The organism is Shewanella sp. ECSMB14101, from assembly GCF_000773485.1.
Taxonomy (GTDB): Bacteria; Pseudomonadota; Gammaproteobacteria; order Enterobacterales; family Shewanellaceae; genus Shewanella; species Shewanella marisflavi.
Genome location: NZ_JSFF01000006.1, coordinates 1 through 57671, shown reverse-complemented (window position 1 = coordinate 57671; position 57671 = coordinate 1). Strand labels below are relative to the sequence as shown.

General features: G+C 52.4%; 51 protein-coding genes and 2 pseudogenes (1 of these 53 running past the window's edge). 8 read left to right on the top strand and 45 right to left on the bottom strand.

The window, feature by feature from the left end; genetic code table 11:
- The 4 genes from putA to NY07_RS07325 all read right to left on the bottom strand — a co-directional run.
- Positions 1-169: the start of a bifunctional proline dehydrogenase/L-glutamate gamma-semialdehyde dehydrogenase PutA gene (gene putA, locus NY07_RS07340; protein ID WP_033538701.1), read on the bottom strand. It extends 3011 nt beyond the left edge of the window; the window shows 169 of its 3180 coding nt (coding positions 1-169); the start codon lies at positions 167-169; its stop codon lies off the left edge, out of view.
- A 318-nt stretch (positions 170-487) separates the two neighbouring features.
- Positions 488-1036, bottom strand: a complete 549-nt coding sequence (locus NY07_RS07335) for a TIGR04211 family SH3 domain-containing protein (protein ID WP_081953789.1) — start codon at positions 1034-1036, stop codon at positions 488-490.
- 233 nt (positions 1037-1269) lie between these two features.
- Positions 1270-2538 carry an inorganic phosphate transporter gene (locus NY07_RS07330; protein WP_033538700.1) on the bottom strand — a complete coding sequence of 423 codons (1269 nt, stop codon included), beginning with the start codon at positions 2536-2538 and terminating at the stop codon, positions 1270-1272.
- Positions 2539-2561: 23 nt separating this feature from the next.
- Positions 2562-3242 (bottom strand): TIGR00153 family protein, encoded by a 681-nt coding sequence (locus tag NY07_RS07325; protein WP_033538699.1) that lies wholly within the window; start codon positions 3240-3242, stop codon positions 2562-2564.
- Positions 3243-3496: 254 nt separating this feature from the next.
- Between NY07_RS07325 and NY07_RS07320 the strand changes: the two genes are divergently transcribed.
- The gene (locus tag NY07_RS07320; protein ID WP_033538698.1) at positions 3497-4984 is read left to right on the top strand and encodes a CYTH domain-containing protein; all 1488 of its coding nucleotides are present in this window, start codon (positions 3497-3499) and stop codon (positions 4982-4984) included.
- 47 nt (positions 4985-5031) lie between these two features.
- Here the strand turns inward: NY07_RS07320 and NY07_RS07315 are convergent, their stop codons facing one another.
- From NY07_RS07315 to NY07_RS07280, 8 genes are all read right to left on the bottom strand, one after another.
- On the bottom strand, positions 5032-5829 hold the full coding sequence (locus tag NY07_RS07315) for a potassium channel family protein (protein ID WP_033538697.1): 798 nt from the start codon (positions 5827-5829) through the stop codon (positions 5032-5034).
- 79 nt (positions 5830-5908) lie between these two features.
- A complete protein-coding gene (locus NY07_RS07310; RefSeq protein ID WP_033538696.1) occupies positions 5909-6241 on the bottom strand; it encodes a hypothetical protein in 333 nt (110 codons plus the stop codon).
- A 63-nt stretch (positions 6242-6304) separates the two neighbouring features.
- The gene (locus tag NY07_RS07305) at positions 6305-6949 is read right to left on the bottom strand and encodes a DUF4178 domain-containing protein (RefSeq protein WP_033538695.1); all 645 of its coding nucleotides are present in this window, start codon (positions 6947-6949) and stop codon (positions 6305-6307) included.
- 232 nt (positions 6950-7181) lie between these two features.
- A complete protein-coding gene (locus NY07_RS07300) occupies positions 7182-7868 on the bottom strand; it encodes a PspA/IM30 family protein (protein ID WP_033538694.1) in 687 nt (228 codons plus the stop codon).
- Between the two features lie 70 nt (positions 7869-7938).
- The gene (locus NY07_RS07295) at positions 7939-8352 is read right to left on the bottom strand and encodes a YjfI family protein (protein WP_033538693.1); all 414 of its coding nucleotides are present in this window, start codon (positions 8350-8352) and stop codon (positions 7939-7941) included.
- 89 nt (positions 8353-8441) lie between these two features.
- On the bottom strand, positions 8442-10169 hold the full coding sequence (locus tag NY07_RS07290; RefSeq protein ID WP_033538692.1) for a polyamine aminopropyltransferase: 1728 nt from the start codon (positions 10167-10169) through the stop codon (positions 8442-8444).
- Positions 10170-10183: 14 nt separating this feature from the next.
- Entirely contained in the window at positions 10184-11083 is a 900-nt protein-coding gene (locus tag NY07_RS07285; protein ID WP_033538691.1) for a DUF350 domain-containing protein, read from the bottom strand.
- An 11-nt stretch (positions 11084-11094) separates the two neighbouring features.
- The gene (locus NY07_RS07280) at positions 11095-12051 is read right to left on the bottom strand and encodes a hypothetical protein (protein ID WP_033538690.1); all 957 of its coding nucleotides are present in this window, start codon (positions 12049-12051) and stop codon (positions 11095-11097) included.
- A gap of 253 nt (positions 12052-12304) precedes the next feature.
- On the opposite strand from NY07_RS07280, the gene glnE reads away from it, so the two are divergent.
- Entirely contained in the window at positions 12305-15193 is a 2889-nt protein-coding gene (gene glnE / locus NY07_RS07275; protein WP_373681766.1) for a bifunctional [glutamate--ammonia ligase]-adenylyl-L-tyrosine phosphorylase/[glutamate--ammonia-ligase] adenylyltransferase, read from the top strand.
- A 264-nt stretch (positions 15194-15457) separates the two neighbouring features.
- Here the strand turns inward: glnE and NY07_RS07270 are convergent, their stop codons facing one another.
- The 11 genes from NY07_RS07270 to NY07_RS07220 form a co-directional block, all read right to left on the bottom strand.
- The gene (locus NY07_RS07270; RefSeq protein ID WP_033538770.1) at positions 15458-16249 is read right to left on the bottom strand and encodes an ABC transporter permease; all 792 of its coding nucleotides are present in this window, start codon (positions 16247-16249) and stop codon (positions 15458-15460) included.
- A 9-nt stretch (positions 16250-16258) separates the two neighbouring features.
- Positions 16259-17389 (bottom strand): cell division protein ZapE, encoded by a 1131-nt coding sequence (gene zapE, locus NY07_RS07265; protein WP_052125541.1) that lies wholly within the window; start codon positions 17387-17389, stop codon positions 16259-16261.
- A gap of 88 nt (positions 17390-17477) precedes the next feature.
- Complete coding sequence (locus NY07_RS07260) at positions 17478-18923, bottom strand: OmpA family protein (protein WP_033538687.1); 1446 nt, start codon at positions 18921-18923, stop codon at positions 17478-17480.
- A gap of 70 nt (positions 18924-18993) precedes the next feature.
- Positions 18994-20382: a hypothetical protein gene (locus NY07_RS07255; protein ID WP_033538686.1), complete on the bottom strand. Its 1389-nt coding sequence runs from the start codon at positions 20380-20382 to the stop codon at positions 18994-18996.
- A 95-nt stretch (positions 20383-20477) separates the two neighbouring features.
- Positions 20478-20879 carry a hypothetical protein gene (locus NY07_RS07250; RefSeq protein WP_033538685.1) on the bottom strand — a complete coding sequence of 134 codons (402 nt, stop codon included), beginning with the start codon at positions 20877-20879 and terminating at the stop codon, positions 20478-20480.
- Positions 20880-21032: 153 nt separating this feature from the next.
- Positions 21033-21170 carry a hypothetical protein gene (locus NY07_RS07245; RefSeq protein WP_161783157.1) on the bottom strand — a complete coding sequence of 46 codons (138 nt, stop codon included), beginning with the start codon at positions 21168-21170 and terminating at the stop codon, positions 21033-21035.
- A gap of 88 nt (positions 21171-21258) precedes the next feature.
- Positions 21259-21936, bottom strand: a complete 678-nt coding sequence (locus NY07_RS07240; RefSeq protein ID WP_033538683.1) for a hypothetical protein — start codon at positions 21934-21936, stop codon at positions 21259-21261.
- A gap of 42 nt (positions 21937-21978) precedes the next feature.
- Entirely contained in the window at positions 21979-22437 is a 459-nt protein-coding gene (locus NY07_RS07235; protein ID WP_033538682.1) for a hypothetical protein, read from the bottom strand.
- Positions 22438-22482: 45 nt separating this feature from the next.
- Positions 22483-26706 carry an IPT/TIG domain-containing protein gene (locus tag NY07_RS07230; RefSeq protein ID WP_033538681.1) on the bottom strand — a complete coding sequence of 1408 codons (4224 nt, stop codon included), beginning with the start codon at positions 26704-26706 and terminating at the stop codon, positions 22483-22485.
- A gap of 56 nt (positions 26707-26762) precedes the next feature.
- A complete protein-coding gene (locus NY07_RS07225; RefSeq protein WP_235363905.1) occupies positions 26763-27446 on the bottom strand; it encodes a TadE family protein in 684 nt (227 codons plus the stop codon).
- Positions 27443-27925 (bottom strand): tetratricopeptide repeat protein, encoded by a 483-nt coding sequence (locus NY07_RS07220; RefSeq protein WP_033538680.1) that lies wholly within the window; start codon positions 27923-27925, stop codon positions 27443-27445. Before NY07_RS07220 ends, NY07_RS07225 begins: the two co-directional genes overlap by 4 nt.
- A gap of 29 nt (positions 27926-27954) precedes the next feature.
- On the opposite strand from NY07_RS07220, the pseudogene NY07_RS19875 reads away from it, so the two are divergent.
- A pseudogene (locus NY07_RS19875) lies at positions 27955-28005 on the top strand (hypothetical protein); the annotation flags it as partial.
- On the opposite strand, the pseudogene NY07_RS07215 reads toward NY07_RS19875, so the two are convergent.
- The 18 genes and pseudogenes from NY07_RS07215 to NY07_RS07130 form a co-directional block, all read right to left on the bottom strand.
- Positions 27982-28257, bottom strand: a pseudogene (locus NY07_RS07215) (DUF192 domain-containing protein); the annotation flags it as partial. The pseudogenes NY07_RS19875 and NY07_RS07215 sit on opposite strands and share 24 nt — an antisense overlap.
- A 1-nt stretch (position 28258) precedes the next feature.
- The gene (locus NY07_RS07210) at positions 28259-29122 is read right to left on the bottom strand and encodes a type II secretion system F family protein (protein ID WP_033538678.1); all 864 of its coding nucleotides are present in this window, start codon (positions 29120-29122) and stop codon (positions 28259-28261) included.
- Positions 29123-29130: 8 nt separating this feature from the next.
- A complete protein-coding gene (locus tag NY07_RS07205; RefSeq protein ID WP_033538677.1) occupies positions 29131-29982 on the bottom strand; it encodes a type II secretion system F family protein in 852 nt (283 codons plus the stop codon).
- Positions 29975-31684: an ATPase, T2SS/T4P/T4SS family gene (locus tag NY07_RS07200; protein WP_033538676.1), complete on the bottom strand. Its 1710-nt coding sequence runs from the start codon at positions 31682-31684 to the stop codon at positions 29975-29977. The genes NY07_RS07205 and NY07_RS07200 overlap by 8 nt, the downstream gene beginning before the upstream one ends.
- A 9-nt stretch (positions 31685-31693) precedes the next feature.
- Positions 31694-33004 carry a type II and III secretion system protein family protein gene (locus tag NY07_RS07195; protein WP_033538675.1) on the bottom strand — a complete coding sequence of 437 codons (1311 nt, stop codon included), beginning with the start codon at positions 33002-33004 and terminating at the stop codon, positions 31694-31696.
- Positions 33001-33897, bottom strand: coding sequence for a Flp pilus assembly protein CpaB (gene cpaB, locus NY07_RS07190; RefSeq protein ID WP_033538674.1), 897 nt, complete (start codon positions 33895-33897; stop codon positions 33001-33003). The genes NY07_RS07195 and cpaB overlap by 4 nt, the downstream gene beginning before the upstream one ends.
- Before the next feature lie 14 nt (positions 33898-33911).
- Positions 33912-34103 (bottom strand): hypothetical protein, encoded by a 192-nt coding sequence (locus NY07_RS07185; RefSeq protein WP_011864453.1) that lies wholly within the window; start codon positions 34101-34103, stop codon positions 33912-33914.
- A gap of 7 nt (positions 34104-34110) precedes the next feature.
- A complete protein-coding gene (locus tag NY07_RS07180; protein ID WP_033538673.1) occupies positions 34111-34782 on the bottom strand; it encodes a hypothetical protein in 672 nt (223 codons plus the stop codon).
- A gap of 4 nt (positions 34783-34786) precedes the next feature.
- Positions 34787-35647, bottom strand: a complete 861-nt coding sequence (locus NY07_RS07175; protein WP_033538672.1) for a hypothetical protein — start codon at positions 35645-35647, stop codon at positions 34787-34789.
- Positions 35647-37047 carry a hypothetical protein gene (locus NY07_RS07170; RefSeq protein ID WP_235363904.1) on the bottom strand — a complete coding sequence of 467 codons (1401 nt, stop codon included), beginning with the start codon at positions 37045-37047 and terminating at the stop codon, positions 35647-35649. Before NY07_RS07170 ends, NY07_RS07175 begins: the two co-directional genes overlap by 1 nt.
- 31 nt (positions 37048-37078) lie before the next feature.
- Positions 37079-37387 carry a Flp family type IVb pilin gene (locus tag NY07_RS07165; protein WP_033538671.1) on the bottom strand — a complete coding sequence of 103 codons (309 nt, stop codon included), beginning with the start codon at positions 37385-37387 and terminating at the stop codon, positions 37079-37081.
- An 85-nt stretch (positions 37388-37472) separates the two neighbouring features.
- On the bottom strand, positions 37473-37748 hold the full coding sequence (locus NY07_RS07160) for a Flp family type IVb pilin (RefSeq protein ID WP_033538670.1): 276 nt from the start codon (positions 37746-37748) through the stop codon (positions 37473-37475).
- A 163-nt stretch (positions 37749-37911) separates the two neighbouring features.
- Positions 37912-38493 carry a helix-turn-helix transcriptional regulator gene (locus NY07_RS07155; RefSeq protein WP_033538669.1) on the bottom strand — a complete coding sequence of 194 codons (582 nt, stop codon included), beginning with the start codon at positions 38491-38493 and terminating at the stop codon, positions 37912-37914.
- A 274-nt stretch (positions 38494-38767) separates the two neighbouring features.
- Positions 38768-40201, bottom strand: coding sequence for a M16 family metallopeptidase (locus NY07_RS07150; RefSeq protein ID WP_033538668.1), 1434 nt, complete (start codon positions 40199-40201; stop codon positions 38768-38770).
- The gene (locus NY07_RS07145; RefSeq protein WP_033538667.1) at positions 40198-41625 is read right to left on the bottom strand and encodes a M16 family metallopeptidase; all 1428 of its coding nucleotides are present in this window, start codon (positions 41623-41625) and stop codon (positions 40198-40200) included. The genes NY07_RS07150 and NY07_RS07145 overlap by 4 nt, the downstream gene beginning before the upstream one ends.
- A 25-nt stretch (positions 41626-41650) precedes the next feature.
- Positions 41651-43186: a nitric oxide reductase transcriptional regulator NorR gene (gene norR, locus NY07_RS07140; protein WP_033538666.1), complete on the bottom strand. Its 1536-nt coding sequence runs from the start codon at positions 43184-43186 to the stop codon at positions 41651-41653.
- A gap of 174 nt (positions 43187-43360) precedes the next feature.
- Positions 43361-45652, bottom strand: coding sequence for a nitric-oxide reductase large subunit (locus tag NY07_RS07135; protein WP_033538665.1), 2292 nt, complete (start codon positions 45650-45652; stop codon positions 43361-43363).
- A gap of 274 nt (positions 45653-45926) precedes the next feature.
- A complete protein-coding gene (locus NY07_RS07130; protein ID WP_033538664.1) occupies positions 45927-46853 on the bottom strand; it encodes an LpxL/LpxP family Kdo(2)-lipid IV(A) lauroyl/palmitoleoyl acyltransferase in 927 nt (308 codons plus the stop codon).
- Positions 46854-46958: 105 nt separating this feature from the next.
- On the opposite strand from NY07_RS07130, the gene hldE reads away from it, so the two are divergent.
- Both hldE and NY07_RS07120 read left to right on the top strand, forming a co-directional pair.
- Positions 46959-48389 carry a bifunctional D-glycero-beta-D-manno-heptose-7-phosphate kinase/D-glycero-beta-D-manno-heptose 1-phosphate adenylyltransferase HldE gene (gene hldE, locus NY07_RS07125; RefSeq protein WP_033538663.1) on the top strand — a complete coding sequence of 477 codons (1431 nt, stop codon included), beginning with the start codon at positions 46959-46961 and terminating at the stop codon, positions 48387-48389.
- Entirely contained in the window at positions 48386-49222 is an 837-nt protein-coding gene (locus NY07_RS07120; RefSeq protein WP_033538662.1) for a hypothetical protein, read from the top strand. Before hldE ends, NY07_RS07120 begins: the two co-directional genes overlap by 4 nt.
- A 115-nt stretch (positions 49223-49337) precedes the next feature.
- On the opposite strand, the gene NY07_RS07115 is transcribed toward NY07_RS07120, so the two are convergent.
- The 4 genes from NY07_RS07115 to NY07_RS07100 form a co-directional block, all read right to left on the bottom strand.
- Entirely contained in the window at positions 49338-49622 is a 285-nt protein-coding gene (locus tag NY07_RS07115; RefSeq protein ID WP_052125547.1) for a hypothetical protein, read from the bottom strand.
- Between the two features lie 265 nt (positions 49623-49887).
- Complete coding sequence (locus NY07_RS07110) at positions 49888-51270, bottom strand: NAD(P)(+) transhydrogenase (Re/Si-specific) subunit beta (RefSeq protein WP_033538661.1); 1383 nt, start codon at positions 51268-51270, stop codon at positions 49888-49890.
- A 6-nt stretch (positions 51271-51276) separates the two neighbouring features.
- Entirely contained in the window at positions 51277-51552 is a 276-nt protein-coding gene (locus NY07_RS07105; RefSeq protein WP_033538660.1) for an NAD(P) transhydrogenase subunit alpha, read from the bottom strand.
- Positions 51552-52721: a Re/Si-specific NAD(P)(+) transhydrogenase subunit alpha gene (locus NY07_RS07100; RefSeq protein ID WP_033538659.1), complete on the bottom strand. Its 1170-nt coding sequence runs from the start codon at positions 52719-52721 to the stop codon at positions 51552-51554. The genes NY07_RS07105 and NY07_RS07100 overlap by 1 nt, the downstream gene beginning before the upstream one ends.
- A 333-nt stretch (positions 52722-53054) precedes the next feature.
- Here NY07_RS07100 and NY07_RS07095 point away from each other — a divergent pair, with 333 nt between their 5' ends.
- The 3 genes from NY07_RS07095 to NY07_RS07085 all read left to right on the top strand — a co-directional run bounded on the left by NY07_RS07095 (position 53055) and on the right by NY07_RS07085 (position 57358).
- Positions 53055-54836, top strand: a complete 1782-nt coding sequence (locus NY07_RS07095; RefSeq protein ID WP_033538658.1) for an assimilatory sulfite reductase (NADPH) flavoprotein subunit — start codon at positions 53055-53057, stop codon at positions 54834-54836.
- A gap of 79 nt (positions 54837-54915) precedes the next feature.
- Entirely contained in the window at positions 54916-56613 is a 1698-nt protein-coding gene (gene cysI, locus NY07_RS07090; protein ID WP_033538657.1) for an assimilatory sulfite reductase (NADPH) hemoprotein subunit, read from the top strand.
- Positions 56606-57358 (top strand): phosphoadenylyl-sulfate reductase, encoded by a 753-nt coding sequence (locus NY07_RS07085; protein WP_232479494.1) that lies wholly within the window; start codon positions 56606-56608, stop codon positions 57356-57358. Before cysI ends, NY07_RS07085 begins: the two co-directional genes overlap by 8 nt.
- Positions 57359-57671: the final 313 nt, after the last annotated feature.

Genomic DNA, 57671 nt, shown 5'->3' with positions numbered 1-57671 from the left:
CACGCTTGGTAATGCGCTGAATCTCGTCGTCGCTCGAGGGAACAAGCTTAATCAGTTCAGAGAGGTATTGCTCTTCGTCGACAATATAGTTGTTGGTGATCGCTTGAAATAGCTCATCTAGGGTAGCTGAGTCGTAACGACCAGTCAGAACTTCACTTGCTTTGAACATAGTAATCACTTCCACCTGGACCTAAATAGGGACAGTTTTGGCTTGAACAAAAGGTAAGTTTTCAGGCGTTTAGTATTATTTTTGTATACAATCTGGCGCCTTTCGCGCGCCGATTATACATCCAAAATGTGACGAGGGACACTCTTGTGTGGGCGAATGTGACCTTTGTTTGATCTCATCCGGCCAGAAGGCGCGTGAGGCCACTGTTTATGGGGCCTGTGGCGAATAAAAGCGCAGCTAATTGGCACCCAGAATTGAACTGGATTTGATAGTAAAAAGCCAGGAACTGGGTCCTGGCTTGTTTGTTTCTGGTAAGAATTACCAGCGGTTTTTCTGGCGACGACGGGGACGCGGCAGATAGACCAGGATGACGCCGATTAACACACCTATACCGGCGATCATGCCGCCTTGCTTCATCAGCTCGAAGCGCTCATCGTTTTTTAACTTGGTTAGCTCACGAGTCGCGCTGTCACGCTCGCTCGAGGCTTTGGCTAGGGCTTCTTCGGCGCTGGCCAGTTGTGTACGTAGCTGGCGTATCAGCTGCGCGCTGCTGTCGCTCTCGTTAGTGACGCTCTCAAGCTCGGCCTTGACCTTGTCCAGTTCGGCCTGTACTTCAGGCAGCTGCACACGGAAGCTCTTGCTTGATTCGAGCATCTTGCTATCGACCCAGCCTTCGCGGCCCTTGTGGTCAACCACTTTGGCGTAGTCATTTTGCATCTCACCCAGGTAGGTGACGGGCTGACCGGCTTCAACACTGCCTAAAATGCGGTATTGGGTGCCTGGACCACCGTGGAGGAAGGTGTAGACGTTATCTGAGATATAACGGGTTTGCTCTGCCGCCATTAGCGACGATGACAGCAACATCATTGCAAGGATAGATAGGAGTCTTAACACTTTGAGTTCTCTTCAGCGAAATATTGGCACATGCTAGGGATTTAGCTAGCTATTTGCAAGTCCAACATGGGAAGTGTTACCAGGAATTAATCTTAGTATCAGTGCCATCTGGATAGATACCTTGCCCAAAACAGATCCGTTGCAATGTGATACAAAAAAGGAAGCCCTGAGGCTTCCTTTTTCTTTTCTCAATGATAGGGCTTAGCTTAGCTAAAGATACCTTTAATCATGAAGAAGAAGATGATCGACAGACCCGCGCCCGCAGGTAGGGTGACGACCCAAGAGACCACGATGTTACGCACTACGCCGATATTGATCGCAGCGATACCACGAGCCATACCTACACCCAGTACAGCACCGACTAGTGTCTGTGTGGTTGAGATAGGCAGACCAGTACCCGAGGCGATAACCACGGTTGATGCGGCAGCCAGCTCGGCGGCAAAGCCGCGGCTTGGGGTCAGGTGGGTAATGTTTTTACCTATGGTTTGCATTACGCGCTTACCAAAGATAGCCAGACCCAGGACGATACCAAAGGCACCCAAAGGTAAGATCCACCATACCAATTCAGCTTGGCTGGCGATCTCACCACCGCTATTTACAACGGATACCACTGCAGCCAGCGGGCCAATTGCGTTGGCGACATCGTTAGAACCGTGGGCGAATGCCATACAACATGCGGTCACAACCATCAGGATAGCGAACACCTTCTCCACGTTGCCAAACTGGGTTTGACGATCGGCGCTCTTGCTCATCTTCAGACGCTTGATGGCTACCATGCCGCCAAGACCAACCAGGATGGCAATAAAGACAGCCAGTGAGTAGGCTTCCACATTGGTAAAGTGCAGACCAACGTGCTTAAGACCCTTCTTGATGGTCACCAGTGACATCACAAAACCAGCCAGTGCCATATAGAAAGGCACATAACGCTTAGCGTTTTCCAGCGGATTGTCAGTGTTGAAGATCAGCTTTTGTACGCTTTGGAAGATGGTAAAGGCGATAAAGCCTGAGATAGCCGGGGTGACCACCCAAGAACCGACGATCCCAAATACCTTGCTCCAAGCAACAGAGTCAGCACTTACACCAACGGCGGCGAAACCAACGATAGCGCCAACGATAGAGTGAGTGGTAGATACTGGCCAGCCCAGTGCTGAGGCTACAACCAGCCAGATACCTGCAGCAAGAAGCGCAGAGATCATACCGTAGACCAATAGCTCTGGTGAGTCGACAAAGTAAGCCGAGTCGATGATCCCTTTACGGATCGTGCTGGTTACTTCACCGCCTGCTAGGTAAGCACCGGCAAATTCGAAGATCATTGCGATGATGATCGCTTGTTTAATGGTGATCGCGTTAGAACCTACTGAGGTTCCCATTGCATTAGCGACATCGTTCGCGCCAATACCCCACGCCATTAAAAATCCAAATGCAGCCGCAATGGCGATCAGCCATGGGCCATTGGTGATTAATACATCAACCATGTTGATACCTTGATAACTTGTTTTTAGACGCGAGCCAACATTAGCTCTAGGCGGGAACCGACACGCTCGGCAAGATCTGCCAAGTCTCCAACCCACTCAATTATCTTGTACAGGAACATCACATCCACAGGGTTTAGCTCATTTTCAATGCTAAACAGCTGACGACGGATCTTGACTTGTAAATCGTCTGTGTCCTCTTCAATTTTGTCGAGTTCACCGATCATTTTTGCGACGAGATCGACTTCACGGCCTCTAAAACCTGTTTCTAGTAGGTCGTCGAGTTCGTTAATCGCTTGCTTAGCCTGTGCGACAGCATCGATGCAACGTGCTAGGTAAGCATTAAAAGGTTCTTGAATTGCTTCTGGGACAAGTAGTTGTCGGCCAATAATACGACCGGAAATGTCTTTCGCCTTGTTGGCGATCTTATCTTGCTGGGTAAGTAGCTCCAGTAAGTCAGTTCTTTCAACTGGCATAAACAGGCCACCGGGCAAGGTTAAGCGGATCTCACGCTTGAGTTCATCTGCTTCACGTTCTGCTTGGCTGATTTGTTTACGAAGTTGAACAGCTTTGTCCCAGTCACCTGCGACAGTAGCTTCAAAAAATGGTACAAGGATCGAGGCGCAGTCGTGCACTTTGTCGATATGATCTTGTAATGGTTTAATTGGCGATTTTGCAAACACGCCCAAAATAGAGTTTACTGGCATTGCCGTGTACCTATTTAGGTTATTCCACTGTTGGAAAATGCGGGCGCATGTTAACCCAAGCGTCCGCGTATTGAAACTGCGTTTTTATATAAAAACAGACAGTTTTTATTCTAACGAGTTATATATAAACTGCAATGCGAGATACTAGTGCCCTATTGTGACACTAATATGACACTGTGAAATTTTCATGAAAGTATAATGACACATTCATTACAGTTCCGAATTTTAGATCAAAAAAAGTGAGCAGCTGGCGAATGGAAGCCGAAATAGAGTTAAAACTATTTTTCCCCGAAAACAAACGCGAAGCCTTGGTATCACTGCTAAACAGTCTACCTCATAGTGATGCAAAAGGCGCAACTCATCTAACGAATAGCTACTACGATACCCCCGAACTGCAGCTCAGGCAGTGGGACATGGGGCTGCGTGTTCGTGGCCGCAACGGCACCTATGAGCAGACCATTAAGACCGCAGGTACTGTGGTGGGCGGGGTGCATTCTCGCCCCGAGTACAATATTGATATCGATCAAGCAAAGGTGAATTTATCGCTTTTTCCGCAAGCGATTTGGCCACAAGGCGCCGACATCGATGCGGTGCAGGCAAGCCTGGTGTCTCTGTTCGATACCGATTTTACCCGTATGAGTTGGCATATCTATATCGATGAGAGTCTGGTGGAAGTGGCGCTGGATATTGGCAGCATTACGGCGCAGGGCATCAGCGAACCTCTCTGTGAGTTGGAATTTGAACTTCTGGCCGGTGATGCCCAGGCGCTACTGAGTCTCGCCTCTCGTGTCACCGAGCAGATCCCTGCGCGTTTAGGTCGTGCCAGTAAGGCGCAGCGCGGCTATCGTCTGGCGGCCATGGCCAGTCCTTTGCAGCTTGAGACCCTAGAGTTTATCGCGCTGCCGCAGGGCGGCTCGCTGAAACAGGCGCTGGTGACGTTACTGGAAACCGGTCTGGATCGTTGGCAGCAGCTGGAAGCTATGTTACTCGAGTCTCGCGAGGCCAGGGCGCAATTGCCGCTATTGGGTTATCGATTGCGGGCTTGTATCCGTCTGCTGCGCTGCACTCTAGAGCAATTTTCCCTGTTAGATGATGCCCTTCAACAGGCTTTTGCTGCCGTTGAGGCGCACTTAGATTTCGTCGAGCCGGGATTGAGCCTGTGTGAGCTGTTAGATAACGATGGCGCCTTACTGGGTAATCTGAGCGAGCCTGAGGGGCTGCTCGATGCGGTGAACTTGCAGCTGAGTGAGATGGCGATCCCGCAGCAGATAGATGCCATGTTGATGGATGTGGCCTATGGTCATCTGCAGGTGCGTCTGGTGAGCCTCTTGATGGCAATCAATGCCGGACAGGTACGGATCGATGAGTTGCAGAGTCTGCAGATCTTCGCCGATACCCTGCAAGAAGCCTCCTGGCAGCGAATTGTCGAGCTGATGCCATCTAATGCGGAGCTAAGCAGCGAAGATTATCAATCTTTTGCCAAGGCATTGGATGAGAGCATCTTTGTGGGCGTGGCCTATGGCGAGCTTTATCGGCAGAAGCCGCGGGATCAGTTTCGTGCGCCATGGCAGGACTTAGTATTGGGTATTCGTACCCTGGCCGCTTACCGCCGTTTGCGAGAGATTGCCACACATTTAGGGCGTGACATAGGTGATTGGTTGGACAACAAGGAGCAGAGCCTGCTGTTTGCCATGGAGCATTCGCGCCGTTCGGCGCTTAAGGTTCAGCCCTACTGGCGCTAATGGCCTGATGCCTTAGAGATGGGCGACTTTCGTATGGGAGTCGCCTGTTAAGGTTTACCTTTCTCATCCAGTTGTTGCTTGAGGATCGCTATCTCTTCGAGCAGTGTCTCTTGATTCTTTTCCATCCTGTGAAGCACAACTTCCAACTCGTCGCGCATCTGCTGGCTATGGGTTTCCTGTTGCTGTTTGCTGTCGGGGGCGATGAAGATAGAGGCCATATAACCTGAAATCACCCCAAAGAAGCTTACGCCACAGATTATTACCAAACCGCCGATGAAATGGCCTATGGTGGTCACAGGGTAAAAGTCGCCATAACCTACGGTGGAGATGGTCACCATGGCCCACCAGATGGCATCTTCCGCCGTGCGAATATTGGCATTGGGTGCACCGCTTTCGACCAGTAAGATCATGACAGAGGAGAGGGTGAGAATAGTGACCATGGCCACCAGTAGGCTGGCGAGTGTCGCCTCCTGACGCTGGCGCATCAGAGGAATTAAGATGGAGCGCGTCATGCGGATCAGGCGGATCACCCGCAGGATCTGGAAGAATCTGGCTAGCCTCAAGGCTTCGATGGCAGGAATGCTGGCGATCAGATCGATCCAGTGGTGTTTGAAGTAGTCGCTTTTATTGTCGGCACGAAACAGATTGACGAAAAAATAAGTGATGAAGATAAGGCAGATGCTGGTATCGATAAAAAAGAGTAGACGGCGCGTCTCATCTTCCAGCTTGGCGAAGGTCAGCATTAACACTACGATGACCGATAGCAATGACAGTAGCATCATCGCCAATTCGAAGGGCGTGGGGGTGCGGTCTATTGGCAGTAACCAGCGCTTTTTATCGGCCATGAAATCGATTCCTTTTAGGCTGTGGCATCCAAGGTTAGCCTCACGGGGAGTCGCCTATGAATAACGTCAATTCATGATCTTATTCGTTTTCGTCGACAAAATGAACCAGGTCATCCAATACACGACGTTTTATTTCTAGCTGCTCATCGGCAGATAAGCCATATTTGTCTGCGAGTAACTGGTAATCTTCTGGGCTGAGGGAGACTGTGAGCCTCGGGCGCTTAGGGCGTTTAGTGGTGGCGAGCCCTAAGATGCTGCGGATCTGATCCGAGGGGCTGACACCGGCATCCAGTGCGGCTTTGCGAATAGAGTACTGAAACTTCTCATCCAGATCGAAAGCAACCTGAGTAGCCTTGGCGGCTTTTTGATTCTGCTGCCACTGTTCGGGAAGCAATTTTTTATTCTTGGTCATTGGCTTACCTTAGAGTGCTATGGCTCTCTCTGATAAGGCGGCGTAGGCGCCGCCCTGTGTTGTTTATAGCTGCGCTGGCCAATATTGGCGAATATCGCTCAAGGGGCGATAGAGGGTCAGGCTAACGTCTGTGTCGCCACCCTCATAGACCTCGACTTCGACGGCGCGGGTTTCATCTTCGTCCAGTAGTAGATAGCTCTCGAAGGGTTCGCCCGATGTGTGTCCCTCATCTTGAGGTGGACGCATACCGCGATAATCGGCTCGGTGGAAGTAGCCAAACTGGGCAAAATTAATCTGATGATAGCGATCGCTAAGCCAGCCCGTGAGGCTAGATGGAGTCTCTTTAACCTCGAGTTCGGCGTGACAATCCTCTTCGAAGATCTCGCTAAAGGCGTCTAGATCGAAGATCTGCTCCACCTGGCTGCGGGGCAGTTTGATCGAGAAGGCCAGGTAGGTTTCGTCATCTTCATCTAATGAGAGACAGAGAGTGTCGCTGCCGTGTCCCTTGAGTACCCATTCGCAGATCTGTTTGCGCTGATATTCGTAGGTGTTGACTCCTTCGACCCTCAGTTGTTGACCGCGCAGTTGCTCGGGCAGGGCGAAGCTGTCATCCAGGCTGATAATATCGCCTTTTTGTAAATGATTCGGGTGATCGAGCTGGCGTTTTGGCGCCTCTTTCTTACCAAAAAGCCCTTTTAAAAACCCCATTTGCGACCTCGTGCGATGAATAATGGTGAATACCAATCGTAATAAATAATTGATCTTTCTAGCTTGTTAAAACGTTCGATAACTGGGTTGCTTTTTTGATTGTAAAATAACGCGTTATCAATAAGTCCTGCCTTGTTCTCAAGCGTTTTATTTCTGATCACTTACATACTGTTATAGGTATAAAAGCACCTTGGGCAAAGCCGCAAGGTGCTATTGGTTGATTTAGCAGGTGTTATTTACGTGCTTTGAGGCGATCCAATACCGCATTGGCGTTGGACTTCTGCTCGCCAATGCCAGCCTCGGCGAGTTTGGCCTGTAGCGACTTGTCGCTGTTCTCGTCGGCCAGGGTTTCGGCGGCCTTGAGACGGTCATCGAACTGCTGCTGGCGAGCCTTGATACGCTCTAAAGAGTCTTTGGCGTTGAGCAACTTAGAGTTGCTGCTGGCAAAAGAGTCTGTGATCGTCGCCGTGGCTTTCTGCACGCTTTCAGTGGTCTTGACCATGCTGAGCTGGCGTTGGTAATCGGCCAACTGACGCTCTGTCTTACGCACCAGATCTTTCAAACGAGCCGCGTGGGCGCTAAAGCTGTCATTGGCGCTTTGCTGTTCGGCCAGTTCTTGATCTAACTGGGCGATCTTCTCGGCAACTTCCAGTGCCAAGGCTTCGTTTTCTTTTTCGAGCGCTTGAGTGGCGTAGCCTTCATGTTCGGCGATGGCGCGCTTAAGGCGATCCACCTCACGGCTGGCTTGCATCTCTTTGGCCATGACGTCGGTCAGCTCGCGCTTGGCCTTAGTCAGGTGTTTCTCGGCGTCACGGATCTCCTGTTCGAAGATGCGTGTTGAGTTGGCGTCGACAATGCTCTGGCCAACTTCGGTGGCACCACCGCGAAATGCGGTGAGGATCTTGTTCAGTATGCCCATAATATGACTCCTCTTGGGGTAACGGCACGGCTCTTGATGAGGGCCATTACATGACTAAATTGGTTCGCGGTTACTTTAAGAAATCGGCGAGTTCGTCGATCACTTCCAGGCAGTTGTCGGATAAAACTGACAGCTCCTGCTCTATCTCTAACATGCTCGATTGCACAGACAAGGCGCCATAGACCACATATTTATCGTCGACCTTAGCAAAGGAGGACAGTGGCATAGGGATGTTAAGTTCGAGCATGGTTTCAAACATCTCGCTGCGACGTTCTTGCTTAACTTCGTCTTCGCCCCATAGGTAGCTGATGCATAGGATTTGGTTGTCCGTTACCGATACAAACACAGGGATCTCTTCGCGCCCCACAATGTTGACTTGCAGTACTTCGACGTCACCATCTATGGGGTAGCAATCGAACTGAAAGCCTGTGTGGCTATTGTCGCCAAGTTCATTGAGATGGTTGGCAATGTTGTGAATGTTCATATTTATCCTCTTTGACATATTATGTCTGCGATTAAAGATAGCACTGCGACATAATATGTCAAGCGCTATTTTCCCGTTCCATTTTTCCATCAGTTTAGGGTTAGGTTTTCACTCTCAGACCAGGCACGCTGATGGTAACGATACAGGTGCATGGAGCCGATATCGTTGACTTTCACCTTATCTGCATCGTCATAATAATTCTTAGGAAACTCAAAGGCTGCCTTGATAAGCCCAGGAGTGAGCCAGGGATCGTCTACGGGCAGTTGCGTCATGCGCGATAGCCTCTGCCTGGCATCTTGGCCCTTTATTGTGCCCAGGCTCCAGCCCCATTCGCCAAAGCTTGGCACATTATGATGATACTGCTGCACCTTGAAGCCTGCTGCCTCCAGTGTCTTACCCACTGAAATAAAGGCCTGCGGCGCATGGTAGGGGGAGGTCGATTGCACTGAGATCGCCCCGTCGGCGCTTAGCAGCTCTTTGAGTTTGCGATAGAAGAGATCCGAATAGAGCTTATTGAGATCGGGATGGCTGGGATCGGGCAGATCCACGATAATGGCGTCATACTTTTCGCCGCGCCCGATCAGCCTGTCCGCACCGTTAAAGGCATCGTCTATCAGTACTTCGACGCGCTGATCCTCGAAGGCGTTACCGTTCAGTTGCAGCAGGGCGTTTGAAAGCCGCTCAGGCATCTCTGGGTCGCCCTCTTTAAAGAGCTTTACCAGATCGGCGTCAAGATCCATCAGGGTCACCTGTTTGGGCTGCCACTCGAGCACTTGTCTTAGGCCCAAACCATCGCCACCGCCTATGATCAACACCTTGTCATGACGCGCGCTGGCGGCCAGCGTCGGATGAACCAGGAAGGCGTGGTAGATATGTTCATCCTGGCTGGAAAACTGCAGGCGGCCGTTGATATAGAGGGAGTAGACGGGCGGCAGGTGATTACCCCGCAAACGCTCGGTAAAGGTTAGCTGCTGAAAACGGGTCGCCTTAGCGTAGACCACCTTATCCTTGTAGAGCAGGTTGTTGAACGCCTGATCCCATTTGGGGCCATGAATGGCTAGCACTAACAAGATGCCTGTGGCCATCAGATGCCCGACGAGTAAGAGTTTGGCAAAGCGGATCTTAGACCAGAAGCGCCAGATAAACAGAAAACCGGCCAGCAGATTAAAGCTGGCGGTGAGCGCAGCCGCCAGCTGGATATCCAGCGCCAGCATGAAGAGTACCCAAATCGCCGCGCCCACGCCGGCGCCGATATAGTCTGCGCCGTAGATGGTGCCCGCGTTGTGCAGCAGGTGTTCGTCACACAAGGACTGTCGCACTCTAGCGATAAGTGGGATCTCCATGCCTATCATCAGGCCCAGCAGTACCCCCCAGACGTAGGGCAGGTACTCACTCAGTTTCTGCAAGGTGCCGATGAAGCCCCCTTGAGGCAGCTGATCAGGCGGCAAACCTATGGTGTTTGCGATGATGATAGGTAGTTGCTGGCCGAAACCTATGACGGCGGCGGTAATGAGAATCGCCAGGGCGCCACACAGGGCTACGCTGAGTTCAAGCATCGCAAAGCCAGTGAAGGCGCAGCGGATCTTGCGCGCCGCGAAGGCCCCTATGCCCATGGAGACGATCATCAGGCCAATCATGGTGTAGATGGCGGCTTCTAATGCCCCTAATATGCGCCCGGCATAATGGGAGAGCAGATATTCGTAGATAAGGCCGCAGCCAGCCAGCACCGCCATGATCCCCAACAGCAGGAGATCATCGAACCAGCTTAATGATTTAACGCCTGCAGGTGCAGGCGTTGTAGTGTTTGTCGATTGCATTAAGCGTTTGGCTCTTAGGCCATTAGGCTGGTGAGGATCAGGGCGATGGCGATACAGATTGCAAGCTCGACGGTGGCGATCCCCACGTTGTGCTGCTGCTCGACCTCATCTTCAAGATTAATATTGGCCAGCACGAGTTTTTTCACTAAGGCCAGCAGTAGCGAAAGGGCGACCAGCATGATCACCGAGAAGGTTAGCCAGCCGATGATGTTGGTGACATAGGCCGTCGGCATAAAGACGATAAAGTGACTGGCTGCATTGAAACTTAGGGCCATGGCGAGCATATAGCCGCTGTGGCGAATGGCCAGTGCCGTATGCCCCTTGGCCAAAGCTGTCTGCATAGAGGTGTCACCATGGCGCTTGGCAAAGCTGCGCTCGCGCAGGCGAGTGAGTAGCACTAACATCAGCTGCGAGATAGCAAAAGCGCTGAAGATGGCGATAAAGGTGTCCAGGGTGAGATCTTCGGCCCATAGCAGCACAGAGCGAATAATGATGGCGGTGGCAATGGCGGCGGTGGCATCGACGATGGCGACCGAGATATTGCCCTTTAAGATCATGGCGTTTTTATCAATTTCGTTCAGCGCCACCTTGTCATGCAGGAAACGGCCAAGCTTGATAAGCATAAGGCCGAAGATGCCATAGGCACTCATGCCGATGGCTTCCATCATGTAGGACTGGGCCGCTTCACCTGTGATTGCCCCCGTGAGCACAATCCCCAGGCCAGCCACTGCGCCAGCGGTACTGATACCGAAGGCGAAATTGTCGCGCTCGGACAGTTCATGGGTGCTGTTGACTTTAATGGTCCAGCCTTGCATATAACGCATGGCGGTGAGCAAGATGATGGCGATGGTCAGATCGATGGCCAAGATGATCGCCAGTTCCTGGGTCAGGCCGTAGTGTTGAAAAAATGTCATCTTAATATCCTTTATTTGCCCCGACGAACACCGCGCGTCGTACGACTGCTGGAGTTTCTGAAGTTACTGTTCTTAGAGTAGTTTGAGCGGAACTTACTGCCGCTACTTGCCCGTCCTGCCGTGCTTGCCTTAGGCGTAGAGGTACTCTGACGCGACAAGCTGGTGGAACCTGAGCGAGACTTGGCATAGGGGCTGTCGAATTGCTTTCCCTGACGGTTGAACTGCTTCTTAGTGCGCTCATAGGTCTGGTTCTGTGCACTGGCCTGTTTGGGTGAGGTGTAACGATAGCGACCGACGTCATTGTAGTAGCTGTAGTTACGGCGGCTCGACCATCTGTCGTAGTAGACGGGGCCGCGCATCAAGTTGGAAAACATGGAGTACATGCCGTACCAGGCCCAGAATGACATGCCGTTGCTACCGGTTTGCCAGCTACCATAGGCTGGGTTTCCCACCAGTTGACTGCCTGCGCCAAAGTCTTCGCCGCCGTTGGCGAGAATATCAGCCTCTCGGCTGATGGCATTTACCCTGGCTAAGGCGCCACCTGACATGTCGGCCACTACATTGACCGGATCTGACAGCATATCGTTAAACAGGCTAGGGTCGGCGGCCTGATAGAGGTTTTCCGCCTCGGCTAGCTGCTGATCCAGATCGACAAAGTTGCTCTCATTACCTAGCTCCTGCAGACGCCGTTTGAGCGAGCTGTACATAGGCCCTTGGCTGCTGGCGTCTTTGGAGAGCTCCTGCAACAGAGGTGCTACATCGGGCTTTTGCGAGGCAAGGATATCGGCGTACTGCTTGAGTAGGTTGGCGTTGCGCAGCTCACCGCCGTCGAGCATCTGGCCTAAGTTGTCGACCCTTGCTTGGGCGAGCTGCTGAAACTTGGCGATCTTCTCTGGCCTGTCGTCGCCACATCCGGTCAAGGCAAAGACCAGGGTCAGCGCGAGAACACGCATTAGCATCACTGCCATGTTTTCTCCATAAAATTAGTTAAGATTGAGACTGATAAATGAGTGATCAGTCTGCGACTTCTTTGCATAATATAGCGGTAACCTGAGTTATAGTAACCTGTAGGGCAAGATAAAAAGCCATCTTTAATACCCCCAAGTAATATTGATGACAATTTTATGCCAAGATGATTACCGCTTAGTTGCATTGACACCTTATCTATATCATTGATGACATAATATGTCGACCGTTTAAGGCTGAAGGATTTTTCTGGCGATGGAAAACATGAGTGAGCAAGCGTTACCCCATGAAGTCAATCAGGTTGCCGAGCAGCATTGGCAGCGCCTCGTCGAGTCCTGGCCGGATATTTCCGAACAGCTGACCCCGGAGCAGACCCGTGAGCTGAGAACCATCTTTGGTCTCAGCGATTTTGTCGCCGAGCAGCTATGCCGTCATCCCAACTGGATTGTTAGCCTGTTCGAGGGGCAATTAGCCGATGTCGCTCGCGATTGCTTCAGCACAGAGCTGCATTCTATCTTGGCTGGCGCCGAAGATGAGGAGCAGGTTAAGGCGATACTCAGGCGATACCGCAATCGCCAGATGGTGCGTCTCGCCTGGCGGGACTTTTTGGGCTATGCAGAACTCAATGACTCTTTATTGGATCTCTCTGCGCTGGCCGAGGCCCTTATCATCGCCGCTCGCGACTGGCTCTATGGCCAGATGTGCAAGCAGTATGGCACTCCCTGTGACAGTGAGGGGAACCCTCAGCCGCTGATGATCTTAGGCATGGGTAAGCTGGGTGGCCGTGAGCTTAATTTTTCTTCAGATATTGACCTTATCTTTACTTTTCCCGAGCACGGTGAGACCCAAGGTGGGCGTCGCAGCCAAGACAATCAGCAGTTCTTTATTCGTATGGGGCAACGTCTGGTCAACCTGCTCAATCAGGTCACAGTCGATGGCTTTGTTTACCGGGTCGACATGCGTCTACGTCCCTACGGCGAAAGTGGCCCCTTGGTGGTGAGTTTTAGTGGCCTGGAAGATTATTATCAGGAGCAGGGCCGGGACTGGGAGCGTTACGCCATGGTCAAGGCCCGCGCATTGGGCCCCTGGAGCGCTTATAGTGATGAACTCCACGACATGCTGCGTCCCTTTGTGTACCGCCGCTATATCGATTTTTCTGCTATCGAATCCCTGCGTAAGATGAAACAGCTGATCACTCAGGAGGTCAGACGCCGTCGTCTAACAGACAATATTAAACTCGGGGCGGGTGGCATACGCGAGGTCGAATTCGTGGTGCAGAGTTTTCAGTTGATCCGTGGTGGTCGTGAACCGGCGCTGCGCCAACAGAGCCTGTTTGGCGCCATCGATACGCTTTATAAGCTGGGGCAACTGGAATACCTGGCGGTGGATGAGCTGAAACAAAGCTATCTCATGCTGCGACGGGTAGAAAACCTGCTGCAAGCCATAGGGGATCAACAGACCCAGACCCTGCCGCAAAACTTGCTGGATTGGCAGCGCCTCTGCTATGCCCTAGGTATGGCGAGCGAGGCCGAGCTGCGCACCCATATTGAGGCGGCGATGGCGAAGATACATCGCTACTTCAAGGAGACGGTGGGAGGCCAGGAGAGCGATGAGGTGGCCGAGTTGTGGACGGCTCAGCTATGGAGCTTGTTTGATGATGAAGACGCCGAAGCCTTGCTCAAGGAACATGGTGTGGAAGAAGAGGCGCTTTGGCCCGCGCTCAAGTCTTGGCACGCCACAGTCGCCAAACGCACTATAGGCCCTCGCGGCCGAGAAACCTTAGATAAATTAATGCCTTGGTTGTTGCAGGAACTTATTCTGCTGCCGACACCGACTAAGGCCTTTATCCCAGTGACTAAGGTGTTGGATCAGATTTTGACCCGCACCACCTACCTTGAACTCTTGTTTGAAAATCCCGGTGCCCGCCAACAGCTGGTGAGTCTCTGTATGGCTAGCCCCTGGATTGGCGAGCAGCTGGCTAAGTTCCCTATGCTGCTGGATGAGTTGATCGATCCGGCCCAGCTTTATGACACTACGTCTCTTGATGATTATCCCAGCGAGCTGCGTCAATACCTGCTGCGGGTGCCCGAAGAGGATATGGAACAGCAGATGGAGGCATTGCGTCAGTTTAAGTTGTCACAGCAGCTTAAGATTGCCGCCGCCGATGTAACCGGCGTATTGCCCGTGATGCAGGTGAGCGACCATCTGACCTTCCTTGCCGAGGCGATTATCGAGCAGGTGGTTCTCCATGCCTGGCAGCAGGTGAGCAAGCGTCACGGCGTGCCGCCCTATCTGGCTCCTGAGGAGATGGGCTTTGCCGTGATAGGCTACGGCAAGGCGGGTGGCTTGGAGCTGGGTTATGGCTCAGATCTGGACTTGGTGTTTCTACACGACTACACCCGTGACAAGTACCCAGACGCTCTACAGACTAACGGCGATCGCCCGATAGATATCGGCCACTTCTACCTAAAGCTGGCTCAGCGTATTTTGCACCTCTTCTCGACCCGTACCACGTCGGGGGAACTCTACGAGGTGGATATGCGACTGCGCCCCTCTGGCGCTTCTGGGCTCTTAGTGAGTGAAATTGAATATTTCGGTAGCTATCAGCGTGAAGAGGCCTGGACCTGGGAGCATCAGGCATTAGTCAGGGCGCGTTTTCTGTTTGGTGATAATCGCCTGGCAGGGCGTTTCAGTGAGTTGAGGGCCGATGTGTTGGCCATTGTTCGGGATAAGGAACTGCTGGCCAAAGAGGTGCGTGAGATGCGTCAGAAGATGCGCACCCACCTGTTAAAAGTCGATGAGGGCCGTTTCGATCTCAAGCATAGCCCAGGCGGGATTGCGGATATCGAGTTTATCGCCCAGTATCTGGTGCTGGCCAATACTCATGAGCATCCGGAGTTGGCTATCTGGTCCGATAATGTACGTATTTTCGAGGTGTTGTCTGAGCTTGAGCTCTTGCCTCACCTTAGCGCGCAACATTTGACTCAGGCCTACTGCTATCTGCGCGATGAAAGCCATAGGTTGACGCTGGCAGGCGAGGTGGGCCAGCTTTTGGTGGAGCAGGTCGAGGAGCATGCGGATCGTGTGTGTGCGATTTACAGCACCGTCCTAGGCGGCGATGCACCGGATGCAAGCAGCGAGTAACACTCGCACGCCGATGCATAGCGTTAAGGTGTGCCGCAATCTAGCCGATAAGCGCTAGGCCGTCACCAGCGCATCGCAATAACGACCTATTCCACGGGCGAGTTGTTGTAGCTCGGCTTGCCGTGGTCGCCGGGCTGGTCTAGGGGGCCTGGAGTTGCTGGTGGAAAGGTGGGCTGGTGGCAAACGCCTCAATGCTCCCTTATCTGTAACGGGAGAATGTGGTTTTACCTGTTCAGCGGGTGCTTGCCATCTATCAACAGCTGCTCAATAGCGCCTTCGTTTGATGAGCAACTTGCCACTGTGATCCAGACTGTGACGCAGCGCCAGGCTTAGGGCGCAGGCGACGCTCAGGCTTAACATCACCAATATTGCCAACATGATCACCAGTTGATATTTCACGGCGACTAAGGGGTCACTGCCGCCGAGGATCTGTCCTGTCATCATACCAGGCAGGGTGACCAGCCCCATGGTGCTCATGGCGGCTATGCTGGGGGCAAGAGCCTGCTGCAGCGCGTTTTGCAGAAAAGGAAAGGCCGCCTGCCATGGCCTCGCGCCTAGGGCGAGACGTCCCTGATACTCTTCTTGTTTCTCTTCCAAGGCGCTAAAAAGACGTTGCAGCGCCAGTATATTTCCAGACAGGCTATTGCCCAGTAACATGCCCGCTAGGGGGATCAAATATTGCGCTTGATAGACAGGTATGGGTTGCAGCAGCGCCAGCAGCAGTAGCCCCAGTAGTGGCAAGAGGCTAATGCAGAGGCTAAAGAGGAGCGCCGGCATTAATCTGCGTTTAGGCAGCTTAGCCCCGCCTAAGATAGCGCTGGCACCTACTATCAACATGAGTGCTAACCAGAGCAGATTGACCCAGAGGCTTTCAAGGTTAAACAGAAACTTAAGGTAGATACCCACCAGCAGCAACTGCGCCGTCATGCGGGTGGCGGCCAGTAGCATGGCTCGGCCCTGTGCCAGTCTAAATCCCCAATTGATCCCCAGTGGCACCAGCAGAATCAGCATAAACAGCCCGAGTGATAACCAACCTATATCCAGACTCGTCTGCATCTCCATGGTTTATGCCCTCTGCTTTGGCCGAGCAGTGCTCAGGTATTGCCGCGATTGCATCTCGACCAGGCGACTGATGGTGCGTCTAAACTCAAAGGCCAGGGCGCCCGGCGTATAGAGTTGCTCCAACGGCAAACTGGCTTCGAGATAGAGTTTAACCCCTTGATCGTAGAGCTCATCCACTAGGGCGATAAAGCGTCTCGCCGGATCATCCTTGGGTGCGTAGTTAAGCTGGCGGTCACCTGCGGCCACCGCCGCGGCGCCATCTTCAGTGCCTCTGGCGCGGATCCAGCTGCGGGGCGTGCCCCCAAGGGGCGGCACATCGCTTAGTAACAGGGTGTCGAATTGGCTGGCGATGGCAATATAGTCGAGCTGAGAGCGCGGACCGCCGCACAGGGCGTCGAAGTCGAGCCAGAGGGTGGAGCTACCCCGGCGGATAACGCTAATCTCTCGGCCTAAGATGGTCAGCGGCGAGTCGCTGCCGCCTGGCTCCAGCTCGTCGAAGCGCTTGGCAAACTCTCCCTCACCATGCAGAAAATAGGTCTGCACCTTGTCGAGATGGCGCAGGCGATGATCCACGCCGCCATCAAGGTGCAGGGCATCTGTATGTGTTTCTAACAGGGCGATACAGGGCAGAAATCTGTCTCTTGCCAGCCCATTCTCATAGAGGCGGGCTATGGGGGTATTGGAGGTGGCGACCAGGGTGATCCCCTCGGCAAACAGGGCCTCAAACAGGCCGGACAGTATCATGGCATCGCCTATGTCGCTGACGAAGAACTCATCGAAGCAGATGACTCGGCAGCTTTGGCTGAGTTTACTGGCGATGCGCCTTAAAGGATCGCGCTTGCCGCTCTCGGCCTTGAGCTCATTATGAACCCTCTCCATAAAGCGATGAAAATGCAGCCTTAGCGCCATCCCTTCTGGCAGGCTCTGACAGAAGAGATCCATCAGCATGGTCTTGCCACGCCCTACATCGCCCCAGAGATAGAGTCCCTTGGCGGGCTGATCTTCTGGTTTATGTTTTTGTAAAGCCTGATAGAGGGCCTCTAGGCATAGTATGGCCTGATGTTGAGCCGGGTCGTCGACAAAGTTCTCCTGGGTGAGTAGATGTTGAAAACCTTGTAGGGGAGAGCGCGACATGAAATGACCCAGGTAGTGAGCGGACGGCCATTATATCAAGATGTTATCAATTAAACAGCGCCCACAGGGGCGCCGTTTGATGATGCTGCTATTGCATGTCTGAGCGCAGTACCAGTTCGACACGGCGATTACGCTGTCTACCCGCCTCGTCCAGGTTGTTGGCCACGGGTACATATTCCCCTACGCCCATGGGGCTGAGCTGGTCCTTGTCTATGCCGTGAGATTGGGTGAGGGTGGCGACTACCGCCTTGGCCCGCTGCTCTGACAGCCCCTTATTGTAGCCTTGCTTGCCCTTATCATCCGTGTGACCCACCACATAGAAGCGCTGCTTAGGGTGGCTCTTAAGGTAGGTGGCCAGGATGGTGATCACTTCATCTGCTTCGGGCTGCATCTGATCGCTGTCGAACTTGAACAACAGGCCATCCAGCGCCACGTGGCCCTGCTGGGCGATCTTATCCTTGAGTCCCTCGAGATCTATGACCACTCTGTCGTCGACGAGTTTGGTCTCTTCTACCACCTTTATCTCGCTCCACAGGCCGCCATGATAACCTGTGATAAAGACCATGGCGTGCACAGCGCCCTCGGGTCGCTCTAACTTATATAGGCTGTAATATTGGTTTTCATCGAAACCTATATGGATCAGGGTTTTGATGCGACGTTCGATGAGATCTGTCTCACCACACTCTAAGCCCTGGCAGTGAAAGCCGCGCACAAAGCCTAGTTTTTCCAGCGCCGCCTTATAGTTAGCGTCGACCTCATACTCCGAGTAGCCCCTTGGGAGTTTATAGCCAATGTCGGTGACCTTACCCTCTAGGGTCTTAATCTTGTGTTGGCCCTGTTCAACACCGTCAAATACCAAGGTCTGGGCATAGCCCTGTTGCTGATATTTTTGGATGAAGGCACCGGGGAGCCTGGCGATCATCGGGTGATCCTTCGAGCCTTGGGTGTCCTTATTGCCTCTGTCTTTAAACTCGGTCTGGCTGACCTCGCTTGTCAGGTAGGCCTGGTTGGTGGCAAGCAGATCCAGCGGCTCGTCAATTACCTCGACGATATCCAGCTGTAGGCCAGCGCCGTTGTGCCAATTAGCGCCATAGACAGAGAGGTAGAGCTGTTTCTTAGTAAGCGTGAGCTTGGCGGTTAGCAGCGCGGGTGTCTTCTTGGGAATGTCGCTGAGTGGCGCTATCTGTTTTGAGAGTTTGTGGTCATCGCCGCAGGCTTTTTCCTGGCACTCGAACAGTATTGTGCCGCCGAGTTTTTCGATCTGAGCCTTATAGTTGTTGACGGCGTGGGAGGCCAGGTAGCTGCTTGGCAGCTTGTAATTGATTCGTTTCAGCTGACCGGCAACCGTCTGCGTCTGGTAAGTGTTTTTGTCGACGCCAATCACTAGGTCGAAGGGGGTGTAATGGCGCTCATGTTGTTTGTAGAGCTTACCCTCTGGTAGTGGTTGAAAAGGGAGGTCATTGGCCTGAGCCAGTCCGCTAAGGCCTAAGCCGCTGCATAAGGCGAGTGTGAAGGCGAGAGTTTGGGGTTTCATCTTAATTCCCTTTAAGTTTCTGAAAGGTTTGCTTTATCAATATCTGTTTTGTGCATATTGCACGCCCCACTTAAGGCGCGGGGCAATCGGTCATTATGGTGAGCCCCTGTATAGATGCCTGGCGTTGCATGAGGTCGGCCATGGCCTGTGGCGATAGGCCTTTGTAAAGCAAGGCAACATTTGGCTGTTCTGCGAGCGGCTTCAAGGCGTCGCAGCGGGTCGGCGACATGATGGCAATCGACTCGGCCTGGGCGTCTGCCAGAGCCTGCCAGTCTTGGCTATCGACCTCGCTGAAGCTAAGGTTGCCCTTAAGTGCCTTGAGGTCACCAAAGGTGATAATTTGACTCTGCTCTATGCTCAGCAGACTGAGATGGTTAAGGCTTGCCAGCGCCGACAGGTCGGCCAGCACGCCGCCCTGCAGGCTCAGGATCTCCAGGTTAGATAGCTTGCTCAGCCGGTTTAGGCTGACCGAGGCGCTGGATAGGCGGCAGCTCAACACAGTAAGCGCCTGGGCCGATGTCAGCCCCAGTTGTGAGACCTGCTGCTTGATACAGGCATCGAGCGCCTTGTCTTGCTGGCTAAGCTTGTCACTGTCGGTAGATTTTGAGTCAGAAGTGCTTGGAACTGCTGCATTATCATCGGGGCGGCTAGCATCCGCGCTTTCAATATCAGTCCCGTTAAGATCTGGTGCGTTAATGCTTGATTCGGCCGAGCTAATTTCGTTAAGGCGAGATTCTGAATGCTCTAGCCCTTCAGGCTCGGATGTCGATAGGTTGGCCGCCTCGACCATTTCGGGTAGCCGCTCGGCCATAAGCCCTTCGAGCAGGAGGATATCCTGGGCGACTTCCGGCATGGCCTGGGTAACATAGCAAAGTTTGCTAGTCTCCAGCAGGTTGATCAGTATCGCCGCTTTGCTCTGACCGATATTTATCGCCATCAGAGCCGCGTAGGCTTCCCCTTGGTCTTGGGTCTGGGCTTGGGATTGAGTCAGGTCTTGCAGCTGGTTGAGATAGTCTTGTACCTCGTCTCTGGTCTGCTGAAATTGTGCGAGTCGTTTGGGCTGATAACAGCTGGAGTTTTTATCGATTCGCGCGAGGAAGGCGCGATAGCGCGGCAGATAGTCGTTGGTCAGGGTTAACATCTTGCCTGCTGTGAGCGCCATCTCACCGATTAAGGCATCTTGCAGTAGCGGCCTGGCATCCTGGTATTCGTCAAGCTTGTTAGAGAAGCTCTCCATCTGCTGATTGTGTTTGCGACTGAGCTGATGGGCGCGCTCGGTCAGCGGCGTCGTTTGGAGTTGAAACTGTTTGATGGCATCTTTGTCTGCGCCGGTATCGGCAGAGGCCAGGCCGCTAATTGAAACTAAGCTCAGAGCCGAGGTTAGCGCCAGTTGGCGAAGTACCTTGCTGCCGAAATTGGATATGCTTTTGGAGTTCCTAAGGTCTTGAGTAAATAACACGACTTAGCCTTATCAGAGGGCGAGCGCTGAGGGATCCAATCCGAGGATTGAGGCGACTTGGCATCGACGCTCGTGCCCATACCAAGTCGATTAGGTTAGAAGTAGAGGTTGTCTACTAGCTTCTCGTTGACATAGAGCTCGCACTTATCGGCGGTGCTGCTCTTAGAAGATTGCACTATGCTCGCGATGGCGCCGAAGGCACCGCCTTGATTACCCAAAACAGAGCCGAAGTAGCAGTGGCTTCTTACGGCAAAGTCTTTGTAGTTCGCCTTAAGGTTTTGGGTTGGGGTGTAAGGGGCGAATCGGCCCTGCATGATAGGGTCGCCGTTGACGCTGAGGATCAAGATGTTTTTCTTGTCGTGGTAGCTGCCGTTAAATTTGAGCACTTTGCCATCGACTTCAACCGTCTTTTCCAGTGCCATGCGCGGGCCGGGATCTGAAGCGCAGGCGGTCAATAACAGGGCTAAGCTCAGGGCAGAGAGTGAAGCAATTTTCATTGATATAGTCCTTTATATGGGAATAAATTGTCCTGAGTGGAGGGAGGGCTTTGAAGACGAAATGTTCATCAATATGCTTTATTCACAACCACTTAAAATAAGCCTTTTGGTTTATTTGTTTGCGATCCTATCGCAAAATATCGGCCGGAAACATTATTCTTTCGGGTGTATTTTGGCGGTTAAATCGGCGAAAAATATTTCCTCGATCTGCTTGTCGAGACCAAGGTATTGGCTCAAGAAGACGGTATCGACCCATTTCAGATTTTCCAGCAGGTGATTGAGTGAGTTCATCTCGATGAAAAGTCCCTTATTCTTCCCTTTAATGCTATTGCCATCCATGGTTTGTGCATTTGGTTAGCTCCTTGTTAAGTTGACGGCCTTACAGAAAATACTCTTTAAACAGCAAGCCAGTTACCGCTACAAGGGCGACTAAGGGAAAGGCGACAAACAGGCTACGAGCGACGATGGCCAAAGAGTGCCGGCGTTTATGCAGCGTGATTGGGTAGTCGAAATAGACCAGCAGGTAAAGTAGTGGCTTAATCGGGAAGTAGAGGCTCTTTAAACAGATTGATTGGCCCGATTCGAGTGTGATGATGAGTTCACTGACATCGTAGCTGGTGCGCAGGTCGCGTGTGCTTGGCCAATAACGCACGCCTATCTCCTTTATGCCTCGTCGCTGAATTTCCACAGGGCCCGCTTTGGTATCGATAAGGCGACTGCCGGGAATGCTGAGCCTTTCAGCGTTAATTTGGCAAACTTGTTTTCCCCCTAGGCCATAGATGCTGGTAATAAACAGTTTTTTGAGGATCAGATAGCCTAATAGGGTGGCGATGTTTAGCGTAAGCCAGGCCTGGGGAAGCATCAGGCTAGGATTGATAAAGGGCAGAATGGCCAATGTCAGTGGGCCAATGAAAAAGAGTATTTCTAACGGTAAGGGTAGCGGATAGAGCAGTCTAGATGACTTAAGGCGAATGTTGCTGTCGCCAGTTAGTTGATTCTTTCCCTTGAAATCTGTGGTACCAAACCAGGGAGTGTCGTCAAGGGTTAGCTTTTCCATGCCTTTCGAGTCCTTTCAAGTCGGTTGGGCTTGTGATTGTGGTTATTTGAGTAAATTAATCATGTACCAGGAGTCGCCTTGCAGGGCAAAGCGGCAGAAGCCTGCCTTGGTGGCGGGGGCGTTGGTGGTGCGGTTGGTAGAATTAAAGGCATAGTCGACCCAGACTTCCGTATCGTATCCCCAGCGCTGAGCCGATTGCTTTACGGTATCATTCTCGGAGGTTTTGGCGTGCTCGAAGACTCTTACGCCTTCTATGGTAAAGTCATTGATGCCGCTATAGTTTTTCACAAATGCCCAATCATGGATCTTCTGGATAAAGGCTAAGTATTGCTCATCGTTAGCCTTAATCGGCATATAGATTTGCTTGAATAGTGCCAGATCTTTATTTGTGACAATGTCTGCGGCTTTAAGACAATTTGCCTTGGGAATAGTGACGTCAATTTGACCGTAGGCAAACGGAGTGCTCGCTAGCATGATTAGTGTGGTGAGCGGTTTTAACATGATTTCTCCCTAATAAAAAATGGCCCCTAGGGGCCATTTTGTCCTTTATTTATTGGCCTGTGGACACTCAGTTGGTGTCTCGGCTGCCATATCGGCATATTCAGCTTGCATTATCATGGGGTGTATCTGTGCTTTTAATGAAGCCGATTGCCCGGAATTGCCTGCGCCGCTGGCGATGGTGACTTTATAGGTCTTGTGAGTATTTGGACATAAGTCTCTACCCGTTAAGGCGTCGCCACTGACATTGGCAATATCACCAGCAAATTCAATGTAGTAGGTAGCAATACCATCGTCGGCACGAATACCCGTTAATTGCACCGTATGTTCACCTTCCTCCAGTGAGACATTCAGTGGACCCACCTTACGTTGAGGTTGGTTGTTGTCATACATCACCTTGTTATTGACCGATAATTTAAACACATCGTCGTTAAAGTTACCATTGTCACCAAAGGTGATCAGAAGCTGGCTGGGCCCAATAAAGGGATATTGATTACTCAATACATCGGCTACTTCCACTGTGATATAACCTGTCACTGCACCATTGGGCACTATGATCACTAGGGTATCGGTAGTGGCCGATTTTACCGCGGCTCTAATACGTTCACCGTTAGCACCGCTAAAGGTAACCTGATTATCCATTGGTTGCTTACTAAAGCCGATACCGCTGATTTCTATCTCTGTACCGGGCGAGGCCTTATCTGGCGTTATATTGGTGATGGTGAGATCTGTGCCAATAAGTATTTCATAAGGCACTTCGGCGACCTCATCTCTGTGATGAACTTCGACTTTAAGCGGGCCGACGGCGTTCTCGATTTGGTCTATATCACTCAGGTCGAAGGTTAACTCTGTTCCCAGTTTATTGACGCTAATGTAGGTGGTTTTTAGCTCCTTTTCACCCTTGCCCAGATCGAACACCTTCACTTCAGGTTTTGTATCGCTAAACACACCTTTAACTGCGGCCATGCCGCTTCCAACTATGGTGAAACGCTTAGTTTCTAGGGTCTTCTCAATGGATCTTGGTGTGATATCTGAGGCTTTTAGACCCCAGGTCACGATATAGTCGAGCTTTGTCGGTACATCGACCAGATCGTCTATGGTTTTGGCCATATCGACCATAGAGTCGGCGAGCTTACTGGCTTCATATACCGAAGTGATGGTTCCCCAGCCAGGTATGAATTTTTGGGCGACCTTTTGCAGCATCTTGTTGATGAAGTATTTTTCGTCAACCTCAAGCGCGGTTAGTAGCGCCATGGTGACTGGACCATAGGAGGCGCGATTGGTTGGATCGGAGATCACCGCCTTGATCTCTTTGCTGTACAACTCTTTCCCTAGATTTGCGGCCAAGCTCTGCCAGTCGTCGAAACTTGGCTTGTCTTTGGCCATCAGTTTATCGATCTCAGTGCTGATTGCCGGTAGGTACTGATAGACGGCCTTGACGATTGCCAGAGCCGTTGCTTGTTTCTTGTATTTACTGTCGTTGAGGTCAATTCCTGCTGCATCGAATAGGATGGAATAAAAACGAATGACGACATTATCAATAATGGTTCTTATCGCCAACATCTTGCGGGCATCTTGGGCGCGTTTATCGTAGGCCTCTTGTCCTCTCAAGCTAAATGGACTGGGCCCAAAAATGCCGTCAACACCTGGTGTGATGATCTGATATAAACAGTCTGTGTAGACACACTTATCGATAAGAGAATCGCTAGACCAGAGCGAAATACCTAACCAAGTACCAGATTGAGGCCCCATCATGCCCGAATCCCAAGGCGTAGTGATATGGTCCGCAATCGGTTTGTTGAGAGACTCTAGATCGGTGTTAATCTCTCCTGTCTTGCTTTCGATAGGATAGACTCTGGCGCTCAAGTAGAGTTGGCTGCGATTCCTGATTTCAACGCAGCCATCGGCATTCAATACCTCATACCATTTGGGATCAACGCCTTCGCCACAGTTGTTAAGTATCTCTGTACTGTTTTCGGCGAAGGTCGTGGCCGCCATCGACATGTCGAAGGCTTGCCAAGTGCCATTGGTTTCAGGGTAGGAGACAATGCTGGGCTCAATAGCTGATAGCGATTGGTTGGTACTCGAGTTTGCCGCACTATGATTCAGTGAATTGAACATCGCCGCAGCAGGTGCTTTTGAAGATTTCAGTAAACCTTTCGTGGCTAATTCTGTTTTTATCTTTGACTCAAATTGGTTAAGTAAATCGTATGCTTCTGCTTTTCTCGCCTTATAGCCGAAGAAGCTGGTATCTCTGGTCAGTGCAGCCTTTGCCTCAACCAAATAATCTTGATATGCCTGTGTCGTCTGCACTGTTTGCATAAACTTTTCTGTGCTGACTCCTCTTGCTTCATAGTAATAGTTCATATGAAGCACCAGGCTTGCCAAGGCCGTCGATTCGAAGCTCAATGAAATACTGTCTTGGTTCATGTAATAGACGGTACTAAGGTAGGCTTCGAGTTGCCCGTTGGCATCATGGGTATAAGTGAAAATGACTTCAGCTTCGCTTCCCATCTTCTCAAGTTCGAAGCTATTGCCATCAAAGGCTTGGGCCATCTCGGGATAGATCCCCCCTATGGCAACCAAAGGTTTGGCTGACGCTTCGAGGACACTAACGGCTATCTCTTGGGTGATGATGAAGGTGATGGGATTACTTTGACCATGTGCGTTGCTGACCGAATAGCTGCCACCGCTCAACGATTCAGGCACTATGGTACTAATAGTGTTTTCGTCGATAAACTGTGCGTTGACAACTTGGTTGTTGAAGAAAACACTGGTGTCTTCATCAAAGTTGTCGCCACTTAGCGTTATCTGTTGGCCGGGTTTGAGGCTTCTAGGATTAGAACTTATGAGTAGTGGCAACGCCCCGTCTCCTATCTCAATCGGAAATGGGTCTGATTTGTTTGTACCTGCAACAATTGAGAGTTGGCCCTTACCCATGTCCTGAGGAAGTACAAAGGTTAGGTGGCTACGTAGTGATAAGTGTTCGATCTGCTTTGGAAATAGGTTGTAAATTCTGCCGTTTATATTCACTACTAAGAGGGTATTTTCAGACGCTTGAGAGAGCCCTTCTATCGTGAGTTCGAATTCGTCTCCGGCTCTGAGATAATTTTTGATCTTATTCTGGGCGAAGAGTGTGTGTAGTGATTCGATAAAGAGATCCCCAGGCTGGGTCCAAGAGACAATGTTGGCTGGGACTAAGCGCTGAACGTCATTTTTGTCGAATATATTGTCGTTATCGTCATCGATATCCAAGTGATCGATAAATTTATCATTGTCAGTGTTAGTTGGCGCATTGTTATTGCCGCTTTCTAACTGGTCATCGATACCGTTACCGTCGGCATCACGCTCGAGGAAGTTGGGGGCTCCGTCATTGTCCAAATCTTCCATGCCTTCGATAGCATCGTTGAAGCTATCGCCGTCTGAGTCGGTATCTAACCAGTTAGGAATGCCATCTCTGTCAGTATCTAGACCAAGACTAGCCAACGCCATAGTGAACTCTATCCCGTCGATAATGCCATCTTTATCTTGATCATTTTCGTTGATATCTGCACCTAATGCGGGCTCTTTCGTATCGTCGAATCCGTCGATATCTTGATCGTTAAACATAGTCACCTGATAGGTGAGGTCACTGCCGCCGGCATAGTTCTCATCTATGATACTGAGCTGATAAGTACCTGGTGAATAGATAGGGAAGTTCACTACATAGGTATTGGCCTGAGTATATCGATATAGCTGAATGTCATTGATGACCAGTCCATCAGCGTCTGAAACATAAACCTGAGGCTTGAATCTTGCCGAAGGTGAGGTGAAATAGGCTGTGTAAGATTGTGGCTTATCGACGTGGAATTTGAAGAGATCGCCTTTATCAAACTCTGAGTCGATGACACCTTGTACTCTGACGCCGAGATCGATCTCAATAGGGGTGGCAACCGCCGGATTATCATTCGGTTCCTGTTCTACAAATAGAGGATAAGTACGCTTGCTGGCATCAAAAGGATAATCATCCAATTCATCCACCACGCCGTCGCCGTCTTCATCCCTGTTTTCCCAGGTGCCCACCAGAGGGGGATCTGTTGGATCGGTAGGATCCGTAGGGTCGGTCGGCTCAGTGGGGTTGGTGGGATCAACGGGGTCCACAGGATCTGTCGGTACCTGAGAGTTTGGGCCTTCTCCCTCTTTGAGTTCGCCGTTACACCCGGTTATTGCCAGGGTCGAGGTCAGCATGAGTGCCAGCCAATGTTGCTTGGTCAGGCGAGACGTGTGTTTCATTTTTTATATCCCTATAGTTTTACTAGGTCCAAAGTTGTTCAGTGTTGTTAAGCACTTTACATTCGAAATGGGGTCTGCATACGCATCAGTCCCTGAGCCGTGATTGCCAGGTAGGTATCTCCCGTTGTAACCCCTAAGACGTTGCAGGCCAGCTGCTCCCTGCTTGGGTTATACAGGGGGGAGGTGACTATCTCCTTAATGATGTAGTTGGCAAAGGGGACGATCAGCTTTTGGCACCAGCGCACCTCTATCTGTAGTAGGTTGGCGTCTTGCACATTCAGTTGTCGGTTATTGCCAACGTTCTTGGGGGCCGGGTCACGAAACATCAGGTTGTTGTTGGGGATCTCATAACGAGAGCCTGTGTCATATCGACTTCGCACCTTGAATTGATCGAAGGTTTCCCTGTCTGGGCTGAGTATGGTGATCTGGCTCTGTACCAGGGTTGCGAGTCTTGCTTTGGCGTAGGCCTGTGTCGTGTCGCTCGTGCTTGTGCCGTGGGCAAATAGCGGCATCATCCCCTGAGCCAGACCTTTGCGCATCTCATCAATATTGCCATGGTGCAGAGTGCCAGCGCGGACGGCGGCAACCGTGGCCGCATCCAATGTGCTCTTGCTGGTATAGATAAAGGCCCACTGCACGATCAACATCATGGCAACCAGAATGATGGGGAGCAGAAAGGGCAGGGCCAGGCTGAACTCGAACATGCTCTGCCCTCGCTGTTTCGAGCGAGCCGCAATCATAGCCCTGCCTGCGCCGTGGTTTGTGGCTGACTCTGCAGCTGATTGAGGGCGTCCAGCAGCGCCTTGATCTGACGACCCACGGCGGAGTCGGCATCGCCCTGGTTGCTGGCGGTATTGAGCACATTGGTGGACTGCTTGATGCGCACCAGCCCCATGTTGTACCAGGCCTTCTGATTATTCGGCTCTAGCTCTATGCAGCGTCGATAGGCGGCGATGGCCGCTTCATGACGGTTGGTTCGGGTATAGATGTTACCCAGGCGAAACCAGGCGGGGGCATAGTTAGGCACACTCTTTAGCACCTCAAGGTAGAGGCTCTCGGCCTGATCCAGCATGGCCAGCTTGTAGGCGTGCTCCGCCTGAGACTGAATCGCCATGATCTGCTCATTACCCTTGTGCTCCGGCTTCTGAGGCGTCGATGAACAGGCGCTGAGTAGTGCGGTAACGGCGACGAATAGCGAGAGGCGTATTAGTTTGCCCATTTCAAAATATCTCCGGGTTTTATCTGTTTGTGGGTAGAGTTGCCTGCCGCAAGCTCCAAGACCTGAGTGGCACCTCGGCAGGCACTGCTACGCCAGGGCTTAAGATTTCGGGTGATCTTGAGCACCTTATTGTTTTTATTGAGGTAGACGATATCGAGCGCATAGCGCATCCCTAAGGTATGCACCGAGCTGCAGGGAGCGATAAGCATCCCTTGCTCGTGAGAGAGGCGGCGGCGACCTAGTAGGCCCCTGAGTCTGAGCCAGGGGGTATCGGCCACGAATACTTCGGTGATCGCCTGTCCGTCTGGGGTTTTCAGTGTGGTTTTCTTCATGTTAGAGCTCATACATAAACTTCATGGCAATCGGGAAGGCCAAGATCATAAAAGTTACGGGAAAGATGAAGACGATCAGCGGGAAGACCAGTTTAACCGGCGCTTCCAGAGCCTTCTTTTCGGCGCGCTGAAACCGCTCGATTCGACGTTGATCCGACTGGATCCTCAGCGTATGACCCAGGCTGGCACCGGTTCTCTCTGCCTGTGCCAGGGCGCTGACCAGGCTGTTGACCTCGGTCACCTGTACTCGATCGGCCATGTTACGAAACGCCTGGGCACGTGACATACCAGCGCGCATGTCGCGGATCACCTTCTCAAATTCGATTCGCAGTGGGCCAGCTGGGCCGCGCTCGACCGCCTGACTCAGGGCGCCCGTCATGTTCAGGCCCGCCTCGATGGACATGGTGAGGTAGTCCAGATACACGGGCAGGCTCTTGACTATCATCCCCTGACGTTTCTTACGCAGATCGTTGAGGGTCATCACTGGCAGAAAGTAACCCAGCACGGCGGCCAGCAGTAGATATTGAGGCACATAGGCGTCAAGCATGGCGCTACACACGATTGTCAGCCCCAGGCTAAACAGGGTGCTTAGAATGCGGATGGCAAAGTATTGCTCGGCGGTCATTATGTAGGATAAGCCTGAGACCTGAAGCTTTTTGGTAACCCGCTCCAGATAATCGACACTGAGGTTCTCACTGACATAGAAGGCTAGCAGGCGTACCAGAGGCCAGATAAGCTTAAGACCCGGCGACAGGGGATCCATAAATTCACGGTTTTCCTTCGGTACCCTGTGGTAGATACGGGCGCAGCTTACGGCCAGGAAAACCAGGGAGATCACGAAACAAGCGACAATAAGATTGACCATGATTTTTCCTATACGTCTATCGCGACGATCTTACGGATCGACAGGTAACCACTGGTGAGCATAATGATGACCAGAGCTATCAGAGCCCAGCCCATAGGCTCGGTGAGAATACGGCCCATGGCGGAGGGCTCCATGTGATACAGCACAACGCCGATAAAGATGGGCAGCAGAGTCATCACTATGCCTTGCATCTTGCCCTGAGAGGTCAGTGCATCGATTTTGCCCTCCATCTCTATCTTGCGTCGCAAGGTGGCGGAGAGGCGTTGAAGCACTTCGGCTAGGTTGCCCCCGACCTCGCGGGAGATCTGCATGCTGGCGGTCACCAGCTGAAACTCCTCTTCCGGGATGCGTTTAAACATGTTGTCCAGCGCTGTGTTGAACTCCACGCCCAGACGCTGCTCGCGCAGGAAGAGCTGAAACTCCTGTTTGATCGGTGCCTCCATCTCTTCGGCCATAAACTCGATGGCGTTACTGACGTTAGCCCCTGATTGCATCGAGGAGGCGATCATATTGAGCGCATCGGGTAGCTGGTGGACAAACTTGCGGCGACGGCGCTTATGCAGGAACTGATAGGCGAAGCGCGGCAGCAGGGCCAGCACAATACTCAGCAAGATCCCCAGCACCCAGGAGCCGAAAAAGAGTCGAACCAGAAAAGGCACCGCCAACAGGGTCAGCATGTTGATGACAAATAGCTGTCTTGGCTCGATAAACAGAAACATATCGAACAGGTTGGTACGTGCCGAGCTGGTGAAGGTCTCCTGGTAGCGCTTGGCGAATCGGGTCGACAGATGCTTAAGCGCCCACACCAGCATGGTCACCGAGCCAAACACCAGTATGGCGGCGATTAATGGACTACTCATAGCGGCTATCCTTGTCGAAGATATCCAGACGCACTGTGACTCCTTGCTTTCTTAACTGTTCATAGAACTCGGGCAGGGTGCCGGTCGCCGTGTAATAGCCCTGTACCTTGCCCAGCTCGTTGAAACCCGTCTGCTGAAACTTGAAGATCTCTGAGAGCTGCACCACTGAGCCCTCGATGCCGGTGACCTCACAGATACTGGTGACCCGGCGCGAGCCGTCACTAAAGCGTGATTGTTGCACTATGATGTTGACCGCCGAGGTGATCTGCTCGCGAATAGCCATCACAGGTAGATCCATACCCGCCATCATCACCATTACCTCAAGACGTGAGATACAGTCCCTGGGGGAGTTGGAGTGTGCTGTGGTGAGCGAACCGTCGTGCCCTGTGTTCATCGCTTGCAGCATATCCAGGGCCTCGCCGCCACGACACTCACCGATCACCACGCGATCGGGACGCATCCGCAGGCAGTTCTTGACCAGGTCGCGGATCTCAATGGCGCCCTTACCCTCCTGGTTAGGGGGGCGGGCCTCGAGAGAGACCAGGTTGGGCTGATAGAGCTGCAGTTCGGCGGCATCTTCCACAGTGACGATACGTTCGTTATCTGGGATGAAGTTTGACAGCACGTTCAGCAGGGTCGTCTTACCCGAGCCTGTCCCCCCTGAGATAACAACGTTGCGCTTTTGCTTTACGGCGATCTCGAGAAACTCCGCCATGGCGGGACTCATGGAGCCAAAGGCCACCAGATCGTCACACCCCAAGCGTCGCTGCATAAATTTACGTATGGTGATGCAGGGGCCCTTGAGTGCCAATGGGGGGATGACTGCATTTACCCGGGAACCATCCTTAAGGCGGGCGTCCACCATGGGCGAACTCTCGTCGATACGTCGGCCTATCGGGGTCACGATTCGTTCGATGGCACCGAGTACCGCCTGATCGTCGGAGAAGGCAATATCCGACAGGTAGAGGTTACCCGCCTTCTCATAGAAGATCTGATCATGGCTATTGACCATGATCTCAGTGACATCCGGGTCGGCGATCAACCCTTCAAGTGGACCAAGGCCTATGGTCTCGTCCAGCACCTCTTTGGTCAGCGCGGAGATCTCGATATCTTCGGGCAACTTAAAGTTGTCGATGATCTGCTTGAGCAGCACCTCACTCTGGGCCCGCAGTTCGGTATCGCTCATCTCGTTAACGTTAACCCGGCGCAGATCCATCTGTTTGAGTAGTTCGGTATGCACCTTACGGCGCCACTCGTTGCGCCTCTGAATCTGGGCGCTCAGCTCTGTCACCATCTCAGGCTTGGCCTGGTTTACTGTTACGGATGCTGGTGCTACGGGGGCAGTCGGCGCCGTTACCTGGGCAGGTGGCGGTGGTGTCTCTGTGAGGACGCTAGCTTGAAACTGCGGATCGCTGCTTTGCACTCTGAGCTGGTAATCGCCTACCTGAATCTTGTCATTGAGAGTGAGGGGGCCGAACTCCTGATGTTTTTCGTCGTTCACCCGTATGCCGGTACGACTCTTGTTATCGACGATAAAGATCCCCTGCTCATTTTGTCGCAGGGTGGCGTGATGCTTGGAGATCTTAAAGCCCCGAAGGACGATCAGCTGATCGGGATCTTTCCCCACACGGCATTCGCGGTGGATACACTGAAACTCGCCGACTTTAGTGCCCTTGGTGGTGCTGACTATGATGTTAAACATGAGCGGCTCCTAATCCAAGATGTAGAAAGCGTCGAGCTTGGTGGCTTCTTCCGCCATCTCTAGGCCGCGATTGAGCTGAGTGTCATGCTCCTCCTCTCCCGGATAAACCACTACAGGAGTGACGAAGATAACCAACTCAGTCTTGTCATCTTTAAAGTCGCGAGATTTAAAGAGTTCACCTAGGATGGGAATATCGCCAAGCAGAGGGAACTTGTTGACTATCTTAGACATTTCACTGTTGACCAGGCCTGAGATCACTATGGTCTCGTTGTTTCTCACGTTGATCACAGACTCGGTGCGGCGGGTCAGCATGCCTGGCACACCATCGACGGCCACCGAAGGGGCGATAGAGCTAACTTCGGCCATGACCCGGCTGACGATGTTTTGCTGCTCGTCGACTACGGGCTCGATATCCAACTTGATGCCGTACTCCTTATATTCGACATCTACAGCGCCTAAGCCGCTGACGCTGCGGATAGGGAATTCGCCACCGGCCAGGAAGCTGGCCGACTCGCCGCTGCGGGTGGTCAGGTTAGGCTGCGCCAGCAGACGGGCATCGCCCTTTTCAGACAGCAGTTGGATCTGGCTGCCGATGCCGGAAACAATACCCAGAGAGCTCCAGCCGCGGGTATCCAGCACGCCTATGTTTTTGGTTATGGCCTCAGTGAGCGCCTCCGTGTATTGTCCGGGTGAGGCGACGTTGAAGATGGGGTTGGCGGTGAAGCCTTTAGCCACGCCATAGGCCGGACCAGCCATGGAGGTTTCCCATTTGATGCCGACGTTGTTGAGGGTCGATTTGTTGAATTCGACGATCTTGACCTGCATCTTCACCATGGGTGACATAGTCTTGGCAAACTTGAGGTATTTCACCAGAGAAACCACGTTCGGACCGGCTTCGAGGATCTTCTCTAGCTGCTCTTTCTGGGCCAGGTCGGCTTCACCCTGAACGATGATCAGGCCATCGCTCTCCGAAACGGTGAGCGAAGGGAAGGCGGCAAGCATCTTCTTGACCATGGTGGTGGTGCGCAGGCTGTTGTCTGGGGTGACAGTGAGGCTGAGTTTGATCAGTTTGCCATCTTTTTGCCAAAGCTGTAGGTCTGTGTTGCCCGGAGCCTCGCCAATTAGCAAGACGCCCTTATTATCGACGACCTTGGCGCTGAGCACCTTGCTGTTACCCACCACGATGCGCTCAACGTTGGCGGCCTTATAGAGTTCGACTGCGCCGACATAGAGCTTCATAGGGCGGTTGTTGTGCGCCATGCTAGTAGCCGGCAGCAGAAGGCAGATCCAAAAAAATGCGACAATTTTCAATGTTTTCATAGTACGGCTTTATCTTTTTGTTGGCTGAGTTGCTCTAGCATCTCTTTGGGAAGCGGGTAGGTTTGGGTACTGGTCTTGATGCCGTTGCCGCCGGTGATCACCTCGACGGTAAGCTCGTGGTTTTCTTCTTCGCGATGAAACAGCTGGCCTTCATGCATAGAGATAAACTCTAGTGCGCTAGACTCCTTCTGGTTTCTTAGCAGGGTGACGAAATCACCTTTCTCTTTGGCCAGCGAGACGCGCGCGGCGTCGTTAACCGACAGCGCTAGGGTCACTGTGTTATAGGCGTTGGGGTTGTCGTATAGGGTGTCGACCAACTCCGGATTGACATCTATGCTGCGTCTGCCGGTGGCCAGTACGGTGACATCCTCCAGCAGTAGCTGAAGTCTTTTTCGCTCACCATCGCGGCCCTCTTCTTTGAAGGCCAGCAGTAGGTCGATATGATCCGAGGGCACCAGCATGCCGGCACTCGAGTTAATCTCATCGATATCTATGGTGACGGCACGTTGGCCTTCTTTAAGAATGTCGGAGAACTGCGCCACCCGCATGCCAGGCAGATAGGTCTCGATCAGCGGGCGACCCGGTGCCATGGGTTGCAGCAACATCTGACCGGCGACCTCGCCGAAGCGGCTGGGGTGTATGGCATCTAGCGGCAGGGTATCTGCGCGGACTTGGCGTACAGACATGTTAGCCTGAGAGATGATGTCGCCCTTTTGCAGTGGCTGGGTGGCGACGATCACGTCGGCCATCTCTATGTTGTCCTTGGTTAACTCATCTCTGAGTTCCTGCTCTTTGGCAATAAAGTAGTTTTTGGTCGCCCATGCCGAAATACCACCTAATATCAAGGCAATAACTAGCAGCACCCAATTGAAGTCAATTGATTTTAAATTCATCGTCAAACCTGAAGTTAGTTGGGGAGTATCGAGAGCGATTTTGTGTAGGCAAACGCCGTATACCACTCGGTGAGGGCATCGGCGCAGAGATCTAGCACATTGTCATCGTTGCTGACGGGGGTCAGTAGCGCGGCCACTAAGGCGCCGCATACCACCAGGTATTCGACGCTGGCCTGGCCCCGACAGCGGGTGTTGCTTAACTGCATGGGTTCATCATCCTTGTTTGACTTGATTGGCAACTATGTAAACTTGCGAATTGCGGGTGTCGAAACTGATGTCGACACTATTGGTTCCCTGGCTCATCTGTAGGGCGGCCTTACCCGATTGGGTATCGAGTATGGCCGTCTCTTCTACCCAGCCCCGCTGTTGGTAGTGACGGCGGTAGTAGTGATAGTTACTGGCTAGGCTGCGAGTGCTGCTGAGCACGATAGTGCGTCCCTGTTTGTAGAGGTCGCTAGAGGCGATATCCGACAGTACCGTGGCGCCGCTTGGCTGAGGAAAAGTGTTGCGTCTAACCTTAGCCAGCTCATTCTCTTCCATGTTTTTGGTGATACCGACAAAGGCGGTTACACCATCAAACTGTTGGCTGATACGGGCGGTCAACAGGTAGGGGGGCTGCAGGCTATTGATCACCAAGTCGCCGTTAAAGGGGCGGGAATCGAAGCGTTCGCTATCCTTCTGCCAGGCCTTAGTAAAGAAGGCCGCCAGCTGGGATTGGGTTTGAGTGTCTTTCACCACCCAGGTCTTCATGGGGTAGCCGTTATAGCGCATCTCATCGGCGACTATCTCTACCTTGGCGGTGTCAGGAAAATCTATCTCAGGCCAGTCGCTTGCCTGTGCGAGGCTTGTGAATAGCGCGAGGATAAGCGGGAAAAATGATTTCATGGGATCAGCCTCCACAGTTCTTGGTGCCATAGGTACATAGGCGGTTGGCGGGCAGCACATCGGGCTCGACGAAACCTAGCTTCAGCGAGTTGGACTTGATCTCCTTGCCGAAGGGGATAATGCCGATGAGGTTCTGGGCGGTGCGGATCACACCGACATCCATATAGTTGGTCAGCACTAATCGTCTTACCCGGTTCCTCACATGGTAGGGGCCGGCGGCGTTCCAACCTGAGGCTAGCAGGGCGCTTTGGCCCTCGACGCTCAGGTTTAGTTCGTCAAATGGGCTCATTTCGAGGTTTTCCAGGTCAGTCTTGACCTGGGTGCGATAGAACTGATCTCTGGGCAGGTTAAAGCCGGTAAAAGAGAGCATGCCAACGGCTTGCTCGACGCTCTTGCCATAGGTCCCAGGTGTTCCAGAACCTTGCTGGCTACCGCTAATTCTGGCGAGTTCCTGCTCATCCTTGGCCGACTCCTGCAGGTTCTTTAGCAGCAGGGATTCGCTGCCGTCGCGTTTTAGGGGGTACTTGAGTAGTGGGTGGGTATTGTTGTCCCAGCTCCACTGCTCCCGCTCGCGGGTCGCTATCTTGCGGCCATCTTGTTGGTAGAAGCGCCAGGGCAGGTATTTCATTTGCTGGGTCTCGGAGCGGATGGCTACATAGAGACCGCTACGGCTCGGCATTCTATCTGGCCGTCCCTCTTTCCACACGGTGCGCTCCCAGGCGTTATAGTGCGCGGCCTGATCTGCCCTGTGCTGGGCACCTGAGACCTTAGCGAGCAAGGGGAAGATGATAAGCACAGGGATAATTACAAAGCTGAGGCCCACCACGCTCTCGACCAGGGCTTGGCCCTTTTGTTTCTTGGTCATTAGAGCATCCTCGTCAAGGCCAGCACAGTGCTGCGCTCACCGTTGGTCGAGTCGGTGAGACGGGTCTGCCAGAAGGGGTTATAGAGGTTGCCATATTCGTGGCGACCATCTCGTCTGGCCCAGGAAGAGGTGATTTGCATCAGGTCTCTGGGGCGTGAGTAATAGGCCTGTGCCGTCGCCAGGGCCGTCATGCGATCGCCAAGCATCTGCTCATCGTTTGCAGGGTTGAGGCCATCGCCCACCAGTTTCACACTGCTTGAGGTGCCGACATTGTTGCGGCTTTTAGAGACCACTACGGCGATATTATCCGTCTGACTCTTCTTGTTAGCGCTGCTTGAAAGGCCAAAGAAAGGACGTACGCCATTATAGTCGCCACGGGTTTCCTGGGTATTGGCGGCCAATCGAGCTCCCCAGCGGTTAATTCTTCGACTGCTGCCCCAGGTTTGACGATTGCCTACGCGGCGAATTTCGGTGCGATCATCCGAACTGGTTGAGCCCCAGCCAAGTGGGATCTCTCTGTATCCGCGCCAACGGCAACCGGACCAACTACAGCGAAATTTGGAGAGGTGGAAACTGATGGTGTCCATCGAGGTCCAGGATTCGGCCTGACCATTATCGTAAGCAATCAGATCGCTGCCGCCGGTTTTCTGAGTCTTCCAACGTAGGGGGAAGACGGTCATCGACCAGATGCCGCCCAATTTGTAAGTTCTCTTTTTACTGAAGGGATCGCGGGAGGCCAGGGTCACGCCGATAAAATCTTTAAACTGGGTCTCTTTGCTCTTGGGGTTGCGACTGTGACGCTTCTGAAACGACATCCAGACATTCTTCACATCGACCAGTAGCTGTGGGTTTTGCATCAGATCCAAATTGGCATCGTTGTCATTGGCCTTGACCACCTTGCCAGCCGACTCGACACTGGAGACCATGCCTGCGTAGTGGATCACCTGCTGTGAGTTACTCAGGGTCCATAAGATAGCGTCTTCAGCATAGATCAAGCCTTCAAACACGGGCTGCGCTACCTGGTTGATGGTACCGACCGCCTTTTGGATGCCAGCGAGCACTTGCCCAAGATAAGGCACCCAGCAGAGGGTGGTACAGGCATTCTGCGCGAATTGGTCTGTCATGTTAAACCAGGAGGAGAGGCCGACCATCTGTGCGATGGCAACCTGATTGGCGACCGAGGCACGGTTGGTATATGCCTTGAAATTAAAGTCTCGGGCGGCAAAGGTGGCGACGCTGTAAGCCGTGTTATCGGCGGTATTCTGTAGCTTGGTCGCGTTGAGGTTGACCTTAGCCGTGTTAAAACTGTAGAGCACAGACATGAGTGCGAGCGACATCAGCATTAAAGACAATGCCATGGCCTGCCCTCGCTGTTTGGAGCGCATGGTATTCGGTTTCATAGGAGTCTCTTGGCTAGTCGAAATGCTGGGGTTAATCTACGCCGCTACCTGACCCACTATCTGAGCCGGTCCCACCGCTGGCACTATTGGCTCCTTGGTCATAGCTGCCAAGGTTGTAGTCTTTGTCGGCGACGCCATCGGCACTGCTCGCTGCACCTTGCGCGGCTGTGATCTGAGAGTTAGCACTCTGGCCAGAGACTTCGGCAGATAGGCCGGCCACTTGATTGCGCACCGTCTTGCCGAAGAAGCTGTAGACGCCAATTGCCGAGACGGCGATTAAGGCGACTATGATGATATATTCGGTCATGCCCTGACCTTTTATCTTTATCTTTTTCACCATAAGTTCCTTTTATGATAGATAGAAAGGCAAGTGCCTTGGCACTTGCCTTAGTCTTGACCACAAAACAGGTTTAACGCTTGTCGGCTTACTTAGTGCCACCAGCGCTGCTGTTGGCTGCCTTATCGTAGCTACCTAGGTTGTAATCCTGGTTGGCAACTGAGTTGGCTGCGTCTGCCGATGTACCAGCGTTAGTGATTTGGCCACTGGCACTTTTACCTGACATCTCGGCAGACAGACCGGCGACCTGATTACGGATCGTCTTACCGAAGAAGCTATATACCCCGATGGCAGACACGGCAATCAGTGCGACAATGATGATATATTCGGTCATACCTTGACCACGTTGCTTTTTCTTTAACATCTCTTTTCTCCTTGAGAATATATTTTTAAGACTCGGTTATTTTATCGTCATAACCTAGTGTCTCAATTATCCCTAGGAATAATATTGCCCTGGATAACCTACCCGTTGTTATTATTTTCTTACCTATAATTGGTTATATTTAACCAGGAGTTGTCCACGGCTCTTACAGTCGGTTTTTTTTGTAAATGTTTTGTAAATGCATTTTGATGGTATTTATTGAAACATTCATTTTATTTGCTGCTTCTGAATTGCTTAGGCCCATACAGATAAAAGAGAGCACCTCTTTCTCCTTCTTGGTGATGCCTTGAAACAGTGCATGTTGCTCGGAGGATTTAGAAGGTTTTTGCTGTGTCTGAATATAGTGTGACAGGGCGCTCAAGCTGAAAAACAGGTTGCCCTCGAGGACATTATCTAACATCTGCATGATGGCATGTGCTGGGCTGCAAGCCTTGGTAGCTCCACTAAAGCCATGTTTTATAAGTGTTAGCTCGTCATCCATCGAGAGGTTCTCGCAGATAGCGATATGTTTACCCGCTGATAAAAGGTCAGGGTCTATCAGGCCAAGTTCGCTTTGTACGTCTTTGAGGAAATGAAACAGAATTTTTGGGGTTTTCTGGGTGTTATTCCAAGTGGTCAAGGGGGTAATACTGGTATTGACCTTTAGATTGAGTAACCCAGAAATATTCTTTAATAGCTGAATATTTTTAGTCGATTTACTCAGGGTAAATAATTCACCATTATACATTTCACATCCTTATGAGATTTATAATGTACTACTTTGTTACTAATAGGGTGTATTTATTTTGTAGAGCGTAATACTTTATTATGAATAAATTATTAAACGCTCGTTTATTTTCCCGTATTCTATATAAGGAGGAATTAATATCAAGGGGTGCGATTCATCATCTGTGTAAACTTGGTAGACATCGATAATCAAGCATCTGTGAAAAAGTGGTATGCGTCTGTGCCTTAAGGAAGGTGGTGAGACAACACCTTGCGGCCTCACCTTTGACATGAGGCTAGTCTATCGAGATGAGCTTGAGCTGCCAGTCCGGAAGTTTTTCTTCAAGATCTGGCTTAATGCGCTCAAGGTCGCCGCGAATGACAATCACTGGCACATGATTAAAGGTTTGCTGCGCTAAGGCTTGTAGCGCCTCGGGTGTCAATTGCTGCCAGAGTAGGAGTCGGTCTACCCTAGAGTCCCTTTGTGTTTGCCGGGCGAGCGCTTGGCTATAGTCTTCCATGCGCTGGCTCGAATCATCCTGTCGCAATGCGATCTGGCTAAACTGAGAGGTCTGCAGCGCTTCAAATTCGGCCTGTGATGGTGGTGCATCGGCCGCCAGCGTCAGGTGATCTAAGATGCCACGAATGAAGGCGCCCGTGTGCTGTTGTTGAGTGGTGCCGTAGTATTTGAGAATTCGGGCCATAGGATTGTTGAAGCAGCGGCCGTAGATACCATAGGTGAGGCCGCGCTGCTCCCTGAGATCGTAATAAAGACGTCCCGAAAAGCTACGTCCGAGCCAGTGACTGAGGGCCTCACAGGCAAATGCCTCTTGGCTGCCAGCCTTGAGTGGCAGGTGATAGCCGATCCGCACCTGAGTCTGCACCGTGCCCGGCGCATCAATAACAAATAGCTGTTTGCCGTAGGGGCTAAAGATATCGACGAAGTTTTCCTCGTGTTCTGCTGTCTTGCCCAGCTCACTCAGACTGGCGGTAATTTGTTCCTTTGAGGGGCTATCAACTTCGTGTATTCCCTCTAGCACCAGATGCCACTGGCTCTGAGCCTTGGTTTGCTCGACCAAAGCGAGTAGTTGAGGCAAGTCCAGATCTTGCTGTAGTGCCTTGTTATTTAATGCCTTATTGTAGGGATGTGCGTTGCCGAGGATCTTCTCGGCCCAGACCTGTTCAATCACGCTGCCGGTAAAGGCTTTGATATGCTTTTCCAGAGCCAGCTGGCGCCTGAGCTTGGCCAGATCCAGCTCGCGATAGGCATCTGGTGACCAGCTTTCGGCCAGAATATCGACCGCCTGCTGCAGTTCAGATGGCGGACATTTGAGGCTAAGGCGCAGGCTGTGAATGCTGGGGTGAATCGCCATTCTTTCGATACAGGGCAAGTCGTGACGATTGGCAAATCTCAGGCGGAGTTGATCGAGCGCCCCATGCAAAACATCCAGGTTTTCATAAGGGGCATTTGGACTCACCGCCACCAGATGTATGCCGAGTAGTTGCGACGGGGGACCTGGGATTCGGTGCAAACTTAAATTGGGCGACAGTGGCACAACCTCAGGTAATGTTATCGCCTCAAAGTTGGTTTGTATTACTGCTGGCGCATTGGTCGGTGCGGTAAAACTTGGGATCTTGGGGGCTTCTACTGGTGTAAAGGTCAGCTGGGTTTGCTGACAGCCACTGCTCCAGAGGCAGCAGCCGAGTAATATTAGCGAGGTTAGTCTCATAGCACTTTCTCCTCCAGCGAGTCAGATACGCCTTCGGGTAACCACTCTAATATCGCCTTGCCCCAACGAATGTACCAAGGTGGCAGTAGATCCAGACGGACATAACCCGGGCTCAGGTATTGCAAGGTGACTCTTTGGATATCCTCCGAAGTCACGGCTGCAATGCGCTCCCAGGGGCCCGAGAGTGGCTGCTTGAGATCCCTTTGCTGGCTACTGCTGAGCAGATTAGCCAGTCCCACGTCGTTGTCGAGTTTGCTCAGATAGCCTAATAGCCAGCGACGCTTGAGTTGGGTTAGCTCTTTGTCGGTGATCCCTTTGTCAGCCAGTTGGTCGACCATTTGGCTAATGCGCTGGCTAAGATCGTCGAGTGAAACCTTAGCCCTGGGCACCAAAATAAGATTCATCACGCCCAGATGTTCCATGGTTAGCGGGATGGAGTAATGCAGCAGGGTGTCAGGCGTCTTAAGCTGGTACTGCTCCAACATGCTAGTGCGATTTTGTAGCAGATAATCTTCGACTAAGGTGATCGCCGCCGCGTCTTTGTCCAAGGCGCCTACCGTGTGCCAGGCTAACAATAATCCCGGCCAGGGGCCGCGGCCATCGACTATCTCCCCTTGAACAGGGCGTCTGTCGACCTTAAGTGGTTCGAAGTTGGCGAGCGGAGTCGTGGGCTTCTGCCAGGCGCCGAAATATTGCTCCACCCAGGTGCGTGTCTGTGCGGGCAGGTCGCCGACGATAGCCATCTGCATGGCATCGGGGCGATAATAGTCATGATGAAAACGGCTCAGGCTGGCAGGCGTGGCCGCGGAAACATCGTCAACCGAGCCGATCACGGCATGGCCATAGGGGCTGTCTTTTATCTGATTAAGCAGGAACTCCATGGCTGGGCGGATATAGGGTTGGTTATCTATCGTGGTGGCCATCTCTTCGAGCACGGTTTGCTGTTGATTGCGCACTGTTTCGTCGCTGAGTCTGGGCCGGATAAAGCGATCTGACTCGAGCCAGAGGGCTAACTCTAAGGCCTGGCTCGGCAGGTTGACATAATAGTTAGTGGCATCGAAGAAGGTACTGGCATTGAAGCGGCCACTGTAGGCACTCATGGTCTGGCTGTAACTATCACTCGGGGCATTTTCGCTGCCCTTAAACAGCATATGCTCGAACAGATGAGCGTATCCCGACTCTCCCTCGGCCTCGTTGCGCGAGCCGACGGCAAACTGGCTGGAGATGGCCACACTCTGCTTATTTGGCAGTGGTAGCAGATGGAGTTTCAGGCCGTTGTCCAACTCATAGTAGCTCAGGTGCTGCTCTAGCTGATAAAGCGGAGCGGCTAACGGCTCCAGGCTTGCCTCGTCAGCCATAGCGCTTAAGCCTAGCAGACTAAGCAGGGCGATGAGCAGTGGTTGAGCGTGTCTAGAATTGGGCATCTTATTGTTATCAATGATATTCGAGTTATTTTAACCCTATCCGTTTTGCCAGGCGGTGTAAATTCCCCGAGTCCACTTCCAGCGCCCTGGCGGTGGCGGCCCAGTTGTCGTCATGTTGTGCCAGCGACTGTCGAATAAAGTCTGCCTGAAAGGCTTCGGTAGCCTGTTTGAGGCTGCCGCTATACTTGTGGCTGATGGTTCGGTTTTGGGTAGGGACGATGCGCGGCGTTGTGTTGGCAAATTCAAAATGTTCAGGATTGATCAGGCCATTGCTGCCCGATGACTGGGCTCTGGCCAAAATGGCGGCGCGGTAGATGCTATGTTCCAGCTCCCGAACGTTGCCGGGCCATTGATAGCCCTCTAACATCGTCAGACTGGCAGGGCTCAGTCTCAGTGTCTGTAGCCCTAGTTGCTGGCGGCAGCGCTCGACAAAAAAGCCGCTTAGCAAGGTGATATCTTGCTCCCGCTCTCGCAGTGGCGGCGCCACTAGAGGAAAGACACTCAGTCTGTGATAAAGGTCGGCACGAAAACGTCCCGCCAGTACCTCATTTTTCAAGTTTTTATTGGTGGCGGCGATGATCCTGACATCTACCTTGAGGCTGCGATCGTCACCTACCCGCTGCAGATCGCCATATTGCAAAACCCTGAGCAGCTTAGCTTGCAGCGTCAGAGGCAGCTCGCCTATCTCATCGAGAAACAGTGAGCCCTTGTCGGCCATCTCAAATTTACCGCTGCGATTGCTGACCGCGCCGGTAAAGGCACCTTTTACGTGGCCAAACAGTTCACTCTCGGCCACAGACTCGGGTAAGGCGGCGCAGTTGAGGTAAACCAAAGGCTGAGCGGCGCGCATGGAGCCTTGATGGATCTCGTGGGCAATCAGCTCTTTACCCGTGCCAGTTTCCCCCATGATCAGCACATTGAGATCTGTTGGCGCCACTACAGCGATCTCCTGCTTGAGGCTGTTCATTACCTGTGAATGGCCAATGATCTCCTTGTTGCCCTCCTTGCTCTGGCCTGCGCTATCGCCTTTGTCCCACTGGGATTGCAGTGCTTGTTTCTCCAACTTGTCGATCAACAGGGCATTGTTGAGGGAGGCCGAGGCGATGGCGCTTATCCCTCTGAGCTGTTCGTTGGTGAAAGATTTAAACTGATCCGGGTCGAAGCCGTCTATGGTTACCGCACCTATCAGATTGCCATCGGCCAGCAGCGGCAGGCCGATACAGGCGTGGACGGTGAGGTTGTCGCCCTGGTTGGGGATCAGGCCATCGTAGGGATCGGGCAGATCGCTGTCGGCGGGAAAGCGCACCACATCACCAGCGCGGGCGATCGCCTCGAGCCTGGGGTGCTCATGCAGTACAAAGCGACGTCCCAGTACATCTGGGCTCAGGCCATTGATGGCCAGGGGAGTAAACTGCTGTCCTTTGAACTCCAGTAACGCGGCGGCGTCGCACTGCATGCTTTCCCTGATGGTGTCGAGCAAGCGCGAGAACCTGTCATGATTGGACAATCCCGAGGTGATATCTAACGCCATACGCGTCAGTTGGGTTTGACTTAATGCCATGGGGTCTCCGAAATGTAGCGCCTATGCCAAGGCATATCCTTCTTCGTTGGCATGCAGCGGCTGTATTAGGATGAAGTATATGTCAATTTAACAGTAATGTTTATTGTCATTTTTACACTTGCTTTGAGGGTAAAAAGGGGTCGATATGACCCCTTTGTCGAGTGATGTTAGGCCTTATGCTTTAGCCGATAGCGCTGCATCGGCCACGGGCTCAGTGCCCTTGGCACTAATGGCCTTCTTGATGATGTCGAACAGGAAGGCGCCGAGGAACAGACCGCCTGCACCGAAGACGACGTCACCAGGGACACGCATCCAGACCAAGGTTTCTACCAATGGGCTGTGGATCACCTCTGGTGAGCGGGCGAACCAGTAGCCGTTTTCGATGACGGCGAAGAACTGAGTCAGACCGACAGGTAGCAGTGACATGAAGACCATGGCTGCGAGACCAATATTTAGGCTCCAGAAGGCACCTTTAAGCAGCTTCTCATTCCACTGGATATTGCCCGTCAAACCGCGCAGACAGAAGAGCATCAGACCAACACCCAGCATACCGTACACGCCCATGAAGGCAGCGTGGCCGTGAGTAGCCGTGGTGTTCAAGCCTTGGATGAAGTAGAGCGCGATAGGTGGGTTAATCAGGAAGCCCAGTACACCGGCACCGACTAAGTTCCAGAAGGCGGTCGCGACGAAGAACATGATGGCCCACTTATAACGTATCATCCAAGGGCTGGCGTTACGCATACGATAGCTTTCGATGGCTTCGAAACCGATCAGGGCTAGTGGAACGACTTCCAGTGCCGAGAAGATAGCGCCCCAGGCGATAACACCTGTTGGTGTACCAGTGAAGTACAGGTGGTGCAGGGTACCGATAAGACCACCAGTGAGGAAGATAACCGTGGCGAAAAGTACGGCGCCGTTGGCGCTGCGGGCACGGATAAGTCCAAGACGCACCAGCATCAGGGCGATTACCGAAGTAGCAAAGGTCTCGAAGAAGCCTTCAACCCATAGGTGAACAACCCACCAACGCCAGTATTCTGCTATGGCTAAGTTAGTGTGTTTACCCATGAAGAGGCCGGCACCGTAGAATAGACCGATGGCAACACAAGAGGCGTACAGCACCCAGATCACGGGGCGCATTTCGCCTTGTTGTTTAAGGGCTGGACGAATAGAGGCGGTGACCAGTGCAAGCCAGATCAACAGACCCGCCAGTAACAGTACCTGCCATACACGACCGAGATCGATATATTCGTAACCTTGATGACCGAAGAGGAAGTTAGTGTCTAAGTCGAAGTACTGCTGTACGCCGATCCATTCACCAGCCATAGAGCCTAGCACCACAACAACCAGCGCCACCCAGAGAACGTTGACGCCCAGGCGTTGGAACTTAGGCTCGTAACCCGACAGCGCAGGTGCTATGTAGAGGCCGGTGCCAAGCCATGCGGTGGCAATCCAGAATACCGCGAGCTGAGTGTGCCAAGTACGGGTGACAGAGTAAGGCAGTATTTCCGACAGTGGGATACCGTAGAAGTTTTGGCCTTCGACCGCATAGTGGGCCGTGATACCACCTAAGACTATCTGCAACAGGAAGAGTCCCACGGCAGTGACGAAGTATTTACCAACGGCCTTTTGTGAAGCGGTAGGCTTCTTAAGGAAGAGTGGATCTTGGTCCGCTGGTGTTGGCAGGGGCTCATGCTTACCCGATGCGTGATGCCAAACCAGGGCACCGATACCGGCGATCAGGGTGACAATACTTAAGATTGACCAGACGATGTTGTCTGAGGTCGGAGTGTTACCCAGCTGAGGATCGAATGGCCAGTTGTTGGTATAGGTGTAGTTTTGACCGTCACGTTCGGTAATTGCCGCCCAGGCGCCCCAGAAGAGGAAGGCATTAAGCTGCTGACGACGCTCAAGGTCAGGCACTGTGCCTTCTTTCATGGCGTACTGTTCACGCAAAATAGACAGTTCAGGGTCGTCACCAAAGAGTGACAGATAGTGCTCTGAGACTTGCTCTATGGCCTGAATACGCGTGTCTGACAGGCTGATGCGAATGTCGCCATTAGCTTGGGTTGTCAGGGTATTACGACGCATATCTTCACGAAGTGACTGCTCTAGGCCTGCTTGTTTGATTGAATCCAACTCATTAAAGGGGCGGTTATACTGCGCCTTGGCGGTGATATCCAGCCAGGCCTGCGCCTCTCGGTGCAGCCAGTCGGCGGTCCAGTCTGGGGCGACATAGGAGCCATGACCCCAAATAGAACCTAGCTGGTGTCCGCCCATAGAGCGCCAAACCAGTTGACCACGCTCAATATCGTTTTGGGTGAACAGGGGCTGTCCCTGAACATCGGTAAAGGCAGTGGGAATAGGGGGTTTTTCGCGATAGATGTCACTGCCTATGCTCAGCAGGACAGAGAAGGAAGCGATAAGTACTATTAAGAGTGCTATCGCCGTTAGCCGTTGTTTATTCATAGAGCCTCTCAGCGCAATATAATTGTTGGTGTGGAGTACTCTGCTATAGCAGCTAACGTGCCACTATTTTAAACTTATGATTTTAAATGATTTGCTATCTATTGGTGTCTTATTAATTTGTCATTATGACAATCATCATTAAGTGTAAAAATGACACTGCTTGTCATATTGACAATTGTTATATATGGGTGTCGATTTGATACTTTTTGAGCAGTTTAGTGGACGTTATCAAGCCAGCCCGAGGGCTGGCCTTTGGGAGATAAACACGGCAGGCTTAGCGATAAAGCGAGGGATCGTCTTTATTGGGACGTGTTTTAAAGCGTCTGTGTAGCCACATATATTGCGCCGGACTGCACGAGATGATGGACTCTATGATGCGGTTACCGCGCTTGGCATCCTCGACCTCATTTTCGCCGGGGAAATCCTCTAGTGGCGCTTGGATCTCTATGGTGTAGCCCTTGTCATCTGGGTTGCGTACTACGACAAAAGGCATCACCTTAGCCTTACCCAGTTTAGCTAGTGTGGTGGCGCCCGTGATGGTTGCCGCATCTGGTACAGCGAAGAAGGGGATAAAGACGGCGCTGGAGCGACCAAAATCCTGATCGGCGGTATACCAGACCACATTTGGGTTTCTCAGGCTGCGCACCATCTGTCTGATATCTCGCTTGTGTACTAACCCTTTGTTAGAGCGCAGGCGCCCCTTGACCTGAAGGTATTCCATCAGTGGATTATTGTGGGGACGGTAGACCCCAACGCCTGGCTGAAATTGACCCAGGATGCGTGCCCCCATCTCAAGTGGTAGGCAGTGCACCGCAAACAGGATCACCCCCTGACCGGCTGCCAGTGTGCTTTCGACATGTTCTCGCCCTTTTATCGTCATGTGGCGTTGAACTTTCTCATCATTCCACCACCAGGCATTGGCGATATCGAAAATAGCTTTGCCTGTTTCTTCAAAATTTTGCGTCAGCAGCTGTTCTTGTTCCGCCTGACTCATCTTGGGAAAGCAAAGCTCGATATTGCGTTTGGCAGTATTGACGCGGCTGCCTGCAAGTTTCATCGCCAGTCGACCTATGCCTTTTCCCAGTGTCATCTGTGCCCGCAAGGGAAGCAGCTGTGTCAGTCGCATCAGGGCAACCCCGAACCAGATTAACCAGTATTTTGGATGAAAAAATTGTGAGGAGAATTGTGCGTTTTCGACCACGGCTGACTCTACGGGGTTAACAAAAATTACTGCTTATTCTAACTCAATTTGTGTAGAAAATTAGGTATAATCAGGGATTAATTTTCGCAAAAAGATAAGTGCCATATGAAGATTTCTCTGCCTGCTTTTGAAAAAGCTAAAGTTCTGGTCGTCGGTGATGTGATGTTAGACAGATACTGGAGCGGCCCGACGGGGCGTATTTCGCCTGAGGCGCCAGTGCCCGTGGTAAGAGTGAATCAAATTGAAGACAGACCCGGCGGTGCGGCAAACGTTGCTTTGAATATCGCCACCTTAGGCGGTCAGGTGCGCCTTGCAGGCATAGTGGGCGAGGATGAAACTGCTACAGCACTGACGCAGGGGGTTGAGGCGCTAGGCGTTGTGCCTAAGTGGCACAGAGTGGCTAACCTACCAACCATCACTAAGCTCAGAGTGATGTCCCGTAATCAGCAGCTGATCCGTCTCGATTTTGAAGAGGCCTATCCGGCCGAGCAGAGTCAGGCGCTGCTGGCTGGTGTCGAAGCTGAACTCGACAGCGTAGCCGTGGTGGTGTTGTCCGACTACGCCAAGGGTGCTATCGATAAGTCTGAAGCCTTTATTGCGAAGGCGAAGGCGAAAGGGGTTAAGGTGCTGGTGGACCCTAAGGGGAGTGACTTTTCACGCTATCGCGGCGCCAGCCTGCTAACTCCCAACATGAGTGAGTTTGAGCAGGTGGTCGGTAAAGTTCAGGATGAAGCGGATCTGGTGGCAAAGGCCAAGCAATTGTTAGCCGATTTCGATTTTGAGGCGCTACTGGTGACGCGCTCAGAGAAAGGGATGACACTGATCACTAGAGATGCCCCCGAGCTTCATATTCCCACCGTCGCCCGAGAAGTTTATGACGTCACCGGCGCCGGTGACACGGTGATCTCGACCCTAGCCACCTCGTTAGCGGTAGACTGTGAGCTACCAGTCGCCTGTGCCCTGGCCAACACAGCCGCAGGCATTGTGGTGGGTAAACTAGGTACCTCTACCGTGAGCCGCATCGAACTTATTGCCGCGCTGAATCTCAGTCATGGTGAGAGTGGTTATGGCGTCGTCAGTGAAGATCAATTGGCCTATGCCCTCGAAGAGGCAAAGCTTAAGGGCGAACGGGTGGTGATGACCAATGGCTGTTTCGACATTCTGCATGCCGGGCATGTGAGTTACTTGCAGCAGGCGAAAGCGCTAGGGGACAGGCTTATCGTGGCCGTTAACAGCGATGAATCGGTGAAGCGTCTTAAGGGCGATGGTCGCCCGGTTAATAAGTTGGAGCGCCGCATGGCGGTGCTGGCAGGACTCGCTTCGGTGGATTGGGTTGTGCCCTTTAGTGAAGATACACCGCAGCGCATCATCTCACGGCTATTGCCAAGCAAGCTGGTGAAGGGCGGCGACTATAATGTCGAAGATATCGCTGGTGGAAAAGAGGTGATTGCAGCCGGAGGCAGCGTTGAAGTTCTAGGCTTCGAAGACGGTGTCTCTACCACGGCCATCATAGAAAACATCATGGCTAAGCAGTGATCCTTGAGACGTTTCTGATTGCCAGTGCTTGGTTTTGGGCGCCTATGCCCTCTGGCCAGGCATTGGTGTGTCAAACGTCTCAGATAACCGACTGTCTGGCCGAGCTTCCGCCTAAGGCCAGAGTTCAACTGCCAGGCGATCCTCAACTCTTGCTAAAGCAGATGGGGCGGCGCGGTGCCATGGTCAAACCCTTGTCGCACCCTCAAGTGACAGGTTTGGTATTGTTGGCCAAGGAGCGGATACCTAGCGCTTATTCGGCGCTCTGGAATGGTCAGGTCTATGTTTTGCCGATTGCTCAGGGCTATCAGATGACCTTGGCCCACGAGCTAGGACATTTGGCGGTGAGTCGTTCAAGCTCGGTTTACTTGCAAACTGATAAGCTGAGCCCCTATCAACACGAATGGTTGGCTGACTTTTATCTGCTTTGGTCTCTGGCCCGGGCTGGGCAGAGTGAGACGCTTGCCTGGCAGCAATACCATAGACGTAATCTAGAGGTATTTGAGAGTGTGACGGCCATTTCTCATTGGTCACCACCCATGTTGTCGCAACTACTGGCGCGCTACACTTGGCAGGCGCTGGGGCAGTTTGACGATTTCGATAGCCTCATCGATGCCATTTACCCTGAGTTGGTTCAATATGAACAGCCGGAGCTCGACGAGTTTGCCAGTCTGATTCAACGTGTCTTTGGTGCGGGCACAATGCACAATTTACCGCAATATATGTTTTGGCGTCGGCCTAAAATGGGGGAGTTTATTCGCCCAACCATACGTCATATGATGGGCGAGCCTGCGGCGGAGCAGTGGTTGATTCAGCAGTCGATGCAAGGTGAGTAACTTATACCTGGGGCGACCAGATAAACGGCAAGCTGAAGCTGTCACAAGTTGGTCAGCAACAAGTTGGTTAGTAAAACGTTGAGCAGTAAAAAAGGAGCCTAGGGCTCCTTTTTCATTATTGCTTTCGAGGTGGACGTCGTTCACGCAAAACGATATCGGGATTAAAGTCGATATCTCCATCATCGTCTATGGTCGCGAGTTGATCTTCCTGCTTGGCGATGGCAGTACTCATTGTGGGTGTCTGTCTGACAAAGAGTAGCTGGTAGCCAAGTTTCGCTAAGGTGTAGAAGGCGAATCGCTGCGCCGTCGTCAACCTATCCCAATGTTCGTTAGCGTGAGCCTGAGAAACGCGTCTATCATCGAAAGATAGCAGTCCATTATTTAGCACTTGAGTTTGCATTTTCAAAGCCTCTTTAGGAAACGCTAACATGAGCATATGGTGATTATATAATCAGATGTGAACTCATTATGCAAGTGATTCACTTAGCCAAAACGCGGCCCCACAGCTTAAGTATAGTCGAAATGTTTAGATAACTTTCCATCTCACGGTGCAGGATTTTTAGCTGTAAAAGTAAACTGCTATCGAATCAATAAGATTTATCTAATTTTATTTTCTTTACCCAATAAAAAAGGCCGTCATGCGGCCTTTTTGACTCCTTGATACCTTAATCGGCTTCTTTAAGCGATTGAGTCAGATCCACAATCGCCTTCTTACCATCACCAAACAGCATGAGGGTGTTATCTTTGGCAAAGAGTGGGTTAGGTAGACCGGCAAAGCCTGGGCTCAGTGAGCGCTTAACTACGACCACAGTGCGCGCCTTATCGACATTGAGGATAGGCATGCCATAGATAGGGCTTCCCTTGTCTTCACGGGCCATAGGGTTGGTGACGTCGTTGGCTCCGATGACGATGGCGACATCTGTCTGCTCAAACTGAGGATTGATCTCATCCATCTCGATAAGTTGCTCGTAAGGTACTTCGGCTTCGGCTAGTAGCACGTTCATATGGCCGGGCATACGACCCGCCACTGGATGTATGGCATACAGCACCTGGGCACCGCGCGCTTCCAGTACAGAGGCCAGCTCACGTACCGCATGCTGGGCTTGTGCCATCGCCAGGCCATAGCCAGGAACGATCACCACACGCTCGGCGGTTTCAAGTAGCATGGCCACCTCTTCAGGCGAAGAGGAAGTAACCTTACCCGCATACACCTCATCGGCATCTACGGTTTCACCGCCTTCGGCCATGACGCCAAAGAGTACGTTAAACAGTGAACGGTTCATCGCCTTACACATGATCTGCGTCAGGATGATCCCCGAGGCGCCAACTAAAGAGCCTGAGACGATCAGCACAGTGTTGCCTGTGATGAAACCTGTGGTGGCCGCCGCAATCCCCGAGTAGGAGTTAAGCAGTGCGATAACCACTGGCATATCGGCGCCGCCGATAGGCACCACTAGGAAGAGTCCTAATAGCAGTGAGACGGCTACCAGACCATAGATCAGTCCGGTATTCGTTGGCTCTAGCACTAGGCCAACGGCGAGTGCCAGCGCTGCGAGCAGCAGAGTGGCGTTGATGAACTTGTTGCCTGGAACCCGAATAGGGTTACCCGAAATAAGCTCCTGTAACTTAGCGAAAGCCACGAAAGAGCCCGACAGGGTCACAGAACCAATCAGTACCGTCAGGCCGATAGAGATCAGCGCTACAACATGGGTCGCCGAGCCAGGATCGAGGAAGCTCGCCAGGGCGATAAATAGCGAAGCACCGCCGCCGAAGCCGTTGAGTAGCGCCACCATCTGCGGCATGGCAGTGACCTGGATCTTGGTCGCCATCACGGCGCCTATAGAGCCACCCAGTAAGATACCGGCAATGATCCACTCATAACTTAAGATATTCTTGTCCAGCAGAGTAACGACAACGGCGATAAACATGCCGAGGGCCGACAGCTGGTTGCCGCGCACGGCGGTACGAGGCTTGGTCAGCCCCTTGATCCCTAAAATAAACAGACTCGCAGCCACAAGGTAGGCGAGATAGATAATCGTCATACTCATGTTGGCTTATTTCCTTTTAAACATGGCTAGCATACGGTTGGTGACCATGTAGCCACCGACGACGTTAATAGTGGCCAAGACCACGGCGATAAAGCCCAGCACATTGACCCAAATTCCCGCGCCAGAACCGGCTGACAGGAGCGCACCCACCAGGGAGATTCCCGAGATGGCGTTAGAGCCTGACATGAGCGGGGTGTGCAGCGTAGGGGGGACCTTAGTGATCAGCTCAACCCCAAGAAAGACCGCCACCACAAACAGGGTGAGTAGTAATAAGATCTCCATTATTGAGCCTCCTCTGTTGCCGCCAGTGGCGGCAGTGCTAACAGGTCACGCAATCTGGCGTTAACCACTTCACCCTGATGGGCAACCACTGTGTCGCGCACAATCTCATCTTCGAAATCGAGCTGTAACTGCCCCTCATCATCGACAATGAGCTTGAGCAGATTTTCTATGTTGGTGCCATACATCTGGCTGGCGTGGGTCGCCGCGCTTCCCGGCACATTTGACGGGCCAAGAATGGTGACGCCATTATGAATAACAGTTTCGTCCAGTTGGGTCAGTTCGCAGTTACCACCGGTTTCGGCCGCTAGATCGACGATGATTGTGCCTGGCTTCATGGCATCAACCATGGCCTCGGTGATCAACACTGGTGCCTTACGACCAGGAATTGCGGCGGTAGTGATAACGATATCTTGCTGGGCGAGCACATTGGCCATTGCCTGTTGCTGGCGCTTGATAAAGTCGTCGCTCTGCTCGGCCGCGTACCCCCCTTTGGTTTCGGTATTTTCGGTTTCCAGGTCCAGCTCTACTGGCTTAGCACCGACCGAGAGGATCTGTTCCCGTGCCGCCGGGCGAATGTCATAGGCTTCCACCACGGCGCCAAGACGTTTGGCGGTGGCACAGGCCTGCAAGCCGGCAACCCCGACACCCATGATAAAGGCGCGTGCGGGCTTAAGTGTGCCTGCGGCTGTCATCATCATGGGGAACATGCGCGGCGCCTGATGGGCCGCAAGCAACACCGCCTTGTAACCGGCGATGGTGGCCATGGAGGAGAGGATATCCATGCTTTGGGCGCGAGTGATTCTGGGAACCAGTTCCAGTGCCAGAGCGCTGGTGCCTGTTTCGGCCAGCGTAGCGGCATTTTCGGGGTGCGTCAGGGGATCCATCATGCCGATAAACAGCTGTTCAGGCTTTGCCTTTGCCTTGATCTCATCGAATTGCTCGCCCTTTAGGTTGACCAGGGTGATGATATCGGCACCGAGTGCTTCCGCTCTATCGGTGATGCTAGCACCCGCTTCTTGATATTCCTGATCGCTGAATCCTGCAGCGAGTCCGGCTCCGCTTTCCACGAGAATTTGGAGGTTTTTTTTGATTAACCGAGTCACATTTGCCGGGATCAACGCAACGCGTTTTTCGTCGGCATGGCTCTCTTTAGGTAGACCTAGTTTCACTGAGAAACCTCTATAGTTGGGGACAGACGTCGTTTTGAATTATTGGCTCGCTATTGTGGCGAGTCTGAATTTAGACACAAGCGCGAATTATTCATAATCAGCGCTCATGCACTGGTCGGAGCAAAAAGTTTGCGCTAGTCCACAAAATTTCATTTCAAATTCTGTGGTTAAGGGCACACCTTAAGCAAATATCGCTCACCACTCTCACTTTTGTAGCTCAAATTATAACCTTTGCATATTCCAAAAACGAATTAAAAATTAGATTTTATTCTTTTTTGCTTTTCTATTAAGCCACTAAGCTAGGTTCATTACACTGTTATAGGGCCGTCTTCCATGCTGTTAAAAGAGCTTCAATCATTGGCTTCTCCTCTATCTGCGACGCAGGTGGATAAGCTTAAGCAACTCACCGCTGAACTAAATGCCGTACAACTCGCCTGGGTGGGTGGCTATCTTGCGGCAACCGCAGAGTTAAGCGGTAATGCCCCTGCTGCACAGCAAGAAAGTGAGCAGACCATTACCATTTTATACGGCAGTCAGACGGGGAACGGTCGAGGTGTTGCCACTGCGCTGGCCGAGAAGGCTCAGGCTCAAGGCTATGCGGTCAACCTGGCTTCGATGGCTGACTACAAGGTGCGTCAGCTTAAACAGGAAACCCTATTGCTTGCCGTGGTCAGTACCCATGGTGAAGGTGAGGCGCCGGATGATGCTATCGAGCTGCATAAGTTTTTGGCCTCTAAGCGCGCACCTAAGTTAGATAACCTGCACTACTCAGTATTGGCTCTTGGCGATTCCAGTTACGAGTTTTTCTGCCAAACGGGTAAAGATTTCGATCAGCGCCTCAGTGCCTTGGGTGCCAAGGCGATCGTGCCGCTCACCGAGTGTGATGTTGACTATGAGTCGGCGGCAGAAAAGTGGCAGGAACAAGTGTTAACTGAGGTTAAACCATTTATTTCAGCTGGTGCCAGTGTGGTCTCTATTGGCAATGTCACTAGCGTGGCCAGCTCAAGGTACAGTAAGCAGAAACCCTACAGTGCCGAGCTACTGACGAGCCAGAAGCTAACGGGACGCGACTCGGATCGTGATGTGCGCCATGTGGAGATAGATCTGGGTGAGTCTGGCCTTAACTATCAGGTGGGCGATGCCCTTGGGGTCTGGTTTAGCAACAGCGACGCACTAGTGACTGAGATCATCCAGGGCTTGTCACTGGATGGCGAGACTGAGGTCACTCTGGGTGAAGAGACGTTGAGTTTGGCTCAGGCGCTAAAAGAGAAGCGCGAGCTGACCCAGCTTTATCCTGGTTTGGTACAAAACTGGGCCCAGTTAAGCGGTAACAGTGATCTGCAGGCGATCAGCGAAGACAGAGAGCAGACTCGCCAGTTTGTGCTGAATCATCAGCTGGCAGATTTAGTGGCCAAGTATCCTGTGGATATCACCGCCTTCCAACTGGTTGAGCTGCTGCGTCCAATCACCCCAAGACTCTACTCGATCGCCTCTAGCCAGTCTGAGGTGGAGAGCGAGGTGCACCTGACGGTTGCCTTGGTGGCAGATGAGCGCGACTCAGGCACTCGTTTTGGCGGCGCATCCCACTTTTTAGCGAGTGCCGAAGAGGGTTGCGAGGTGAAGGTTTATGTTGAGCCAAACAACCACTTCCGTCTGCCGGAAAACACCGACACGCCAGTGGTCATGATAGGCCCTGGCACAGGTGTCGCTCCGTTTCGTGCCTTCATGCAGGAGCGCGCTGCCCAAGGTGCCCAGGGGGATAGCTGGCTCTTCTTTGGTAATCCGCACTTCGAACAGGATTTCCTCTATCAGACTGAGTGGCAGCAGTACCTTAAAGAGGGTGTGCTGACCCGTCTAGATTCGGCCTTCTCACGGGATCAGGAGCACAAGATCTATGTGCAACACCGCATCAAAGAGCGCGGTGCAGAGCTGTGGCAGTGGATAGAGCGCGGCGCGCATCTCTATATCTGCGGCGACGCCGAGCGTATGGCCAAAGATGTTCACCAGGCGCTGGTGGAGGTGATTGGTGAGCATGGTGGTAAGAGCACGGAGGAGGCCGAGGCCTTGCTCGAGACGCTGCGCAGCGAGAAACGTTACCAGAAAGACGTTTATTAATTGAGACAGGCGCCTATGGCGCCAACAGATTCATTTGCATGGGCCATGCCGGTGCAATCAATAGGATAAGGCAGTAGCCATGAGCGATCAGAAATTATCAGTAAACGAGTATCTTAAGACCGACAGTAACTACTTGCGTGGCACTATCGAAGAGGGGTTAGATACCTCGCTGACCGGTGCCTTCAACGACGCGGATCAGCAGCTGATCAAGTTCCACGGTTTCTATCAGCAGGACGATCGCGATCTGCGTAACGAGCGTAAAGAACAGAAGCTGGAGCCTCTCTATAGCTTTATGCTACGTGCCCGTGTGGCCGGTGGTGTCTGTACGCCTAAGCAGTGGTTAGGGGTGGACAAGATTGCCTCGACCCTGACCAGCTCAAACAGTATTCGTCTGACAACCCGTCAGACCTTCCAGTATCACGGTATCCCTAAGCGTAACCTTAAGACGCTGATCCAGGATCTGGACAGAGAAGCGCTTGACTCTATCGCCGCCTGTGGCGACGTGAACCGTAACGTGATGTGTAACCCTAACCCGGTAGAGTCTAAGCTGCATCAGCAGGCCTACTACTGGGCCAAGAAGCTGTCGGACAACTACCTGCCGCGCACCAAGGCCTACGCCGAGATCTGGCTGGGTGACGACAAGGTGGCAGTGAGCGAGAGCGAAGAGGTAGAGCCTGTCTATGGCAAGACCTATCTGCCGCGTAAGTTCAAGATGGCTGTGGCCGTGCCGCCGGATAACGATGTAGATGTCTACACCAACGACCTAGGCTTCATCGCCGTGGCCGAAGACGGTGAGTTGGTAGGTTTTAATATGGTGGCTGGCGGCGGCATGGGCTCGACCCATGGTGAAGTCGCTACCTTCCCGCGTCTGGGGGATGACTTTGGTTTCATCAAGGCCGAAGACTGCCTTAAATTTGCCGAGGCCGTGCTTAAGGTGCAGCGTGATTGGGGTAACCGCTCGGATCGTAAACAGTCGCGTCTTAAGTACACCATAGTGAAACACGGTTTTGAGGCCTTTAAGGCAGAAGTAGAGCTGCGCGCCGGGGTAAAATTTGAGCCTAAGCGTGAGGTGGTGATCGGCGATCGCGGCGATCGTTACGGCTGGATCAAGGGCGTGGATAATCAGTGGCATCTGACTCTGTTTATCGAGGGGGGCCGTATTAAAGATCTGCCTGGACAGCCACTGCAAACCGGCCTGCGTGAAATCGCTTTGGTACATAAAGGTGATTTCCGCATGACAGCTAACCAGAACATCATCGTCGCCGGTGTGGCGGAAGAAGATAAGGCGCAGATAGAGGCGATCGCTCGCAGTCATGGCCTGATGGGGACGTTGATCAGCCCAACCCGCGGTCACTCTATTGCCTGTGTGGCACTGCCGACCTGTGCTTTGGCGATGGCTGAGGCTGAGCGTTACTTCCCGGACTTCATGACCAAGGTCGAGGCGCTGCAGGAGAAGCATGGTTTCCTGGAGCAGCCGATAGTGATCCGTATGACTGGTTGCCCTAACGGCTGTGCGCGTCCATTTGCCGCCGAGATAGGCCTGGTGGGTAAGGCGCCGGGTCGCTACAACCTCTATTTGGGCGCGAGTTTCGAGGGGACACGCCTGAACAAACTCTATCGCGAGAACATTCAGGAAGCCGAGATTCTGGCCGCACTGGATGAACTGTTTGCCCGCTACGTCAAAGAGCGTGAAGCTGGCGAAACCTTTGGTAACTTCACCGTGCGTGTCGGCGTGGTGAAGGCGGTAATCGATGCCGCTAAGGATTTCCATGGATAATTCAGTGATCTCTGCCCAGGCGCTACAAGCATTACTGAGCGCACCTAAGGCGGAGCAGGATGCAGAGCTGGCCCGAGTCAACGCCTTCCTGGCGGGACTCACGCCTGCCGAGCGGGTGATCTGGGGCTTGGCTTATTTGCCGGGCACCCATGCGCTGTCGTCGAGCTTTGGTATTCAGGGCGCCGTGATGCTGCATCTGGTCACTCAGGTGCAGCAGGATATCCCGGTGATCCTGACGGACACTGGCTATCTGTTTCCGGAGACCTATCAGTTTATCGATGAGCTGACCGAGCGACTCAAGCTCAATCTTAAGGTGTACCGCGCGCCTATGACCAGCGCCTGGCAGGAAGCCCGTTTCGGTCGCCTGTGGGAGCAGGGGCTCGATGGCCTGGAGCAGTACAATCGCCTTAACAAGGTTAATCCAATGCAAACTGCGCTCAAGGAGTTGGGCGTCGGGACCTGGTTTGCCGGCCTTCGCCGCGCGCAGTCCAGTACGCGCGAGGAACTGCCGATACTGGCGATCCATGGCGATCGTTACAAGCTGCTGCCGATCCTGGAGTGGAGCAACAAGGATGTGCATGAGTATCTCACCAAGCACGATTTGCCCTATCATCCCCTGTGGGAGCAAGGCTATGTGTCGGTGGGCGATACCCATTCCAGCCGCCCACTGGAACTGGGCATGACGGAGGAGGAGACTCGCTTCAACGGTCTCAAGCGTGAGTGTGGTCTGCACTACGAAATTTGACGCAGATGGTAAATTTAATGACTGATAGTCGTATGATTTATTAATACTTTATTTTGATTTGTACACTTTTTTTGCACAGGCTTATGCACAGATTTTTATTTTGATCTATAGTTGTAAGTTCCCGTAGATGGTTTTGAATTGTTGTCTGTATCGGATCTGATTTGGATCCAGTCGCTTTATCTTCCTCTTTGAAGCGACAGACAGAGCCGCCGACAGCTCGAAACCCAACTCGCTTAGAGAGAGCTAGATGTTTGATTGGTCTGCTGGCGCATGCTAATTAATAGGTTCATCGCGGCTTTCCGGGGAAAGCCGC

Excerpts from the sequence above, each read along its gene's own strand:
- NY07_RS07335 (WP_081953789.1), bottom strand. The coding sequence starts at position 1,036 with ATGATGTTGCTGTCATCGTCGCTAATGGCGGCAGAGCAAACCCGTTAT.
- NY07_RS07330 (WP_033538700.1), bottom strand. The coding sequence starts at position 2,538 with ATGGTTGATGTATTAATCACCAATGGCCCATGGCTGATCGCCATTGCG.
- NY07_RS07325 (WP_033538699.1), bottom strand. The coding sequence starts at position 3,242 with ATGCCAGTAAACTCTATTTTGGGCGTGTTTGCAAAATCGCCAATTAAA.
- NY07_RS07320 (WP_033538698.1), top strand. The coding sequence starts at position 3,497 with ATGGAAGCCGAAATAGAGTTAAAACTATTTTTCCCCGAAAACAAACGC.
- NY07_RS07315 (WP_033538697.1), bottom strand. The coding sequence starts at position 5,829 with ATGGCCGATAAAAAGCGCTGGTTACTGCCAATAGACCGCACCCCCACG.
- NY07_RS07310 (WP_033538696.1), bottom strand. The coding sequence starts at position 6,241 with ATGACCAAGAATAAAAAATTGCTTCCCGAACAGTGGCAGCAGAATCAA.
- NY07_RS07305 (WP_033538695.1), bottom strand. The coding sequence starts at position 6,949 with ATGGGGTTTTTAAAAGGGCTTTTTGGTAAGAAAGAGGCGCCAAAACGC.
- NY07_RS07300 (WP_033538694.1), bottom strand. The coding sequence starts at position 7,868 with ATGGGCATACTGAACAAGATCCTCACCGCATTTCGCGGTGGTGCCACC.
- NY07_RS07295 (WP_033538693.1), bottom strand. The coding sequence starts at position 8,352 with ATGAACATTCACAACATTGCCAACCATCTCAATGAACTTGGCGACAAT.
- NY07_RS07290 (WP_033538692.1), bottom strand. The coding sequence starts at position 10,169 with ATGCAATCGACAAACACTACAACGCCTGCACCTGCAGGCGTTAAATCA.
- NY07_RS07285 (WP_033538691.1), bottom strand. The coding sequence starts at position 11,083 with ATGACATTTTTTCAACACTACGGCCTGACCCAGGAACTGGCGATCATC.
- NY07_RS07280 (WP_033538690.1), bottom strand. The coding sequence starts at position 12,051 with ATGGCAGTGATGCTAATGCGTGTTCTCGCGCTGACCCTGGTCTTTGCC.
- glnE (WP_373681766.1), top strand. The coding sequence starts at position 12,305 with ATGGAAAACATGAGTGAGCAAGCGTTACCCCATGAAGTCAATCAGGTT.
- NY07_RS07270 (WP_033538770.1), bottom strand. The coding sequence starts at position 16,249 with ATGCAGACGAGTCTGGATATAGGTTGGTTATCACTCGGGCTGTTTATG.
- zapE (WP_052125541.1), bottom strand. The coding sequence starts at position 17,389 with ATGTCGCGCTCTCCCCTACAAGGTTTTCAACATCTACTCACCCAGGAG.
- NY07_RS07260 (WP_033538687.1), bottom strand. The coding sequence starts at position 18,923 with ATGAAACCCCAAACTCTCGCCTTCACACTCGCCTTATGCAGCGGCTTA.
- NY07_RS07250 (WP_033538685.1), bottom strand. The coding sequence starts at position 20,879 with ATGAAAATTGCTTCACTCTCTGCCCTGAGCTTAGCCCTGTTATTGACC.
- NY07_RS07245 (WP_161783157.1), bottom strand. The coding sequence starts at position 21,170 with ATGAACTCACTCAATCACCTGCTGGAAAATCTGAAATGGGTCGATACC.
- NY07_RS07240 (WP_033538683.1), bottom strand. The coding sequence starts at position 21,936 with ATGGAAAAGCTAACCCTTGACGACACTCCCTGGTTTGGTACCACAGAT.
- NY07_RS07235 (WP_033538682.1), bottom strand. The coding sequence starts at position 22,437 with ATGTTAAAACCGCTCACCACACTAATCATGCTAGCGAGCACTCCGTTT.
- NY07_RS07230 (WP_033538681.1), bottom strand. The coding sequence starts at position 26,706 with ATGAAACACACGTCTCGCCTGACCAAGCAACATTGGCTGGCACTCATG.
- NY07_RS07225 (WP_235363905.1), bottom strand. The coding sequence starts at position 27,446 with ATGATTGCGGCTCGCTCGAAACAGCGAGGGCAGAGCATGTTCGAGTTC.
- NY07_RS07220 (WP_033538680.1), bottom strand. The coding sequence starts at position 27,925 with ATGGGCAAACTAATACGCCTCTCGCTATTCGTCGCCGTTACCGCACTA.
- NY07_RS07210 (WP_033538678.1), bottom strand. The coding sequence starts at position 29,122 with ATGGTCAATCTTATTGTCGCTTGTTTCGTGATCTCCCTGGTTTTCCTG.
- NY07_RS07205 (WP_033538677.1), bottom strand. The coding sequence starts at position 29,982 with ATGAGTAGTCCATTAATCGCCGCCATACTGGTGTTTGGCTCGGTGACC.
- NY07_RS07200 (WP_033538676.1), bottom strand. The coding sequence starts at position 31,684 with ATGTTTAACATCATAGTCAGCACCACCAAGGGCACTAAAGTCGGCGAG.
- NY07_RS07195 (WP_033538675.1), bottom strand. The coding sequence starts at position 33,004 with ATGAAAACATTGAAAATTGTCGCATTTTTTTGGATCTGCCTTCTGCTG.
- cpaB (WP_033538674.1), bottom strand. The coding sequence starts at position 33,897 with ATGAATTTAAAATCAATTGACTTCAATTGGGTGCTGCTAGTTATTGCC.
- NY07_RS07185 (WP_011864453.1), bottom strand. The coding sequence starts at position 34,103 with ATGCAGTTAAGCAACACCCGCTGTCGGGGCCAGGCCAGCGTCGAATAC.
- NY07_RS07180 (WP_033538673.1), bottom strand. The coding sequence starts at position 34,782 with ATGAAATCATTTTTCCCGCTTATCCTCGCGCTATTCACAAGCCTCGCA.
- NY07_RS07175 (WP_033538672.1), bottom strand. The coding sequence starts at position 35,647 with ATGACCAAGAAACAAAAGGGCCAAGCCCTGGTCGAGAGCGTGGTGGGC.
- NY07_RS07170 (WP_235363904.1), bottom strand. The coding sequence starts at position 37,047 with ATGAAACCGAATACCATGCGCTCCAAACAGCGAGGGCAGGCCATGGCA.
- NY07_RS07165 (WP_033538671.1), bottom strand. The coding sequence starts at position 37,387 with ATGGTGAAAAAGATAAAGATAAAAGGTCAGGGCATGACCGAATATATC.
- NY07_RS07160 (WP_033538670.1), bottom strand. The coding sequence starts at position 37,748 with ATGTTAAAGAAAAAGCAACGTGGTCAAGGTATGACCGAATATATCATC.
- NY07_RS07155 (WP_033538669.1), bottom strand. The coding sequence starts at position 38,493 with ATGTATAATGGTGAATTATTTACCCTGAGTAAATCGACTAAAAATATT.
- NY07_RS07150 (WP_033538668.1), bottom strand. The coding sequence starts at position 40,201 with ATGAGACTAACCTCGCTAATATTACTCGGCTGCTGCCTCTGGAGCAGT.
- NY07_RS07145 (WP_033538667.1), bottom strand. The coding sequence starts at position 41,625 with ATGCCCAATTCTAGACACGCTCAACCACTGCTCATCGCCCTGCTTAGT.
- norR (WP_033538666.1), bottom strand. The coding sequence starts at position 43,186 with ATGGCATTAAGTCAAACCCAACTGACGCGTATGGCGTTAGATATCACC.
- NY07_RS07135 (WP_033538665.1), bottom strand. The coding sequence starts at position 45,652 with ATGAATAAACAACGGCTAACGGCGATAGCACTCTTAATAGTACTTATC.
- hldE (WP_033538663.1), top strand. The coding sequence starts at position 46,959 with ATGAAGATTTCTCTGCCTGCTTTTGAAAAAGCTAAAGTTCTGGTCGTC.
- NY07_RS07115 (WP_052125547.1), bottom strand. The coding sequence starts at position 49,622 with ATGCAAACTCAAGTGCTAAATAATGGACTGCTATCTTTCGATGATAGA.
- NY07_RS07110 (WP_033538661.1), bottom strand. The coding sequence starts at position 51,270 with ATGAGTATGACGATTATCTATCTCGCCTACCTTGTGGCTGCGAGTCTG.
- NY07_RS07105 (WP_033538660.1), bottom strand. The coding sequence starts at position 51,552 with ATGGAGATCTTATTACTACTCACCCTGTTTGTGGTGGCGGTCTTTCTT.
- NY07_RS07095 (WP_033538658.1), top strand. The coding sequence starts at position 53,055 with ATGCTGTTAAAAGAGCTTCAATCATTGGCTTCTCCTCTATCTGCGACG.
- cysI (WP_033538657.1), top strand. The coding sequence starts at position 54,916 with ATGAGCGATCAGAAATTATCAGTAAACGAGTATCTTAAGACCGACAGT.
- NY07_RS07085 (WP_232479494.1), top strand. The coding sequence starts at position 56,606 with ATGGATAATTCAGTGATCTCTGCCCAGGCGCTACAAGCATTACTGAGC.